The organism is Enterococcus italicus, from assembly GCF_023743875.1.
GTDB classification, from domain to species: Bacteria; Bacillota; Bacilli; order Lactobacillales; family Enterococcaceae; genus Enterococcus_G; species Enterococcus_G italicus.
This window is the reverse complement of sequence record NZ_JAMRVB010000001.1, coordinates 1,100,113-1,157,783: the sequence shown is the minus strand read 5'-3', so window position 1 is coordinate 1,157,783 and position 57,671 is coordinate 1,100,113. Positions and strand designations below refer to the sequence as shown.

At 39.2% G+C, this 57,671-nt stretch carries 60 protein-coding genes and 1 riboswitch (1 of these 61 running past the window's edge); of the genes, 49 read left to right on the top strand and 11 right to left on the bottom strand.

From position 1 onward, the window contains the following. The 3 genes from scpB to NE257_RS05550 all read left to right on the top strand — a co-directional run. On the top strand, positions 1 to 122 hold the end of the coding sequence (scpB, locus tag NE257_RS05560) for an SMC-Scp complex subunit ScpB (protein ID WP_251851752.1). 463 nt of this gene lie to the left of the window's left edge; only the last 122 of its 585 coding nucleotides appear in the window; the start codon falls outside the window, past its left edge; the stop codon is at positions 120 to 122. Positions 123 to 124: 2 nt separating this feature from the next. Next, positions 125 to 835 (top strand): pseudouridine synthase, encoded by a 711-nt coding sequence (locus tag NE257_RS05555; RefSeq protein ID WP_007208044.1) that lies wholly within the window; start codon positions 125 to 127, stop codon positions 833 to 835. A 58-nt stretch (positions 836 to 893) separates the two neighbouring features. Beyond that, a riboswitch (FMN riboswitch) is annotated at positions 894 to 1,020 on the top strand. 126 nt (positions 1,021 to 1,146) lie between these two features. After that, positions 1,147 to 1,764 carry an ECF transporter S component gene (locus NE257_RS05550; RefSeq protein WP_007208045.1) on the top strand — a complete coding sequence of 206 codons (618 nt, stop codon included), beginning with the start codon at positions 1,147 to 1,149 and terminating at the stop codon, positions 1,762 to 1,764. A 66-nt stretch (positions 1,765 to 1,830) separates the two neighbouring features. Here NE257_RS05550 and NE257_RS05545 read toward each other — a convergent pair whose 3' ends face one another. Next, positions 1,831 to 2,052 carry a ferredoxin gene (locus NE257_RS05545; protein WP_007208046.1) on the bottom strand — a complete coding sequence of 74 codons (222 nt, stop codon included), beginning with the start codon at positions 2,050 to 2,052 and terminating at the stop codon, positions 1,831 to 1,833. A gap of 29 nt (positions 2,053 to 2,081) precedes the next feature. Between NE257_RS05545 and NE257_RS05540 the strand changes: the two genes are divergently transcribed. The 7 genes from NE257_RS05540 to NE257_RS05510 all read left to right on the top strand — a co-directional run bounded on the left by NE257_RS05540 (position 2,082) and on the right by NE257_RS05510 (position 8,265). Then, complete coding sequence (locus NE257_RS05540; protein ID WP_251885970.1) at positions 2,082 to 3,083, top strand: helix-turn-helix domain-containing protein; 1,002 nt, start codon at positions 2,082 to 2,084, stop codon at positions 3,081 to 3,083. Then, positions 3,067 to 4,410: a RecQ family ATP-dependent DNA helicase gene (locus NE257_RS05535; protein WP_251851750.1), complete on the top strand. Its 1,344-nt coding sequence runs from the start codon at positions 3,067 to 3,069 to the stop codon at positions 4,408 to 4,410. Before NE257_RS05540 ends, NE257_RS05535 begins: the two co-directional genes overlap by 17 nt. Before the next feature lie 79 nt (positions 4,411 to 4,489). Further along, the gene (locus NE257_RS05530; RefSeq protein ID WP_251869847.1) at positions 4,490 to 5,062 is read left to right on the top strand and encodes an SAG1386/EF1546 family surface-associated protein; all 573 of its coding nucleotides are present in this window, start codon (positions 4,490 to 4,492) and stop codon (positions 5,060 to 5,062) included. A 49-nt stretch (positions 5,063 to 5,111) separates the two neighbouring features. Continuing rightward, positions 5,112 to 5,795, top strand: a complete 684-nt coding sequence (gene cmk / locus NE257_RS05525; RefSeq protein WP_251885969.1) for a (d)CMP kinase — start codon at positions 5,112 to 5,114, stop codon at positions 5,793 to 5,795. 234 nt (positions 5,796 to 6,029) lie between these two features. Next, positions 6,030 to 7,577 (top strand): daptomycin-sensing surface protein LiaX, encoded by a 1,548-nt coding sequence (gene liaX, locus NE257_RS05520; RefSeq protein ID WP_251885968.1) that lies wholly within the window; start codon positions 6,030 to 6,032, stop codon positions 7,575 to 7,577. A gap of 20 nt (positions 7,578 to 7,597) precedes the next feature. Continuing rightward, positions 7,598 to 7,906, top strand: coding sequence for a PspC domain-containing protein (locus tag NE257_RS05515; RefSeq protein ID WP_251851748.1), 309 nt, complete (start codon positions 7,598 to 7,600; stop codon positions 7,904 to 7,906). Next, positions 7,906 to 8,265 carry a phage holin family protein gene (locus NE257_RS05510; RefSeq protein ID WP_040366440.1) on the top strand — a complete coding sequence of 120 codons (360 nt, stop codon included), beginning with the start codon at positions 7,906 to 7,908 and terminating at the stop codon, positions 8,263 to 8,265. The genes NE257_RS05515 and NE257_RS05510 overlap by 1 nt, the downstream gene beginning before the upstream one ends. A 152-nt stretch (positions 8,266 to 8,417) precedes the next feature. On the opposite strand, the gene NE257_RS05505 is transcribed toward NE257_RS05510, so the two are convergent. Continuing rightward, positions 8,418 to 10,118, bottom strand: coding sequence for a M3 family oligoendopeptidase (locus NE257_RS05505; protein ID WP_251885967.1), 1,701 nt, complete (start codon positions 10,116 to 10,118; stop codon positions 8,418 to 8,420). Between the two features lie 128 nt (positions 10,119 to 10,246). Here NE257_RS05505 and hprK point away from each other — a divergent pair, with 128 nt between their 5' ends. From hprK to NE257_RS05475, 6 genes are all read left to right on the top strand, one after another. Next, positions 10,247 to 11,182 carry an HPr(Ser) kinase/phosphatase gene (hprK, locus tag NE257_RS05500; protein WP_007208055.1) on the top strand — a complete coding sequence of 312 codons (936 nt, stop codon included), beginning with the start codon at positions 10,247 to 10,249 and terminating at the stop codon, positions 11,180 to 11,182. A gap of 15 nt (positions 11,183 to 11,197) precedes the next feature. After that, positions 11,198 to 12,028: a prolipoprotein diacylglyceryl transferase gene (gene lgt, locus NE257_RS05495; protein WP_251885966.1), complete on the top strand. Its 831-nt coding sequence runs from the start codon at positions 11,198 to 11,200 to the stop codon at positions 12,026 to 12,028. Then, positions 12,016 to 13,065: an NAD(P)H-dependent glycerol-3-phosphate dehydrogenase gene (locus NE257_RS05490; RefSeq protein ID WP_251885965.1), complete on the top strand. Its 1,050-nt coding sequence runs from the start codon at positions 12,016 to 12,018 to the stop codon at positions 13,063 to 13,065. The genes lgt and NE257_RS05490 overlap by 13 nt, the downstream gene beginning before the upstream one ends. A 16-nt stretch (positions 13,066 to 13,081) precedes the next feature. After that, complete coding sequence (gene galU / locus NE257_RS05485; RefSeq protein ID WP_251851745.1) at positions 13,082 to 13,993, top strand: UTP--glucose-1-phosphate uridylyltransferase GalU; 912 nt, start codon at positions 13,082 to 13,084, stop codon at positions 13,991 to 13,993. Positions 13,994 to 14,152: 159 nt separating this feature from the next. Beyond that, positions 14,153 to 14,599, top strand: coding sequence for a DUF948 domain-containing protein (locus tag NE257_RS05480; RefSeq protein ID WP_007208059.1), 447 nt, complete (start codon positions 14,153 to 14,155; stop codon positions 14,597 to 14,599). 24 nt (positions 14,600 to 14,623) lie between these two features. After that, entirely contained in the window at positions 14,624 to 15,304 is a 681-nt protein-coding gene (locus NE257_RS05475; protein WP_007208060.1) for a YtxH domain-containing protein, read from the top strand. Positions 15,305 to 15,377: 73 nt separating this feature from the next. Here NE257_RS05475 and NE257_RS05470 read toward each other — a convergent pair whose 3' ends face one another. Further along, positions 15,378 to 16,481: an aminopeptidase P family protein gene (locus tag NE257_RS05470; RefSeq protein WP_251885964.1), complete on the bottom strand. Its 1,104-nt coding sequence runs from the start codon at positions 16,479 to 16,481 to the stop codon at positions 15,378 to 15,380. A gap of 186 nt (positions 16,482 to 16,667) precedes the next feature. Here NE257_RS05470 and ccpA point away from each other — a divergent pair, with 186 nt between their 5' ends. After that, positions 16,668 to 17,669 carry a catabolite control protein A gene (gene ccpA / locus NE257_RS05465; protein ID WP_040366454.1) on the top strand — a complete coding sequence of 334 codons (1,002 nt, stop codon included), beginning with the start codon at positions 16,668 to 16,670 and terminating at the stop codon, positions 17,667 to 17,669. 194 nt (positions 17,670 to 17,863) lie between these two features. On the opposite strand, the gene NE257_RS05460 is transcribed toward ccpA, so the two are convergent. After that, entirely contained in the window at positions 17,864 to 20,188 is a 2,325-nt protein-coding gene (locus NE257_RS05460) for a transglycosylase domain-containing protein (RefSeq protein WP_040366456.1), read from the bottom strand. 165 nt (positions 20,189 to 20,353) lie between these two features. Between NE257_RS05460 and tyrS the strand changes: the two genes are divergently transcribed. From tyrS to NE257_RS05425, 7 genes are all read left to right on the top strand, one after another. After that, the gene (gene tyrS, locus NE257_RS05455; RefSeq protein WP_251885963.1) at positions 20,354 to 21,619 is read left to right on the top strand and encodes a tyrosine--tRNA ligase; all 1,266 of its coding nucleotides are present in this window, start codon (positions 20,354 to 20,356) and stop codon (positions 21,617 to 21,619) included. Between the two features lie 80 nt (positions 21,620 to 21,699). After that, complete coding sequence (locus NE257_RS05450) at positions 21,700 to 22,599, top strand: deoxyribonuclease IV (RefSeq protein WP_007208066.1); 900 nt, start codon at positions 21,700 to 21,702, stop codon at positions 22,597 to 22,599. 71 nt (positions 22,600 to 22,670) lie between these two features. Then, positions 22,671 to 23,576, top strand: a complete 906-nt coding sequence (locus tag NE257_RS05445) for an ABC transporter ATP-binding protein (RefSeq protein ID WP_007208067.1) — start codon at positions 22,671 to 22,673, stop codon at positions 23,574 to 23,576. Continuing rightward, positions 23,576 to 24,394, top strand: a complete 819-nt coding sequence (locus NE257_RS05440) for an ABC transporter permease (protein ID WP_007208068.1) — start codon at positions 23,576 to 23,578, stop codon at positions 24,392 to 24,394. Before NE257_RS05445 ends, NE257_RS05440 begins: the two co-directional genes overlap by 1 nt. Before the next feature lie 120 nt (positions 24,395 to 24,514). After that, positions 24,515 to 24,721, top strand: coding sequence for a YneF family protein (locus NE257_RS05435; protein ID WP_007208069.1), 207 nt, complete (start codon positions 24,515 to 24,517; stop codon positions 24,719 to 24,721). A 119-nt stretch (positions 24,722 to 24,840) separates the two neighbouring features. After that, a complete protein-coding gene (locus tag NE257_RS05430) occupies positions 24,841 to 26,595 on the top strand; it encodes an ABC transporter ATP-binding protein (protein WP_251851741.1) in 1,755 nt (584 codons plus the stop codon). Further along, positions 26,595 to 28,370, top strand: a complete 1,776-nt coding sequence (locus NE257_RS05425; RefSeq protein ID WP_251851740.1) for an ABC transporter ATP-binding protein — start codon at positions 26,595 to 26,597, stop codon at positions 28,368 to 28,370. Before NE257_RS05430 ends, NE257_RS05425 begins: the two co-directional genes overlap by 1 nt. Positions 28,371 to 28,503: 133 nt before the next feature. Here the strand turns inward: NE257_RS05425 and NE257_RS05420 are convergent, their stop codons facing one another. Further along, positions 28,504 to 28,980 (bottom strand): glutathione peroxidase, encoded by a 477-nt coding sequence (locus NE257_RS05420; protein ID WP_251869701.1) that lies wholly within the window; start codon positions 28,978 to 28,980, stop codon positions 28,504 to 28,506. Positions 28,981 to 29,014: 34 nt separating this feature from the next. Further along, the gene (locus tag NE257_RS05415) at positions 29,015 to 30,394 is read right to left on the bottom strand and encodes an MATE family efflux transporter (protein ID WP_251854992.1); all 1,380 of its coding nucleotides are present in this window, start codon (positions 30,392 to 30,394) and stop codon (positions 29,015 to 29,017) included. A gap of 173 nt (positions 30,395 to 30,567) precedes the next feature. Here NE257_RS05415 and trxB point away from each other — a divergent pair, with 173 nt between their 5' ends. The 5 genes from trxB to thrB all read left to right on the top strand — a co-directional run bounded on the left by trxB (position 30,568) and on the right by thrB (position 35,959). Next, positions 30,568 to 31,494: a thioredoxin-disulfide reductase gene (gene trxB / locus NE257_RS05410; protein ID WP_040366461.1), complete on the top strand. Its 927-nt coding sequence runs from the start codon at positions 30,568 to 30,570 to the stop codon at positions 31,492 to 31,494. Between the two features lie 97 nt (positions 31,495 to 31,591). After that, the gene (locus tag NE257_RS05405; protein WP_251885962.1) at positions 31,592 to 33,322 is read left to right on the top strand and encodes a phospho-sugar mutase; all 1,731 of its coding nucleotides are present in this window, start codon (positions 31,592 to 31,594) and stop codon (positions 33,320 to 33,322) included. A gap of 46 nt (positions 33,323 to 33,368) precedes the next feature. Then, the gene (locus NE257_RS05400; RefSeq protein ID WP_040366462.1) at positions 33,369 to 33,662 is read left to right on the top strand and encodes an ArsR/SmtB family transcription factor; all 294 of its coding nucleotides are present in this window, start codon (positions 33,369 to 33,371) and stop codon (positions 33,660 to 33,662) included. 124 nt (positions 33,663 to 33,786) lie between these two features. Next, the gene (locus NE257_RS05395; protein ID WP_251885961.1) at positions 33,787 to 35,058 is read left to right on the top strand and encodes a homoserine dehydrogenase; all 1,272 of its coding nucleotides are present in this window, start codon (positions 33,787 to 33,789) and stop codon (positions 35,056 to 35,058) included. 22 nt (positions 35,059 to 35,080) lie between these two features. Continuing rightward, positions 35,081 to 35,959, top strand: a complete 879-nt coding sequence (gene thrB / locus NE257_RS05390; RefSeq protein WP_251885960.1) for a homoserine kinase — start codon at positions 35,081 to 35,083, stop codon at positions 35,957 to 35,959. A gap of 67 nt (positions 35,960 to 36,026) precedes the next feature. Here thrB and NE257_RS05385 read toward each other — a convergent pair whose 3' ends face one another. Beyond that, positions 36,027 to 36,887: a pyruvate, water dikinase regulatory protein gene (locus tag NE257_RS05385; protein WP_007208079.1), complete on the bottom strand. Its 861-nt coding sequence runs from the start codon at positions 36,885 to 36,887 to the stop codon at positions 36,027 to 36,029. A 98-nt stretch (positions 36,888 to 36,985) separates the two neighbouring features. On the opposite strand from NE257_RS05385, the gene NE257_RS05380 reads away from it, so the two are divergent. From NE257_RS05380 to glyS, 11 genes are all read left to right on the top strand, one after another. Continuing rightward, positions 36,986 to 37,420 (top strand): Fur family transcriptional regulator, encoded by a 435-nt coding sequence (locus NE257_RS05380; protein WP_007208080.1) that lies wholly within the window; start codon positions 36,986 to 36,988, stop codon positions 37,418 to 37,420. A 173-nt stretch (positions 37,421 to 37,593) separates the two neighbouring features. Beyond that, the gene (rpsU, locus tag NE257_RS05375; protein ID WP_002356740.1) at positions 37,594 to 37,770 is read left to right on the top strand and encodes a 30S ribosomal protein S21; all 177 of its coding nucleotides are present in this window, start codon (positions 37,594 to 37,596) and stop codon (positions 37,768 to 37,770) included. 30 nt (positions 37,771 to 37,800) lie between these two features. Continuing rightward, on the top strand, positions 37,801 to 38,247 hold the full coding sequence (locus tag NE257_RS05370) for a GatB/YqeY domain-containing protein (RefSeq protein WP_251851735.1): 447 nt from the start codon (positions 37,801 to 37,803) through the stop codon (positions 38,245 to 38,247). A gap of 136 nt (positions 38,248 to 38,383) precedes the next feature. Then, the gene (locus tag NE257_RS05365) at positions 38,384 to 39,364 is read left to right on the top strand and encodes a PhoH family protein (protein ID WP_251851734.1); all 981 of its coding nucleotides are present in this window, start codon (positions 38,384 to 38,386) and stop codon (positions 39,362 to 39,364) included. 12 nt (positions 39,365 to 39,376) lie between these two features. Continuing rightward, on the top strand, positions 39,377 to 41,587 hold the full coding sequence (locus NE257_RS05360) for an HD family phosphohydrolase (protein WP_251885959.1): 2,211 nt from the start codon (positions 39,377 to 39,379) through the stop codon (positions 41,585 to 41,587). Between the two features lie 3 nt (positions 41,588 to 41,590). Next, positions 41,591 to 42,073 carry an rRNA maturation RNase YbeY gene (gene ybeY, locus NE257_RS05355; protein WP_007208084.1) on the top strand — a complete coding sequence of 161 codons (483 nt, stop codon included), beginning with the start codon at positions 41,591 to 41,593 and terminating at the stop codon, positions 42,071 to 42,073. Next, on the top strand, positions 42,057 to 42,470 hold the full coding sequence (locus NE257_RS05350) for a diacylglycerol kinase family protein (RefSeq protein ID WP_040367260.1): 414 nt from the start codon (positions 42,057 to 42,059) through the stop codon (positions 42,468 to 42,470). Before ybeY ends, NE257_RS05350 begins: the two co-directional genes overlap by 17 nt. Then, positions 42,467 to 43,363 (top strand): GTPase Era, encoded by an 897-nt coding sequence (gene era / locus NE257_RS05345; protein ID WP_251851732.1) that lies wholly within the window; start codon positions 42,467 to 42,469, stop codon positions 43,361 to 43,363. Before NE257_RS05350 ends, era begins: the two co-directional genes overlap by 4 nt. A gap of 32 nt (positions 43,364 to 43,395) precedes the next feature. Then, positions 43,396 to 44,169 carry a DNA repair protein RecO gene (recO, locus tag NE257_RS05340; RefSeq protein ID WP_251851731.1) on the top strand — a complete coding sequence of 258 codons (774 nt, stop codon included), beginning with the start codon at positions 43,396 to 43,398 and terminating at the stop codon, positions 44,167 to 44,169. 286 nt (positions 44,170 to 44,455) lie between these two features. After that, on the top strand, positions 44,456 to 45,370 hold the full coding sequence (gene glyQ, locus NE257_RS05335; RefSeq protein ID WP_007208088.1) for a glycine--tRNA ligase subunit alpha: 915 nt from the start codon (positions 44,456 to 44,458) through the stop codon (positions 45,368 to 45,370). A gap of 1 nt (position 45,371) precedes the next feature. Further along, entirely contained in the window at positions 45,372 to 47,444 is a 2,073-nt protein-coding gene (glyS, locus tag NE257_RS05330) for a glycine--tRNA ligase subunit beta (RefSeq protein ID WP_251851730.1), read from the top strand. Positions 47,445 to 47,519: 75 nt separating this feature from the next. Here the strand turns inward: glyS and NE257_RS05325 are convergent, their stop codons facing one another. Continuing rightward, positions 47,520 to 48,467 carry an AEC family transporter gene (locus NE257_RS05325; protein WP_251885958.1) on the bottom strand — a complete coding sequence of 316 codons (948 nt, stop codon included), beginning with the start codon at positions 48,465 to 48,467 and terminating at the stop codon, positions 47,520 to 47,522. A 37-nt stretch (positions 48,468 to 48,504) separates the two neighbouring features. On the opposite strand from NE257_RS05325, the gene NE257_RS05320 reads away from it, so the two are divergent. The 4 genes from NE257_RS05320 (at position 48,505) to NE257_RS05305 (ending at position 50,538) form a co-directional block, all read left to right on the top strand. Continuing rightward, positions 48,505 to 48,705, top strand: coding sequence for a hypothetical protein (locus NE257_RS05320; RefSeq protein ID WP_251885957.1), 201 nt, complete (start codon positions 48,505 to 48,507; stop codon positions 48,703 to 48,705). Between the two features lie 28 nt (positions 48,706 to 48,733). Then, positions 48,734 to 48,874, top strand: coding sequence for a hypothetical protein (locus NE257_RS05315; RefSeq protein ID WP_251851727.1), 141 nt, complete (start codon positions 48,734 to 48,736; stop codon positions 48,872 to 48,874). 141 nt (positions 48,875 to 49,015) lie between these two features. Beyond that, positions 49,016 to 49,663: an alpha/beta hydrolase gene (locus NE257_RS05310; protein ID WP_007208093.1), complete on the top strand. Its 648-nt coding sequence runs from the start codon at positions 49,016 to 49,018 to the stop codon at positions 49,661 to 49,663. Then, a complete protein-coding gene (locus NE257_RS05305; protein ID WP_251851725.1) occupies positions 49,660 to 50,538 on the top strand; it encodes a VOC family protein in 879 nt (292 codons plus the stop codon). Before NE257_RS05310 ends, NE257_RS05305 begins: the two co-directional genes overlap by 4 nt. A gap of 137 nt (positions 50,539 to 50,675) precedes the next feature. Here the strand turns inward: NE257_RS05305 and yidC are convergent, their stop codons facing one another. Next, a complete protein-coding gene (gene yidC, locus NE257_RS05300; RefSeq protein WP_071859124.1) occupies positions 50,676 to 51,605 on the bottom strand; it encodes a membrane protein insertase YidC in 930 nt (309 codons plus the stop codon). 102 nt (positions 51,606 to 51,707) lie between these two features. Next, positions 51,708 to 51,989 (bottom strand): acylphosphatase, encoded by a 282-nt coding sequence (locus NE257_RS05295; RefSeq protein ID WP_251851724.1) that lies wholly within the window; start codon positions 51,987 to 51,989, stop codon positions 51,708 to 51,710. A gap of 79 nt (positions 51,990 to 52,068) precedes the next feature. On the opposite strand from NE257_RS05295, the gene NE257_RS05290 reads away from it, so the two are divergent. Both NE257_RS05290 and NE257_RS05285 read left to right on the top strand, forming a co-directional pair. Continuing rightward, positions 52,069 to 52,827: a TrmH family RNA methyltransferase gene (locus NE257_RS05290; RefSeq protein ID WP_251852415.1), complete on the top strand. Its 759-nt coding sequence runs from the start codon at positions 52,069 to 52,071 to the stop codon at positions 52,825 to 52,827. A 112-nt stretch (positions 52,828 to 52,939) separates the two neighbouring features. Further along, positions 52,940 to 53,434, top strand: a complete 495-nt coding sequence (locus NE257_RS05285) for an HD domain-containing protein (protein WP_007208098.1) — start codon at positions 52,940 to 52,942, stop codon at positions 53,432 to 53,434. A 43-nt stretch (positions 53,435 to 53,477) separates the two neighbouring features. On the opposite strand, the gene NE257_RS05280 is transcribed toward NE257_RS05285, so the two are convergent. Further along, positions 53,478 to 54,677, bottom strand: coding sequence for a YdcF family protein (locus NE257_RS05280; protein WP_251851723.1), 1,200 nt, complete (start codon positions 54,675 to 54,677; stop codon positions 53,478 to 53,480). A gap of 88 nt (positions 54,678 to 54,765) precedes the next feature. Between NE257_RS05280 and NE257_RS05275 the strand changes: the two genes are divergently transcribed. The 3 genes from NE257_RS05275 to NE257_RS05265 are packed head-to-tail and all read left to right on the top strand — an operon-like array spanning position 54,766 to position 57,578. Beyond that, positions 54,766 to 55,248, top strand: coding sequence for a GyrI-like domain-containing protein (locus tag NE257_RS05275; RefSeq protein WP_007208100.1), 483 nt, complete (start codon positions 54,766 to 54,768; stop codon positions 55,246 to 55,248). A 20-nt stretch (positions 55,249 to 55,268) separates the two neighbouring features. Further along, positions 55,269 to 56,273, top strand: a complete 1,005-nt coding sequence (locus NE257_RS05270) for a Gfo/Idh/MocA family protein (RefSeq protein ID WP_251851721.1) — start codon at positions 55,269 to 55,271, stop codon at positions 56,271 to 56,273. Between the two features lie 9 nt (positions 56,274 to 56,282). Then, on the top strand, positions 56,283 to 57,578 hold the full coding sequence (locus NE257_RS05265; protein WP_251885956.1) for a DEAD/DEAH box helicase: 1,296 nt from the start codon (positions 56,283 to 56,285) through the stop codon (positions 57,576 to 57,578). The last annotated feature ends 93 nt before the right edge of the window (positions 57,579 to 57,671 follow it).

Below are 57,671 nucleotides of genomic sequence, written 5' to 3'. Positions count from 1 at the left end.
TTGGTATAAAAAATTTAACCGAACTCCCTGATTTAGAGCAAATGTCGGCTGATTTAGCAGATGATAGTACATTTGATTTATTTGATGGAATAGTAGATGAGGAATTAGACGAAGGAGAATAGAAATGGATCGATTGCAAAAAGTAATTGCCCAAGCAGGGATTACCTCGCGTAGAAAAGCAGAAGTTTATATTTTAGATGGACGTGTCAAAGTGAACGGGGTTGTTGTAAACGAATTAGGAACAAAAGTATCAAGCAAAGATACCATCGAAGTCGACAATGTGCCAATTAGTCAAGAAGGCAGTGTCTACTATCTTTTTTATAAACCAAGAGGGGTCATTTCAGCTGTATCAGATGACAAAAAAAGAAAAGTTGTGACAGACTTTTTTACTGAGGTATCAGAGAGAATTTACCCCATTGGCAGACTGGATTACAATACATCTGGTTTATTGTTATTGACCAATGATGGTGAATTTTCGCAATTATTGACCCATCCAAAAAATGAAATCGAGAAAAAATATGTAGCCAAGGTAAAAGGTGTTGCCCTTCCTCATGCTCTAAAACCGTTGACAAGAGGGCTGAAGTACAAAGGCGAAAAATATGCTCCTGCCAAATATGACATTCTTTCTACAGATACACGTGCGGAAACAAGCATTGTTCAATTGACCATTCACGAAGGAAAGAACCACCAAGTAAAAAATATGTTAGAGGCAGTCGGATTACCCGTTCAAAAGTTAAAACGTGAACAGTACGGTAATCTAACCCTTGGTAATTTGAAGCCTGGTGAATACCGACCACTACTAAAAAAAGAAATCAATCAATTTTTCTCTAAATAAGAGTAATAAGTTGTAAAATTTAAAATCAAGAGTATAATGAATTTATAAAAAATTAAAGGTTCGTCTTCAGGGGCAGGGTGAAATTCCCGACCGGTGGTGATAGTCCACGAACTATATGAGCAATCATATAGCCGAATCGGTGTAATTCCGATACCGACAGTAAAGTCTGGATAAAGAAGATAGGGCGTATTTGTTTTGTTCAAAATGACAAAGTAAATACCCTATTTTTCCCTGGGAAAAATAGGGTATTTTTTATTTTGGAGCAAACAAATGGCTTGAAGATGTTTCCTAACTATTAGGAGGATTTTTTTATGAAGAACAACAAGGTACAAAAAATGGTGGCAGTTTCGTTATTTGCAGCAATGGGGTTAATTTTACAGTATGTCGGTTTTCCAATTATTCCAGCTTTTTCTTTTATGAAGGTGGATTTTAGTGACATTCCTGTATTACTAAGTATGTTTCTTTACGGCCCACTAGCTGGTATTGTTACTGCATTGATTCGCTCGGTACTACACTTGCTTACGACAGGTGTCGGTGATCCGGCAAACTTGGTTGGAGATGTAGCAAGTTTTATGGCGACGACTAGTTTTGCATTACCCATTTTTTATTTTTTCCAAAAGGGTAGTCAGGTGAAAGCCAAACGAGTAGTCAATCAATCAATAGGAATCTTGACAGGAATTTTGGTTATGAGCATCTTTATGAGTATTGCCAATTATTTTGTCATTACACCAATTTATCTTGCGTTTTTCGGCATGAATGCCAATCAGTTCTTGGGGATGTCACTAGCCAAATATGTGGTGATTGGCGTATTACCATTCAATCTCATTAAAAGTGCGCTAGTCAGCTTCGTCTTTGTCGTATTGTATGCGAAGTTATTACCTTGGCTTTCAAAAAAACAAGTGGGAACAATTAGACATCAATCATTATAAAATGTTAAAAGGAAGTGTGACGGACGTTTGTCACACTTCCTTTTTTGCGTAATTAGTGATAGATAGTTATTCTTTTTCAATGAGAATTGCACGAACTGGGCATTTTTGATAAGCTTTCAGAGTAGCATCATACTGATCGTTGGCGATATATTGATGAGTTGATGTTGGTTCTTGTGTGAATAAGACAATGCCTTCTTCATCATAGTCAAAAATTTCAGGAGCATAGACAGCACATAACCCACAAGCGATGCATCGTTCTTTCACTAAAGAACAAGTTAGTGAAGACATAAATAGACCTACTTTCTTGAGGTGATTTAATGGAACAACTTATTTTAGCGATATTACGAGAAAAGGACAAGCTGAAACTATCGACACTCTACCAAATTTTGATTGGCAAGCGGACTTCATCAACGATTTGCTATGCGTTTTTCCATGATTTACTCGCATATTTTGGTTGTTTGACGCAACTAGAAGAAGAATCATGGTATCACACGTGTCAGAAGTTAGCAAAACGTGGCAAAGTGGAGCTAGAAGATGGACATATTTCATTGACGGGTCAAATGAATGAAAACCGAGCGGATTTTGTATTGCCGGGCCATATAAATTTTTATCGGTTCGGCAAAGTTGACGGTGTCGGCTGGCGCTTGATGCAGTTTTTTGTGCAACAGGTGACAACGAATGGAGAGCACCGGTCACTAGAGAACGGCTCATTCTATAGTTATGAAGTACAAAAGATACTTGCATCACGAGTCGGTCAAGCGAAAGAAGAAGTATACGTTGAATTACAGGAAGCTTTTCAACATTTCTCAGATTCCGAGGCGAATCTACTCGCGCGGACACTCATTGGTAATAAACAAATAGGAGAAACATTTTATCAGATACTGGATGATGACCTAGACACTCTTACGAAAAGACTGCTACAAGCAAATGCTACACATCAGTTTTATCAGTACTTTTTGCAAAGACCCGATTCACTCATCCATGAGTTACTTAAAGATTGGTATCGCATGGGCTTGAATCAGAGCTTACTCCTCACTAGAGAATTGTTTCTTGCTGGGGCTAATGTTCAAGAAATTGCCGCAAGACGGCATTTAAAGGAAAGTACGGTGCGTGATCACCTAATAGAATGGGCTGTCAATGACCCAAATTTTCCATTTGATTCCTTTGATTTTTCAAAAGTAGCGTCTCAGCTAGACCCACTACCGTTGTCCGTTTGGCTACAAAATTATAAAGAAGTGAATCAAAGAGAACGGATTGATTTTCTATCCTTTCGCTTATATCAAATAAAAAGGAAGCATGAGCATGGAGCTAACCAATGAATTGCAGCGTTTATTTGGCTTAACGGCATTTCGCCCTGGTCAACAAGAATGTATCGAATCACTTTTGGCAGGCCATGATACACTAGCACAACTGCCAACAGGGACTGGAAAAAGTTTGTGCTACCAGCTGACAGGGTATCTAAAGGACGGACTGGTAATTGTTGTTTCACCATTGATTTCTTTGATGGAAGATCAGGTGAATCGCCTGCTAGAACTCGGCGAGACGCGAGTCGTATGTATCAATAGTAATTCCTTGCCGGAAGAAAGAAATGAGTTTATTCGGCGATTGCCAATGATCAAGTTTTTGTTTTTGAGTCCAGAGATGATTCAAAATAAAACGATAGTCACTCATCTCAAAAGACAAAAAATTGCGTTGTTTGTCGTCGACGAGGCGCACTGTATTTCCCAGTGGGGGTTTGATTTTCGTCCAGAGTATCGTTTATTAGGCGATGTGAAAAAGGATTTAGGCAATCCACTGACGCTTGCACTGACGGCTACTGCTACAGCGAAAGTGCGAGCGGATATTAAGCAGGTGCTTTTGACAAAAAACGCCAATGAATATGTCTTTTCAATTGATCGTCCGAATATTTCTCTATTCGTCAAAAAAAGTGAAAATAAAATGGCGGACTTAGCGGATTTATTGGCAAAAATTGATCAACCAGCGATTATTTATTGCTCCACTAGAAAAAAAGTGGAGGAACTCTATGCTCAATTTGCCAAGCAATTTCGCATTGGCTACTATCACGGAGGACTCAACACGGGTGAAAGAAGTCTATTGCAAAGGCAATTTAAAGAAAATCACTTACAAGTATTGATTGCTACCAATGCTTTTGGTATGGGGATTGACAAACCGGATATCCGCTACGTCATTCATTATGATTTACCAGATAGTGTGGAAAATTATGTGCAAGAAATGGGCAGAGCGGGGCGTGATGGGCAAGAGAGTTTTGCTATTCTTCTATATGAAGAAGGGGACGAACGCATTCACTATTATTTCCAAGAACAGGCTAAAAATGACTGGCAAAAAAGAGTAGACAATGATGATATGACAAACGAAGCAAAGAAAATCAGTCAAGCTCAACACACAGTTGAAGCGCATCAATTCGAGAAAAAGAAAAAACTACTGGACATGCTTGACTATCTGGAAGAAAAAAAGTGTCGGCGACGTTATTTGCTTCGCTATTTTGGTGAAACGATGAGTGAGAAGCCAGAAGTTTGTTGTGATTTGGATGGTGCCCAAATACTCCTTGGCACGAACCGCCAACGAAGAAAAGCCAAGTCTGAGGAAAGTTGGCAAAAAATTTTAGAAAAAATTTTTAAAGAATAATAATTGGTACGATTTTCTTTTCCACTCCTACTTTCCCTATGGTATAATGATTCGGAAAGCTTAGCAGGAGGGAATCAAATTGAACAAACGAAGCAACCGTAATCAAAAAGACAATCTCAATTCAAAAGAACCTTGGGATCAACCCATTTATGACTCCGAGTCATCAGAGTCTTATTCTCGCTCTTCTCAACATCGACAAAAAAGAGGGAATACGTTATTTCTTTCTGTGGTTTTATTTATTCTGTTTCTGTGTGTAGCGATACCAACAGTCGTTGGGATTTGGATAGTCCAACAAAAGAATGAAGCAGCCTCTGCTATCAGCTCAACAGCATCAAGTCAAACAACGCAGACTTCGGTGACAGCAACGACCACATCTGCATCGACTTCATCTTCAGCTTCTGAGACAATTGAATCATCAACAGCTGCAAGTTCATCGACAGATTCTGCATCTTCAAGTACGACTAGCGAAAGTCAAGATACATCAAGTAGCACGTCGGAAGTTAGTGGAGATACGATTACAGTATTATCAGGTGAAGGACCGAATCAAATTGCGGCACGTGCTGGCATTTCGGTCGATAAATTATTGGAATTAAACGGTATGACATTACAAAATTATTTCTTTTCACCAGGTCAAGAAGTAAAAATCAAATAAAAACCGCCACTCGCGGTTTTTTTTAATGGCAAAGAAAGGTGATTAAAGCTTGAAAAAAATTAATATAGCAATTGATGGTCCGGCCTCTTCAGGTAAGAGTACCGTTGCTAAAATTTTAGCAAATGATTATGGATTTATTTATACAGATACAGGTGCGATGTATCGTAGTGTCACTTTGATGGCTATTAAGGCAGGGGTAGCGTTCACTGATGAAGATGCATTGGTTCAACTGATTCATGAAAATGCCATTTCATTCAAGCAGACCGACCAAGGTCAATTGGTCTTTATTAATGACAACAATGTCACAGAAGACATTCGCCAACCCGAAGTGACCAATAATGTTTCCGAAGTCTCTGCTCATGAAGCGGTGCGACGGGAGCTCGTAAAAAAACAACAAGAAATTGCAAAAGCAAGCGGCGTTGTCATGGATGGACGTGACATCGGGACAGCAGTCTTACCGAATGCTGAGGTCAAAATATTTTTAGTAGCAAGTGTCGTTGAACGAGCCGAGCGAAGATACAAAGAAAACCAAAGCAAAGGCATCATGACAGACTTTCAAACATTAAAAGAAGAAATCGAACACCGAGACTTATTGGACTCAACAAGAAAGATTTCGCCCTTGAAAAAAGCAGCTGACGCTGAATTACTTGATACAACAGGTATGACAATTCAACAAGTAGTGACAAGCATCAAAGAAATCGTCAAAAAGAAACTAGCCGAAATCGTGAGTTAATGATTTTGGATGATAGTTGCTAATAAGTCCACTTTAAATGGTGAGGCAGAAAAAATAAGACCATAAATCCAAAAGTTTGAGAAATAACTGCCGGATTTGATGGTCTTTTGTCTGTAGATAAGAAATTGACCCACTCTCTTTTATAAGTTGGTACTTAAGACCTATGTCAATTGTCTTCTTACTTGGCATAATAAGGATGTAAGAAAGATATACAAATTGATAGGAGGCATTTCCATGAATGAAAGAGAACGTATTTTAGATTTAGTCAAAAAAGGTGTACTCTCGACGGAAGAAGCCTTAGATTTACTTGAAAGTATCGCAAAAGAAAAAGATGCTTCACAAATCAAAAGGGCTGCAGAAGAAGTTAAAGCAAACAACAATGCAAGTGATAAAATAGCAGATAAGACAATTGAAGAGTTGGAAATGGAAGACGAAGAAAACTTGGAGGCCATTTTAGAATCTTTGGCACAAAAAGCAACGCAAGCATCGGCAGAACTAGATGAGCTTTCTGTTGAATTAGACGGAGTAGCTAAGGAACAAGCTGAGGTAGCGGAGCAATTGATGCAACTAAATACCAAAGAAGAACTTGGTGAATTAACCGCAGATGAGCAAAGACAACGGCAAGCGCTAGAGCAAGAAAGCAAAGACTTGACAGAAGCTGCTGAAGAGCTAAAAGCAGAAAAAGAAGCGGTTGAGGATCAAGTCAAATCGATTCGGAAACAACAATGGAAACAAACCAAAGAAAAAGTAAGCCAAAAGTTTGATATTCCAGATGATTGGCGTGAACAAGCCAATGAAAAATTAAATCAAGCTAACGAGACATTGAATCAAGTCAGCGACAAACTGCTAAAAAATGGGTCGAAATTAGGCAAAACATTTATCAAAACTATCCAAACATTGACGGATACGATTGGCGAAAATGTTGAGTGGAAAAATATTCACGTCAAAGTTCCTGGAGTGGCAGCAACGAAATTCGAAAAAACCTATGAATTTCCAGCCTCAGAAGCGACTCTGATCGACATGAAAGTAGCTAATGGGAAGATTGAAGTAAAACAATCACTTGATGATACTGTCAAGATTGAAGCTGCGATTAAATTATATGGAAAACTAACAGGTGAAGATCCAGAAGAAGTCTTTGCCAATCGCAGTCAGGTGTCAGTCGATGAAGAACGAATCAGTATCCAAATTCCGAACAAACGCATTCGAGCGGATTTGGTCATCTACTTACCAGCAAAGACGTATGATCATGTATCAATCAAAACGTTAAATGGTGAACTTGATATTAAAGATTTAGAAGCCAAAGATGTCTATTTTAAATCGACTAATGGCAACATTAACTTGCAAGAACTCTCGGCAACAATGCTTGAAATTGAAGGAGTTAATGGTGAAATGAATGTGCAATCTGGAACAATTCGCGATATGGTGATCGAGTCAGTCAATGGTGGCATTTCCATCACGACAACACCAGAAACAGCTGCTATTTCATTAGTGAACGGCGATATTAAATGCTCATTTTCAAAAGAGAGCTTACGTCAATTAAAGGCAACTTCAGTCAATGGTAATATTAAATTAGCTGTGCCCGTGACTATCGGATTAAATGGTACAGCCAAAACAAGCATGGGCTCTATTCAAAGTCGCCTGACCCACTACGAAGTGATTCGTGAGAAGAAAGAAAAAATGAATCAATTACTAGATTTTGAACGAGTAAATGAAGAGATGGCTACGATTGATTTAGGCACAACAACAGGAACAATCTATCTAAAAGATACCCAATCATTATAATCAAAAGAAAGGTGAAAGATATGAAAAAAAGATTAGTGAAATCCTCTGATAATAAAGTCATCTCAGGTGTATTAGGAGGAATTGCAGAATTTTTCAATATCGATCCAACCATTGTACGTGTGGTTTTCGTGCTTCTTGCAGTCTTCTCTCGCTTGTTTCCGGCATTTCTCATTTATGTCTGTCTAGCTTTAGTGATGCCTAGTAATCATACGCGAGCTGGTGGCTACGGACATGACAATGAGTACTATCAAAAAAATGATCCGACTAGAAGAGCAAAACGGAAAACAGCTGAAAAAGTAGAAGAAGATGATGATTGGAGTGATTTCTAGTGACTTATTTGCAACGACTGGTTATGAATATGTTAACATTCATTTCTTTATCCGTGTTGTTGCCGCAAATGATTCACGTTGAAAGCATCATGACGGCATTGGTGGCAAGCTTTATTTTATCGATATTAAACGGATTCATCCGTCCAATACTATCGATTCTTGCCTTTCCTCTGACATTGTTAACTCTCGGTTTGTTTACCTTTGTTGTGAATGCTGCGATGCTACAGATGACTGCGAGTGTAATGGGTGATAGCCGTTTTGGCTTTTCTTCATTCGGCGCGTCTATCTTGATTTCAGTAGTAATGTCTGTTATCAATATGATTGTGACAGAGCATCATTTAGAAAAACTAACTAAATAAACCATTCCCCTAAAAAGCTGAATCAGAATTGTTCAGCTACAAAAAAGACCAGGAAATCCGAAAGTTGTATCTCAAACTTTTTTGGATTTCCTGGTTTTTTTATAGTAATTAATTTTATGTTGTTCTATTGTGAACGGGACAGAATGATGTCTCTAGGCTAATGTCTCTTCAGATACTCCACTTAAGTAGTCTTCCACTGCGAGAATTGTTTGATCAAGGGCACCTTTTTCAAACGGCGATTGCAACTTACCAGTAGCCAAAATCTCAAGAAATGTTTGGGTACCGCCGACTTTACAAATAGCAAGATAATCATTCCACGCAGTATCTTCTTGGTCAACATGGAATTTTTTCCAAAATTGGAAAGCACATACTTGCGCCAATGTATAATCGATATAATAAAATGGAGAGTTAAAGATATGTCCTTGACGATACCAATACGTTCCACGATCCAAATCACTTAATTCACTGTAGTCTCGTTCAGGACAATATTGTTTTTCTAGTTCACGCCAGCAGTTTTTGCGATCAGCTGCGTGCCATTCTGGGTGGCTATAGACTTCTTGTTGGAAGTGATCGACTAACACACCATATGGTAAGAATTGCAATGCACTTGCCAAGTGAGCAAATTTATATTTATCTGTATCTTCTTTAAAGAAGCCACCCATCCAAGGCCAAGCGATGAATTCCATCGACATCGAATGAATCTCACATGATTCATAATTAGGGAATACGATTTCTGGTTCTTTGATCCATCGTGATTCAAAACATTGGAAGGCATGACCGGCTTCGTGCGTCAAAACATCAACATCATGTGACGTGCCATTAAAATTAGCAAAGATAAATGGTGATTGATAGTCCTGGATAAATGTACAATATCCACCAGATTGTTTGCCGCGTTTGCTTAATAAGTCTAATAACCCATGATTTACCATAAAGTCAAAGAATTCACCGGTCTCAGGTGAAAGTTCATGGTACATTTTTTGCGCGTGAGCGACTAATTCATCCGGTGTACCTTTAGGAGTAGCGTTCCCACTTGGGAAATCTAAGCTTAAATCATAAAATTGTAGATGGTCAAGTTGGTTTCTTTGTGCTTGTCTCGCGTATAATTTCTGAGTCACAGGGACCACTTTTGTCAAAATCTCATGGCGATACGTTTCGATCATCGCACGATCATAGTCCCAACGATTCATCATGACATCGGCAAACTCTACGTAATTCTTAAAGCCTAATGTATGGGCAATTTTTGTCCGGACATGTACCATCTCATCATAAATGCGATCAATTTCTGCTTCGTTGTCACGATAAAATGCTGAAATTTTGGTTTGTGCTTGTTTACGGACTTCTCGTTCTTTTGACTGTGCGAAGGGAGCCATTTGTGGCAATGTGTATATATTTCCCTCAAACTCAATTTGGGCAGAAGCAATTAATTTGGCGTATTCTGAAGACAGTTGGTTTTCCTTTTGCTTAAATGGAATGACGGATTCATCAAAGATTTTTACGCGACTCTCTGCAAACAAAAAGAGCGTCTCAGGATATTTCTCTTTTAGTTCAGGCAAAAGAGGAGAAGAGAGCAATGCTTGATAAAATTGAAAATCCAATGATTCAAAATGAGGTGTGTATTCATTCCAGAAATCATCTTCCGCTTGGTAGAAAGAATCATTGGTATTGATTGAATAGCGGATACTCGCCAAATTGGCAGCCGTATCTATCGTACCTCTAAATGTATTTAAAGTATCTAGTGCGTTTGAAGCTTCCTCTAAAGTCGTAGCTTCTTTGAGTGTTTGCACGCCAGCTAAGTAGTTTGTTTTGTATTGTTCATAGTCTGGTCTTTGGTAATTGTATTCTGAAAAATTCATAGTGTTTGACGCCTCCTTTATAGGTAAAATGATAGCATAAAATGACAAATAATTGATAAGAATATATGAATTTCAAGATTGTAATGATAAAATAAATACGAACATGTCAAAAGAAAAGAGGGTTAGAAATGACAGAGTCTGTGAAACTAAGTGAATTAACACAAGCATTAAACTTGGAAATTGTTACTGGAAATGACGAAGCAATGGACCGTTCCGTGTTTACTAGTGATATTTCAAGACCTGGATTAGAATTAACTGGTTATTTTTCGTATTATTCAAATGATCGCCTACAATTATTCGGGAACAAAGAGATTACCTTTGCCCAACGTATGATGCCAGAAGAGCGTCTGATGATTTTGCGCCGGTTGTGTTCTGATGAGACACCTGGCTTTATTGTTTCAAGAAATTTACCCGTACCTGAAGAAATGATTCAAGCTTGTCAAGAGCATCAAATTGCCATCTTACGGTCGAAAGCATCGACTTCAAGATTACTAGGTGAAATGTCTAGCTACCTAGATGAGCAATTAGCGACTCGTACCAGTGTGCATGGTGTATTGGTAGATGTATATGGGCTAGGTGTTTTGATTCAAGGAGACAGCGGGATTGGTAAGAGTGAAACGGCGCTTGAACTAATTAAGCGTGGCCATCGGTTGATTGCCGATGATCGCGTCGATGTATATAAAAAAGACGATTTAAACTTAGTCGGGGAACCACCAAAAATTTTGGAGCACTTAATTGAAATTCGTGGGATTGGTATTATTGATGTCATGAATCTTTTTGGTGCGAGTGCAGTTCGTGGTTCTATGCAAGTCCAATTAGTCGTATATTTGGAAAATTGGGCGAAAGATAAAAAATATGATCGCCTGGGAACTTCTGATGAAACTGTCAATATTGGTTCAGTTGATGTTCCTCAAATCAAAATTCCTGTTAAAACAGGTCGAAACGTGGCAATTATCATTGAAGTTGCGGCGATGAATTACCGTGCACGATCCATGGGGTATGATGCAACGAAAGCATTTGAAGAACGCTTGAGTCGTTTGATTGAAGAAAACTCTAGCAATTAAAGGGAGAGACGTGAAATGTTGTCATATGTAAACCGAGTCGCATTTGAGCTTTTTGGCTTATCAGTTTATTGGTATGCGATCATCATTGTTTCCGGAGTTATTTTGGCTATTTTTTTGAGCTCGCGTGAAGCACAACGAGTGGGAATGAGACGAGACGACGTTTCCGATTTTATGTTACTGGGCTTGCCACTAGCGTTTATTGGTGCCCGCTTGTATTATATTTTATTTGACCTACAGCCATATTTACAAGATCCGATCCAAGTATTTAATATTCGTTCTGGTGGTCTAGCAATCTATGGAGGGTTAATTGCTGGTTTTTTATGGTTGGTTTATTTTTGTTACCGACAAGTGATTCCTTTGTGGACTTTTTTAGATATTGCAGCACCAAGTGTCATGATTGCTCAATCAATCGGACGCTGGGGGAATTTTATGAATCACGAAGCATATGGTGGCAAGACGACCTTAGACTTTCTACAATCGATTCATATTCCTAATTTTATTATTGAAAACATGTATATTGACGGAGCTTACCGTCAACCGACCTTTTTATATGAGTCATTATGGACATTCATCGGCTTTTTTGTTCTGATATTTTTACGTAAAAAAACCGGTTCACTTAAACAAGGTGAAGTAGCGATTAGTTATGTGATTTGGTATAGCTTCGGTCGGATGTTTATTGAAGGTATGAGAACAGATAGTCTGTATTTGTATGGTGATATCCGAGTTTCACAATTATTGTCACTGCTTTTATTTATTGGAGCAATCATCGTTTTCATCTGGAGAAGAAAAAAAACAACGTTAAAACCATATCTTCGCAGTTATGGACCTGACGAATGGTTAGTATAGAAAGAGGGAAAACATTGGAAAAACAACGTATTGCAGTCTTAGGACCTGGTTCATGGGGCACAGCCTTAGCACAGGTCTTAGCTGAAAATGGTCATGAGGTAACTATCTGGGGGAATAAACCAGAGCAAATTGCAGAAATCAATGAACGACATACCAATGCTCATTACTTACCAAATCTTCAGATGGCACCGTCCATTCGGGGGGAATTTTCTTTGGAACGTGCCATTGATAGAGCGGATGCTATTTTATTTGTTTTGCCGACCAAGGCCATTCGCTCTGTAGCAAAAAAAGTCAATCAATTGATTCAAAACCAACCCCACATTGTCCATGCATCGAAAGGACTTGAACAAGGGAGCCATAAGCGCATCTCAGAAATTTTGGACGAAGAAATTTCACCAAAAAATCGTGCAGAAATTGTTGTCTTATCAGGACCAAGTCACGCTGAAGAAGTATCTGTGCATGATATTACGACGATTACGGCAGCAAGCGCGGACCAAACAGGCGCATTATATGTGCAGTCATTATTTATGAATGATTATTTCCGAATTTATACCAATACCGATGTCATTGGTGTTGAGACAGGAGCAGCGTTGAAAAACATCATTGCAATTGGGGCCGGCGCTTTGGCTGGATTGGGCTTTGGCGATGATGCCAAAGCAGCCATCATGACTCGCGGTTTAGCGGAAATTAGTCGTTTAGGTGTCGCAATGGGCGCCAATCCGTTAACTTTTATTGGTCTGAGTGGTGTTGGTGATTTGATTGTTACCTGTACAAGTGTTCATTCGCGTAATTGGCGTGCAGGAAACCTTTTAGGTAAAGGTCATACATTGGATGAAGTCTTGGCCAACATGGGAATGGTAGTCGAAGGTGTCTCCACTACAAAGGCGGCCAAAGAATTAGCGGATATGCTAAAAGTAGAAATGCCTATCACAGAAAGTATTTATCAAGTGCTCTATGAAGGAAAAGATATCCAACAAGCTGCACGTGATATTATGTTACGTGACGGAAAAATCGAAAATGAATTTTCAATCGAATGACAAAGGAGTAGACAAAATGAAAGTAAAGAAAGCAGTTATTCCAGCAGCTGGGTTAGGTACACGATTTTTACCAGCTACCAAAGCAATGGCAAAGGAAATGTTACCAATTGTCGATAAACCAACGATTCAATTTATTGTTGAAGAAGCATTAAAGTCAGGCATCGAAGATATTTTAATTGTCACAGGCAAAGGCAAACGCCCGATTGAGGATCATTTTGATGCGAATCTTGAGTTAGAAATGAATTTGAAAGAGAAAGGCAAAGAAGATTTACTAAAATTAGTAGAAGAAACCACCGATGTCAATCTTCATTTTATTCGCCAATCGCACCCATTAGGATTAGGACATGCCGTATTACAAGCCAAAGCATTTGTCGGTAATGAACCTTTTATTGTTATGTTAGGCGATGACTTAATGGACGATACCATTCCATTAACCCAACAATTGATTAATGATTACGATGCTACTCACGCTTCAACGATCGCGGTGATGGAAATTCCGCATAAAGACACTTCAAAATATGGCATTATTAATCCTGGAGAACAAGTGAATCCAGGACTATACAATGTGAAAAATTTTGTTGAAAAGCCAGAGCCTGATCAAGCACCGAGTGATCTAGCAATCATCGGTCGTTATTTGTTAACACCTGAAATTTTTGATGTTTTAGAAAATCAAAAACCTGGTGCAGGCAATGAAATTCAACTAACAGATGCCATTGATACCTTGAATCAGACCCAACGAGTATTTGCCCGTGAATTCAAAGGCAAACGTTACGATGTGGGTGATAAATTTGGCTTTATGAAAACAAGTATTGAATACGGCTTAATTCATCCAGAAGTAAAAGAAAAACTACGCTCGTTCATCATTGAGTTAGGAAAAGAATTAAGCGCAGAAGATCAACCAATAACTTCTTCTGAGGATAACGAATAAATGTTAAACACCCTACATTGAAAAATTGTCGGGTGTTTTTTTGTAAAAATAATTGATTTGTTATCGAGTGAAAGATGATTGTTGAAATAGAAAATGTTTGTCGAATGATTTGGGAAATGCTATGCTTATAAAAAGAGTAAGTTTGGAAGGAGCGTTAGTATGTCAATTGGTGGACTTGCTGCGATGATTGCAGCAATCGCGTTTGCAGTATTGGTTTTATTTTTAGTTAAGGTGCTTTTAAAAGTATCAAAAACAATGGATCAAGTGAACCGGACTGTTGAGACGGCAAATGAAACAATTACCATTATTACAAAAGATGCAGATATTCTCTCAAAAGAGGTCGAAGGCTTACTAGTAAAGAGCAATGCGTTGTTACTGGACGTCAATGAAAAAGTGTCAACCATTGATCCTCTTTTTACAGCAGTCGCTGACTTAGGGACTTCAGTATCTGATTTGAATCAATCTAGCCGCAATTTGGTGACGCGTGTCGGCTCTTTAGGTAGAACGACGGCAAAAGCAACAGTGGCCGGTAAAGTGGGGCAGGCAGCCTCTAAATACTTCTCAAAACGCAAATCATCAACAGAAAGTGAAACAACAAAAGCATAATGAACTATTAAGGAGGAAATAGACATGGGTAAAACAGGAGGTTTCATATTAGGTGCAGTCATTGGTGGAACAGCTGCTGCTGTCACCGCGTTATTATTAGCACCCGAATCAGGAAAAGAATTACGTGGAAAATTAGCGAAGCAAGTCGATGACTTATTAGATGTCGCATCGGACTATTCAGATATTGCCAAAGATCGCGGCGTTGATTTTGCCAACCTAGCAAAAGAAAAAGCCAATCAATTTGCGCAACAAGCCGATGATTTAGCCGGTACAATCAAAGACAAATCATTAGGTTCAGTGAACGATATTCAAGAGAATTCAGCGGACCTTGTCGATACGTTAAAGCAACAAGCCGACGATTTGTCGAATCGCTTGAGAAAAGCGACAAATAAAGTAACCGATAAAGTCGCAGAAGGCAAAGCAGAAGTGGCAGATCAAACGGAAGATATTATTATTGAAGTGAAAGATGCCCAAGCTGACGTTAAAGATGCAGTAATTGACGCTAAAGAAGAAGTAAGTTCACAAGCACAGTCTACTATAGATGCGAGTAAAGCAGACTTAGCAAAAAATAAAGACGACGTAGCAGACAAAGCAGCAGAAATGAAGCAAGATGCCAAAGTGACTGCAGAAGAAACCAAAAAAGAGGGTCAAGAAATTGCGGATCTCTTAAAACAAGAAATTAAAGAAGAAGTCAACAAAGAGTAAAAAAGCCCAGAAAATCCAAAAGTTTGAAGCTAACTTTTGGATTTTCTGGGCTTTTTGCTTAACGCTGATCGGTTTAATGTAACGTAAGTAGTTTTTTGGAAGTTTTGGTAAAAGGTTCGCAGCCATCTGAGGTGACATGAACACAGTCCTCGATTCGGACACCTACTTTGCCAGGAATATAGATGCCAGGTTCCAATGAAAAACACATGCCTTCTTCAATTATTAAGTCATTTCCCGCAACTAATGAAGGATACTCATGAACAGACATGCCCAATCCATGCCCCAAACGGTGGGTAAAGTATTCTCCATAGCCGGCTTCTGAAATTACCTCACGGGCGACACAATCAAGATACTCGGCAGTCACGCCAGGCTTCACGGCTTTTTGCGCAGCGAGCTGGGCATTTAAAACTACATTGTATACTTCTTGTTGTAAGGAGGTTGGTTCACCAAATGACACGGTTCTAGTTGCATCAGAGCAATATCCTTTCCAGACAACCCCTAGATCAAATAGAACAAGTTCATTTTCTTTGACCTGATTGGCTCCAGGCGTTCCGTGAGGGTTTGCAGCATTTGTTCCTGCTAAGACCAACGTATCAAATGACATTTGAGAAACGCCACGACGCTTTAATTGGTATTCAATTTCAGCTACGATTTCTTGTTCAGAAACGCCTGCCTTAACTGCGGAAAAGCCAATTTCAAAGGCAACATCAGCCCAATGACCTGCCTCAAGTAGCGTAGTGATTTCGTCGGCTGTCTTTTTGAGTTGCATCGTTTCAATAACTGGTGTTAAATTAGCTGAAAAAGAAACGTTTGGAAACAAATCAGTCAGAATTTCGTAACGATCTAAAGAAAGCGATCCTTTTTCTAAACCGATTGAATCAAGTGAAGGATAGCGATGTAGCAATTCTTTCTTAATTTTTTCATAAGGATTTTCATTATCCAAGTAGCCGATTACATCATATTGCCAAGAACTATTTTTAGCTGGTTCAGCATCCAGAGCAGGTGTAAATAAAAAAGGATCAGTAGTTGCCGAGATAAATAAGCCTAAAATTCGTTCATGCGGGTCGCTTTCAAAGCCGCTCAGATAGGCGATGGTTGTAGGGTTTGATAGATAAGCAGCACTAATGCTGTTTGCTTGTAAATAGGATTGTAATTCAGTAAGCTTTGTACGATTCATGTTCAGTCCTTCTTTCTTAGAAATCACTTTATTTTATCACTTCTTATATTTAATTCAAATTGAGAGCAAACAAATTGTTTCATGGAAACTAGAATTAAAACGGTTGCATATTAAAGCTATATTTGCTATTCTTATTTAGAAATGTAAATAAGATTTTCTGAAAAAAAGCAGAATGGAGCAATAATGATGGAAAAGCAAACAATTACTATTTATGACGTTGCCAGAGAAGCCAATGTCTCTATGGCTACAGTCTCTCGCGTTGTAAATGGCAACCCTAATGTTAAACCAGTAACACGAAAAAAAGTATTGGATGTAATCGATCGCTTAGATTATCGACCGAATGCAGTCGCACGAGGATTGGCTAGTAAAAAAACAACGACAGTCGGAGTAATTATCCCAGATGTAAGCAACATGTTCTTTGCTTCTTTAGCACGTGGGATTGACGATGTCGCAACAATGTACAAATACAATATTATTTTAGCAAACTCAGATGGCGATAGCATAAAAGAAGTCAATGTATTAAATAATTTATTAGCTAAGCAAGTGGACGGAATCATCTTTATGGGTCACCGTATTACGGATGAAATTCGTGGCGAATTTTCTCGTTCGAAAACACCAGTTGTCCTAGCAGGTTCGATTGATCCTGATGAGCAAGTAGGTAGTGTCAATATTGACTATACTTCAGCCACTCATGATGCAGTTGCGACTTTGGCAAACAATGACAATAAGAAGATTGCGTTTATCAGTGGTGCGTTGATTGATCCAATTAACGGTCAAAATCGCTTAAATGGGTACAAATCTGCCTTGAAAGACTCAGGTATTGAATACAATGAAGGCTTAATCTTCGAAGCGCCATATAGCTTCAAAAATGGGTTAGATTTAGTCGATCGAGTGCTAAATAGTGGGGCCACTGCAGCCTATGTGACGGATGATGAATTAGCGATTGGTTTATTAGATGGTTTAATTGACCGTGGCATTACAGTACCAGACGAATTTGAAATTATCACAAGCAATAACTCTTTACTGACAGATGTCTCTCGTCCGAGACTGTCAAGCGTGAGTCAACCACTGTATGACTTAGGTGCTGTATCCATGCGACTTTTAACAAAGATGATGAATAAAGAAGAAATCGAACAAAAAACGATTACTTTACCATATAGTATTATTACAAAAGGTTCATCAAAATAACTAAACTTATTTTGAACTACTAAATTCGTATCAAAAAGTGGCTAGAATTTGCTGCTTTAACAAAAAGCCATACAATCCAAAAAGGTGGAAATTAATTATTTCTTTGTCCTAGATAGGGGTAGCATATCAAAAATCACTTCTGGATTGTATGGTTTTTTCTTATAGCTGATCATTTCATTCTATATTAGTTCGTGCTACTTTTTCGTTGATGTGGCCCCTTTTTGCCAAGCGCTCAGATAATTACTATCCGTACCGCCAATACCAAACTTAAATTGAGAATCACTAACAGCTGATTTCGCCCAATAGGAAGTTGTTGTAGCAGTAGGTAGGGTATACGTCGTGCCATTAAATGTCACTGTTTTGACATTCTTTTCACCTGTAAACGTATTGACTTTTTCTTTTTTCACAGATGAATCAAGTGTGAATTTCTTCGTGACCCCAATCGTATCAGGTGATGATTGATAGATGGCATTTGCAAGATTCGCCATATACGTAGCCTGACGTAAGCTAGCACCTTCATCAGACGCTGTTCCATCGTCATGGCCAGTCCAGCTACTTAACGTTATAGATGGTGTCGATACGACTAACCAAGAGTCCTTGTAGTCATTGGTCGTACCAGTTTTTCCTACCCAATCCGCATTTCCTAACGTGCTATTCAAAGCAGTTAATAATGGTTTATATTTTGATGTAATATTACTTGTAAGCACGCTACGCATCAAATCATTCATGATTGATGCAGTTGCTTTTGAGTATACTTGCACTGGATCTTCTTCGTGTTCATAAATGGTATGCCCACTTGAATCGGTAATCGATGAGATCATATAAGCATCTTGATACACACCACCGTTGGCAAGTGTCTGGAAGCCACTCGTTTGCTCAAGGACAGTTAAGTCGACTACTCCTAAAGGTGCCGATGGATAGGTCCACTGATCAACATCTGGATAATTCATTTTGGCTAAATAATTATCATAGACGTAGCTTGTGGAGCCTTCTTTATTCAAGGTGTTTTGATAAATTTGATAAGCAGGAATATTGTTTGACCAAGAAATTGCTTCCCGAACAGTCTGGAAGGTATTCATATTGTATTGAGTAGCATTGACGACTTGTTCATCACTGTCACTACTTGTACCGCCCCAAGTTGTCGCGTAGTTTGATACCCGTGTCTCGGTACCAATCAAGCCTAAATCTATCGCCGGTGCGTATACGAGTGCCGGCTTAATCGCTGATCCGGCTTGACGCTCAGCTGAGAAAGCGTGGTTGAACTGATTGGTTGAAAAATCTCGTCCTCCGACAAAGCCAATGATGCGACCAGTTTGATTATTCATTAATACATTTCCGACTTCGACTGTTCCATTGCCATCATCCAATTGATACCCATAAGTGGCTGCTGCATCTTGCATCGCTTGATAGATGGTTTTATCAATTGTAGAGTGAATGGTGTAACCGCCATTAATGATTTTTTGCTCTGCTAATGTTTCATAAGCTTCTTTTACTTCATCTTTGGCATATTCTTTTTCACTAATTTTGGCTTCTTCGGCTAATTGTTTACCCAAGACGGATTTTGCTTCATCCATTACGGCATAATACAAAAAGCTTTGCTCATTTGTATTTGCTGCTGCTTGAGGTAAGAAATCACTTTTAAGATCATATGCCTTAGCTTCTTCGTATTCTTTTTTGGTAATCGCATTGTTACGATACATACTAAAAAGAACAAAATCCTTGCGTTTTAATCCTAACGATACATCGTCTTTAATGGAGCCATCACTATTATATGGGCTATAACTGATAGGACTTTGTGGGAGTCCCGCAATAAATGCAGCCTGTGCAAGGTTCAATTTACTCGCATCCACACCAAAAATCCCTTTGGCCGCTTCTTGCACGCCGGCGATGTTTTCTCCTTTATTGTTTCTTCCAAAAGGGGAGACATTTAGATACATGGTAAGAATTTCATCTTTGGAAAAATTCTTGTCAACTAAGTGAGCCAAAATAATTTCATTGGCCTTGCGCTTAAAGGTCGTCTCATCTGTCAGCATTTGTTGCTTTACAAGTTGCTGTGTTAAAGTCGATCCACCACTGCTACCAATGCCGGTAACTTCTGATACAAGTGCTCGAATAACGGCTTTTGGAACATAACCTTGATGTTCATAGAAGTTTTCATCTTCAGTAGAGACAATTGCTTTCTTTAATAGATCAGAGATTTGATCAGATGCCACTGTTTTTCGCTGTAAGTCTGAATTGACGGTAGCGATTGCTGTATCATCGGCATAGGTTAAAAGGGAAGTCTGGGAAAGATTCCCAAGCTCCTGATTCATCGTCTCTTTAGAAGGTAACTCGGTATCTTCTACTAAGTAGGCAAAATAACCAGTGCCGATACCAAGGCCAAATGCGCCTGCTAAGACAATCAGGCTAACAATAACCAAAAAGAGTGATTGGAGAACACGGACGACCACGTTCGTATAAAAGAGAACGCCGTGTGTTGCTGATTGCGATTTGTTGTTTTTTTTAGGTTTCTGGGCCAAAAAAGTCACCTCAGTTTCAATTTATTCTGTCCAATTATAACAAAAAAATGAGAGAAAGAATAGGTAGAGTGTTTCAAGCAAATTGAAAAATCTGCTTAAAACTCTTTGCAACGGCTAAATTATCAGTTAATATGTGTAATGAGTATGTATTTGGGAGGAATGAACATGAGTTCTGATTTTTTTCAAGAACTAAAAGATCGTGGTTTGGTTTTCCAAACGACAGATGAAGCAGCATTAGAAAAACAATTAAATGAAGAGTCCGTGAAATTATATGTAGGATTTGATCCGACTGCAGATAGTTTGCATATTGGACACTTGTTACCAATTCTTATGTTACGCCGTTTTCAACTTCAAGGACACGTGCCAATCGCATTAGTCGGTGGCGGAACTGGGATGATTGGTGATCCCTCTTTTAAAGATCAAGAGCGTCAATTGAATACCTTATCGATTGTCCAAGAGTGGTCCCAAAGCATCAAAGATCAATTGTCTCGCTTTATTGATTTTGATGATGAAAAGGCTCCGGCTGTCCTTGCGAATAACTATGACTGGCTTGGATCAATTTCGTTGATTGATTTTCTTCGTGATGTCGGTAAAAACTTTACGATTAATTATATGATGAGTAAAGAAAGTGTCAAACGACGAATTGAAAGTGGTATTTCTTACACTGAGTTTGCCTACCAATTACTACAAGCGTACGATTTCTTAAAACTTTATGAAAACCATGGCTGTTTATTGCAATTAGGTGGTAGCGATCAATGGGGAAATATTACTTCAGGGATTGAATTGTTGCGTCGTGAGAAAGAAGTCCAAGGTTTTGGTTTGACGATGCCACTAATTACCAAAGCAGATGGCACAAAATTTGGTAAAACTGAAGGAAATGCAGTTTGGCTAGATCCAGAAAAGACGACGCCTTATGAATTCTACCAATTTTGGATCAATACTGATGACCGCGATGCCATCAAATTCTTGAAATACTTTACGTTTTTATCTTTAACTGAAATTACGGCTATTGAACAAGAATTTACCGCTGCACCTGAATCGCGTGTAGCGCAAAAAGCTCTTGCCAAAGAAGTAACAACTTTGGTTCATGGAGAAGAAAAATATCGTCAAGCAGTTCATATCTCACAAGCGCTATTTAGTGGAGAACTAAAAACATTATCAAGTGAAGAAATCTCACAAGGGTTTAAAGGTGTGCCAAGTTATGAAATCACGACCGAAGATGGTTCACAACTATTGGATTTATTAGTTGCATCAAAAATTGTTTCTTCTCGTCGACAAGCACGCGAAGATTTGCAAAATGGGGCCATCTATGTCAATGGTGACCGCATTCAATCAGTGGATTACGAGTTACGTGAGGAAGACAAATTATCTGGGAAACACACGATTATTCGTAGAGGGAAAAAGAAATATTTCTTATTTACTTTTGCCTAAGAATGGTGTGAGAACAATGGAGACGAGTAAAAGAGAATGATTATTTTCTTTGCTCGTTTTTTTTAGAATGGAGGAAAACGATGTTAATTGGGTCGCATGTATCCATGAGTGGAAAGAAAATGTTATTGCAATCAGCAGAAGATGCGGCAAGTTATGGTGAATCTACGTTTATGATTTACACCGGAGCGCCGCAAAATACACGGAGAAAACCAATTGAAGAATTAAATATTGAGGCAGGGAAAGCTTACATGGCCGAACACGGCTTAAGTAATATCGTTGTTCATGCACCGTATATTATTAATTTAGGCAATACAACGAAACCGCAAAACTTTGGCTTTGCCGTTAATTTTTTAAGAGAAGAAATTGTGCGCGCAACGGCATTAGGTGCCAAACAAATTACCTTACACCCAGGTGCGCATGTCGGTGCTGGCGTCGACGCTGGCTTGACACAAATTATCAAAGGACTAAATGAAGTACTTGAAAAAGACCAAGTACCTCAGATTGCGTTGGAAACGATGGCTGGTAAGGGCACCGAATTGGGAAGAACCTTTGAAGAATTAGCAACGATTATCGACGGTGTGACTTTAAATGAAAAATTGTCAGTTACCCTCGACACTTGTCATACACATGACGCAGGGTACAATATTCGTGAGGATTTCGATGGCGTCCTAGAAGAGTTCGATAAAATTATTGGCTTAGATCGGTTGAAAGTAATTCACGTCAACGATTCAAAGAACCCTCAAGGATCACATAAAGATCGTCACGCCAACATTGGCTTTGGTACGATTGGCTTTGACGCGCTGTGCAAAGTTGTCCATCATCCGAAATTAGCCGAGTTGCCAAAAATTTTAGAAACGCCTTTTGTAGGAGAAGATAAAAAAGATAAAAAGCCGCCGTATAAATACGAAATTGCGATGTTAAAGAAAAAAGAGTTTGATCCACAACTCTTAGAAAAAATTCTCGCAAACGAACAATATTGAAAGCTTGTGCAATAGCACTTGCTTTTTTTTATTGGTTTGATACGCTTAAATAGAAAGAAAGTGGGGAGTCTATGGAAAACATCCTAGAAGTGCAAAATGTCCAAAAGAAAATTGGCTCAAAAATCATTATTGATGAAGTAAGTTTCCATGTACCGAAAGGAAAGATTGTCGGATTACTCGGACCAAATGGAGCTGGCAAAACTACTCTTATTCGGATGATTGTCGGTTTAATGCGTCTGTCACAAGGTGAAATTATCATCGCCAATCATTCATTGAAAAAAACTTACCGCCAAGCAATTGCCGAAGTCGGAGCGATTGTGGAAAATCCTGAATTTTATAATTATATGAGCGGCATGGACAATTTAATGCAATATGCACGCATGTCCAAAAAGAAAGTCATGCCTGAAGAAATTTTAGCCATTATCAAACAAGTTCATTTAGAAGATCATATTGGAAAAAAAGTAAAGACGTATTCATTAGGGATGCGCCAAAGATTGGGTGTCGCACAAGCGCTGATTCACCACCCCTCACTCCTTGTATTGGATGAGCCGATGAATGGCTTGGATCCGATGGGGATGAAGGAATTTCGAGAAATGATTCGTGACTTAAAGAACAAAGGGTTATCGGTCATTCTCTCTAGTCATCAACTCAGTGATATTGAACTAGTTGCCGATGAGTTGGTTATTGTCCAAAACGGCAAAGTCACACACCAAGTGTCGATGAATGAGTTAAAAAATCAACAGCTAACCATGATTATTGAGTCGCAAAAAACGGAAGAAGTCATTCGCTTTTTGCGACAAGAAGGAGTAGCCGTTGAACAACACAGTAAGCAAATTTGGGTGACTTTGGAGCAAGACATTCGCGTCTCTCTACTGAAAGACTTGGTCGAAAACGATTTGGCTATTTCTGCCTATTATCCAAAAGTAGCTTCACTAGAAGAGGTCTTTTTGGATTGGACAAAAGAGGGGGGATTATAATGGGCTCATTACTAGTAAATGAATGGCTTAAATTAGCCAAGAAAAAATCAACCATTTTTTTGTTTCTATTTTTAATTGTCGCTACATTTGGCATTACCTATCTGATGAAGCTTGCTCAAGCTTCAGTTGACGGACCGCAAAGTTTTGCAGAACTATCTGGGGTTAGCTCCTTTTTAAATTTAGTCATTGTCATTCTGGCGGCATCTACTGTGGCAGAAGAATTTTCAAAGGGCACGATCAAATTTTTACTCATTCGACCGTTTACAAGAAGTCAGATTTTGTTCTCTAAATGGCTTGTATGTATGGCATATGGCCTAGTAGGTACGATCATTTTAGGAATTAGTAGTTTTTTTGCGAGTATTATTTTCTTAAAACAAGGCTCTTATACTGCTAGCATGACAAGCTTTGGAGGGTGGAATGCGATTGAAGTTGCTCTTTTATATGGCGCAACCAATTTGTTAATGTTGGTTTTTTATGTATCGATTACTTTATTTATTTCAGCGGTGATACGGTCACAGGCACTAGCGGTCGGGCTAGGTATTGGTGTTCTTTTTGGCTCGTCGATGATGAATGCTCTCTTATTTATTATTATGGCAAAGCATTCTTGGTTACGCTGGAATCCATTCAATCTCTTAAATATTCGCGAGCTCATTCTTGATTTTATTCAAATGCTTGGAGGAACAAAATCATGGACGAGTGCATCTGATATGTATCTTTTGACCTATTGGCAGATGGGAATTGGAATTTTGGTAATTAGTGCAATCATTTATTTCATCACCAATTGGTTGTTTACGAAACGAGACGTCGCTTTAAATTAAGATTAAATGGCAAAGTGCAAGAAGTCTCTTCTTTAAAATTTTGCCATTTGTCTTTTTTTTTGACGACACTTCTAGTAGAATGGGTGGGAAGAGATTGTTTAGAAAGGAGTTCGAGTCACTATGATGTATGTAATCGTCGCTATTATTGCATTGGCTGTCGGAGCAATTGGTGGGTTCTTTTATGCACGTAAATATATGAAAGATTACTTAAAGAAAAATCCTCCTGTCAATGAGGATATGCTGCGTTCAATGATGATGTCAATGGGTCAAAAACCATCTGAAAAGAAAATCCGTCAAATGATGCAACAAATGAAAAATCAAAACTAAGTCGCTATGACTATTTGAAGTGAACATGCGACATAACCCAAACAAGATAGAATGTTTCGGCGTTCTATCTTGTTTGGTTATTTTGTTGTAAAAATGTTTTGCAAGAAGGGAGACGCACAGTGTCAATTTTTAAAAAGTTAGGTTGGTTTTTTAAACAAGAGAAAAAACATTATGCAATCGGCGTTTTCTCTTTGGTTGTGGTCGCAATCGTCCAAGTATTACCACCCAAAATAATTGGTTTGATCATTGATGAAATTGATCAGAAACGATTAACAAGGCAAACGTTATTGATTTGGATTGGTGTGCTCATACTAGCTGCGTTCACACAATACGGGTTCCGTTTTATTTGGCGCACAAATATTTGGGGCAGTGCCGCTAAGTTAGAACGGTCTTTAAGGAGTCAACTGTTTCACCATTTTACAAAAATGGATCATCTTTTCTTCCAAACCCATCGAACAGGAGACTTGATGGCTCATGCGACCAATGATGTCAGCGCTGTGCAAAATGTTGCTGGAGCGGGGATACTGACATTTGCTGATTCATTAATCACAGGGATATCGACCATTGTTGCAATGGTTTTATTTGTTGACTGGCGCTTAACGATATTAGCGATGATTCCACTGCCACTTTTGGCAGTGACTTCGCGCGTGTTGGGATCAAAAATTCATGTCGCTTTTCGCGATGCTCAGGCGGCGTTTTCAGATATTAATGATAAAACGCAAGAAAGTATCACGGGCATGAAAGTCATTAAAACGTTTGGTCAAGAAGAAGAGGATATCGCTGACTTTGAAGAGAAAATCCAACGAGTGGTTCAAAAAAATCGCAGAGTGAATCGGTATGACGCGTTGTTTGATCCATGTATTACAGCTATTATCGGAATTTCTTACGTCCTGACGATTTGGTTAGGTGGGCGCTATGTCATGGCTCATACGATTTCGGTCGGGCAGTTGGTCTCCTTTATTAGTTACATTGGTATGCTCGTATGGCCGATGTTTGCGATTGGTCGCTTATTTAACGTCCTGGAGAGAGGGAATGCTAGCTACGATCGAATTGAAGAACTACTAGCAGAAGAAACCCATATCATTGAAGAGGAATATGGCATAGCGACTCGTGCCAAAGGGGATATCGTGGTAGATATCAAGTCATTTGCTTACCCAGACTACCCAGACCAAGTTGTATTAAAGGATATCGCCCTGAAATTGGATGAAGGTAAGACGCTGGGGATTGTGGGTAAGACGGGTGCTGGTAAAACCACGCTCTTAAAACTTTTTTTACGTGAATACGATGACTATCAAGGGTCCATTTTGTTTGGTGAGCATGATATTAAAGCCTACCGACTGCAGGCTTTATTAGCAGCGATTGGCTATGTGCCACAAGATCACTTTTTATTTTCGATGACCATTCGGGACAACATTCGGTTTGCTGCGCCCAAATCTACGCAAACGATGGTCGAAGAAGTCGCAAAACTCGCTGCAATACATGAAGACATTCAGGCATTTGTGCAAGGGTATGATACCTTGGTTGGTGAACGAGGCGTCTCGCTGTCAGGTGGGCAAAAACAGCGAATTTCCATCGCGCGTTCATTAATCACAAAACCAGAATTGTTGATATTAGATGACGCTTTGTCAGCTGTAGATGCGAAAACGGAAGAAGCCATTTTGCAGCATCTTCAAGCACGCACGAAGCGACAAACGACCATCATCACTGCTCACAGATTAAGCAGTGTAATGCATGCAGATGAGATTATTGTCATGGATCAAGGTACGATTGTTGAACGAGGGACACATAGTCAATTATTAGCGAATCACGGATGGTATGCACAAATGTGGAGCAAGCAACAATTAGAAGCAAAAATAGAGCGAGGTGAACAATAATGCAAAAAAGCGAATGGTCAAAAGAATTGACGCTTAAAGAACAAGTGACCATTATTCGGCGTATGTTGCCCTATGCTAAGCCTTATCGACGATCTTTTTTTGTGGCGATTGGCTTGGCTTTAGGAGTCTCTATTGTGAACATTTTATTACCAAAAGTCCTCCAATATTTGATAGACAACTATCTGACTTCTTTTTCTGCTACCGGTCAAGTTATCTTTGGTTTTGGCTTATTGTATCTTTTTGGGACAATCGTTAAAGCGTGTATGCTATTTTTTCAAAGTTATATGTATGCGAATGCTTCTACCCGTACATTGAATCATATTCGTATAGAGCTTTTCAAAAAAATCCATACGTTAGGGATGCGCTATTTTGATCAAACACCGGCTGGCTCGATTGTCTCACGGGTATCAAATGATACGGAAACCTTGAATGAATTTTGGTATGTCTTTATGACGGTCATCACAGGTATCTTTGCAGTTGTTTCCTCATTTATTGCCATGATACAAATCAATATCAAAATTGGGCTTGCGATGCTCGTATTTTTACCGATTTTGTTGTTTATCATTGGGTATTATCAAAAGTACAGTTCACGTATCTATCGACAAATGCGGGAACGACTGAGTGATTTAAATACCAAGCTAAACGAATCGATTTCCGGTATGGCGATTATTCAACAATTTCACCAAGAAGCACGGCTAAACCAAGAGTTTGACGAAACCAATAATGAGTATCTAGCAAGTCGGTATGCGATGATTCGTACGAACTCATTACTATTAGCGCCAATCATCAATCTTTTGTATGCTCTAGCAGTGGCTGCTTCGTTGTCACTTTTCGGAATCAACGCTACGCACCATTTGGTAGAAGTGGGTCTAATTTATGCGTTTGTTACGTATGTTTCGAGTTTTTTCAATCCAATGACGCAAATGATGGATTCATTAAGTGTCTTTACTGATGGGATTGTTGCCAGTAGCCGCATCCTAAAAATTATGGATCATCAAGAATTGGCTCCAGCTGCATTTGAAGATGCCACTGATTCGATAGTCGACGGAAAAGTTGAGTTTCGAGATGTCACGTTTGCTTATAACCCAGGGCAACCAGTCTTAAAGAATATTTCGTTTGTTGTCAATCCCGGAGAAACAATGGCGTTTGTCGGTCACACTGGTAGTGGCAAGAGTTCCATTATTAATAGTTTGATGCGTTTCTATGAAATTGAATCTGGCCAAATTTTACTCGATGACAAAGACATTCGTTGCTATCCAATCGAGGAATTACGCAAAAAAATTGGCTTGGTCTTACAAGATGCGTTTTTATTTTATGGAGATATTACCGATAATATTCGCCTTCGAGATTCTTCCATCACGCAAGAACAAGTCCAAGAGGCTGCTCGTTTTGTTCAAGCAGATCAATTTATTGAAAAGCTACCGGGATCGTATCAGGCCAAAGTAATCGAACGCGGGGCCAGTTACTCGAGTGGTCAAAGGCAATTACTTTCATTTGCCCGCACGATTGTCACGAATCCCAAGATTTTAATTTTAGATGAAGCGACAGCCAATATTGACACAGAGACCGAATCAGCTATTCAAGAAGGCCTAGAGAATATGCGAAAGAATCGGACAACGATCGCCATTGCGCACCGCCTATCAACAATTAAAGATGCTAATATGATTCTAGTATTAGATAAAGGCATCATCGTCGAACAAGGGACGCATGAGACGCTACTTGCTCAAGATGGCTTATATGCGGACATGTACCGACTGCAAAGCGAAGAAATCTAACTATCACTTATTCCTTACAGAGAGTATTCTATAAGGATCAGAAAAAAAGACCATGAAATTCAAAAGATTGAGAAACAACTTCTGAATTTTATGGTCTTTTTGTGTATAGCTACAGTCTTCAATGTATATCATTTTAGTCATGTAATAGTTTTTCAATCATTGGTTTTGCTTCAAGTGGTGAAGTCTTCGGACCGTAACGGTTAACAACAGTGCCGGTCTTATCAACTAAAAATTTCGTGAAGTTCCATTTGATGTCTTTGGTTAAAACACCTGGTTGCTGCTCCTTTAGATACGTAAAGAGTGGATTAGTGTCAGGGCCGTTGACAGCTATTAGTTCATGGATGGGAAACGTGACACCATAGTTTAATTGACAGCTTTCTTTTGCTTGTTGGCCATCAGTCAGTTCTTGGTGAAATTGATTGGAAGGAAAGCCCAGCACGACGAATCCATCGTCTTTGTATTGTTGATACAATGCTTCCAGTTCCTTGAATTGACCGCGCAAGCCACATTTTGAGGCCGTATTGACAATCAGTAGTACTTTGCCTTGATACTTTTCTAAAGAATACTCTTTGCCAGAAGCTAGACGAACTTGAAATTGATAAATCGACATAATCAGCGCCTCCTTTTTGTCAATCATACCGCGATTAAGACAAATCGACAATGGGTTTTTCCTCAGCAGTCACGACGGCCTTGGACTTCCAGACACCAGACCGCCAACGATTAATCATCAGACAACTCCTTAGAAATTCATCAATCGCATACGCAATCCACACACCGACTAATCCAAAGCCAAAACGAATTGCCAAAAGATATGAAAATGGCAAGCTGATTAGCCACAGAACGATTAAACTACAGATTAATGGAAACTTCACATCGCCGCTAGCATTTAAAGAACCGACCAGAATCATATTGACTGAGCGAACTGCTTCTAAAATAATCTCGACTAAGAAGACTTCTTTTGAGATGGCAATAACTTCAGGATTGGTGGTGAAGATTCCCATGATTGGTTCGATAAAGACATAGGTCAATACACAAATCATAATCGAAGCCAATACACCAATGACAGTCGAACGCATGCCACGCTTGTACGCACGCTGAAATTCTCCTGCGCCAACGCTGCGACCAATCATTATCTGATTCCCTTGACTAATTGCTGCTGCAATTAGATAGACAAATTGGGAGATTGCTGTAATGTATGATTTTGCAATTAAGACACTGGCACCTAGTGAAGCGACAATCATCGTCACGACTACTTGTGCTCCTTGATAGGATAAGGACTCACCAGAAGAAGGGAGACCGTATGTTAATATTTGCTTGATTCTCGCTCCTGAAAAATCTTTGAGGGAGAGGTCACGAATGGAAAAGCGAATGTGTTTCTTTAGTAATGAGAAGGCAATAATCAGGCCGATTGTATTACCAATCACACTGGACCATGCAAGTCCGCTTACGCCGAAATTCGGTAAGCCAAAGGGACTATATAGCGCTACATAGTTTCCTATGACAGCAAGAATACTTGCGACCATTGGTACAAGTAGGGCAGGCTGAGTATAGCCGTGCGTACGTAAGATGGCGATGATGACAGCTGAGACAGCTGAGACAAACAAGCTACCACCAAAAATTTGTAAATAACTTTTGCCAATTGTAATCAATTCAGGTTCAAGATTCATAAACTGCAAAAGCTGAGATGAGAAGAGAATGAAAACAAGGCTAATCAAAAAGCCAATCCCTAGCGCACCGAACAATGAAGTGTTGATGACTTGTTTGACGGACGCTATTTTTTTGGCACCTAAGTACTGTGCAATCAAAATTTGGGTCCCGACTGTGACAAAGCCATATACAAAAATCGATAAATTCAGTAGTTGATTCGCTGCACCAATCGAAGCGACAGCAGGTTCAGAGTAATGTGAAATCATCCAGACGTTAATATTGCCGATAACAACGCGCAAGAAAAATTCAATAAAAATAGGCCAACTTAAAAAAAGTAACTCTTTGTCAGAAGGCGTGACTAATTTTGCTCTTGTCAAAAGTAAAAACCTCTCTTATAGTTTAATAATTATAACGTCTAGGAAATTTTACCTGACTGAAAAGCAAAGTCAATAATTATGAAAGAAATGTTAGTATATTTAAGCAGATTAGTTGTAAATTTTACTTTAAATAAGTAAAGTTGGAAACAGAAATCAATTTGGAGGGTACAAAGATGAACGATGTAATTATAATTGGAGCGGGGCCTGCGGGAATGACAGCCGCACTATATGCCGCTCGTGCCAATTTAACAGTAGTGATGATTGAACGTGGCGCACCCGGTGGCCAAATGAATAACACAGCAGAAGTAGAAAACTATCCAGGATTTGATTCAATCTTAGGACCTGAGTTGGCATATAAAATGTATGAGAATGCGACTAAGTTTGGCGTAGAAAATGCATACGGTATCGTAAAAGAAATCAAGGATTGTGGCTCTTATAAAGAAGTCGTGACCGATGACCAGACGTACCAAGCAAAAACAGTCATCATTGCGACTGGTTGTGACCATCGTAAATTAGGCATACCAGGTGAAGACGAGTATGCTGGTCGTGGCGTTTCTTATTGTGCCGTTTGTGATGGTGCCTTTTTCCGCGAGCGAAAATTAGTTGTTGTTGGTGGTGGAGACTCTGCTGTAGAAGAAGCTCTATATTTAACTCAGTTTGCATCAGAAGTGGTAATTATTCATCGCCGTGATCAACTACGAGCACAAAAAATTATTCAAGATCGGGCCTTTGCCAATGAAAAAATTTCCTTTATTTGGGATTCCGTTGTCGAAGAAATTACTGGTAACGATCGTGTCGTAGAATCAGTGAAAATTAAAAATGTTCAAACGGGTGAAGAATCTTCAGTAGCTGCTGGCGGTGTATTTATCTATGTTGGCCTAGATCCATTAACAGAGCCATTTCAATCAGCGGGTATATTAAATGAAAATGGCTGGATTCCTACAAATGAAGAGATGGAAACAAGCATTCCTGGTGTCTTCGCGGTTGGCGATGTTCGCGAGAAGAACTTACGACAAATTACTACAGCTGTTGGTGAAGGAAGTATTGCTGGTCAAAACGTTTTCTCGTATATCGAAACGTTAAAAGATATGCAAAAATAGTATCACGCGGCTGTCATAAGTGACAGTCGTTTTTTTATAGGACGGAATGAAAATCAGTGGTATAATAAGCATGATTAAATGAGAAAGGGTGTTTTATATGACTTGGCAAGATGTCTATCAACAATGGAATAACGAAGCAACATTAGAACCCACCTTAAAAAAACAATTGGAAGAGCTAGCGACTGATCCTGAAGCTTTAGAAGATGCGTTTTATGCGCCGCTTGAATTTGGTACGGCTGGGATGCGTGGGATATTAGGTCCTGGTATTAATCGAATGAATATCTATACTGTCAGACAAGCAACAGAAGGTTTGGCATTATTTATCGACACACAAGATGCAGAAACGAAAAAAAGAGGCGTTGCGATTGCTTATGATTCGCGTCATTTTTCAGAAGCATTTGCCATGGAAGCGGCACGTACGTTAGCCCAACATGATATCCCTTCATATGTCTTTGAATCACTAAGACCAACACCGGAGCTTTCATTTGCTGTAAGAGAGTTAAAGGCATTTGCCGGTATTATGATTACAGCTTCTCACAATCCAGCTGCTTACAATGGCTACAAAGTATATGGCGAAGATGGCGGTCAAATGCCACCGCAAGATGCAGATGCTTTGACAACATTTGTTCGTGGTATCGAAAACCCATTAGAAATTCCAATCTTATCGGAAGAAGAAGTGGAAACGAGTGGCTTGATTCAAATCATTGGTGAACAAGTCGACCAAGCATACTTAGAACAAGTTAAAAAAGTAACGATAAATTCTGAATTAGTAAAAGAAATGGGCAAAGACTTAAAGCTTGTCTACACACCACTACATGGTACAGGTAGAATGCTAGGAGAAAAAGCATTAAAACAAGCTGGCTTTGAAAAATTTTTGATTGAACCCCATCAAGGTATCCCTGATCCAGACTTTTCAACAGTAAAATCTCCTAATCCAGAAGAGGCTGGGGCATTTGAATACGCCATGAAATTAGGAAAAAAAGAAAATGCTGATGTATTAATCGCGACTGATCCCGACGCTGACCGTCTAGGAGCCGCAGTCCGTATGCCAAATGGTGACTACCAAGTATTAACAGGAAACCAAATCGGCGCCATTTTCATCCATTATATTTTAGAAGCTCATAAGCAAGCCAACACATTGCCAGAAGATGCAGTGGTTATTAAATCGATCGTATCTAGTGAATTACCGACTGCTATTGCGAATCACTATGGCGTTGAGATGCTGAACGTCTTGACTGGTTTTAAATTTATTGCAGAAAAGATTCAACAATTTGAAGAAGACCATTCGCATACTTTTATGTTTGGGTTTGAAGAAAGCTATGGCTACCTGGTGAAATCTTTTGTTCGTGACAAAGATGCCATTCAAGCTTTGGTCTTATTAGCAGAAGTAGCAGCATATTACAAAAAAGCGGATAAAACATTGTATGATGCATTACAAGAAATTTTTGAAACATATGGTTACTACAAAGAAAAAACAATTTCTGTAACGATGAGCGGACAAGAGGGGGCAAGTAAAATCGCTGCGTTGATGACTCGTTTCCGTAACGAAGCACCAAGTGAATTTGCCGGTGCTACAGTAGAAGTTACCGAAGACTTTAAAGAATTAACAAAAGTAAATCACCAAACCAATAGCACTGAAAAAATGACAACACCACCTTCTAATGTATTGAAATATATCTTAGCAGATGGTAGTTGGATTGCTGTACGTCCTTCTGGTACAGAACCAAAAATTAAGTTCTATATTGGTGTGAAAGCATCCTCACAAGCGGAAGCTGAAGAAAAAGTAGCTAGCTTAGAAGACGCAATTAATGAAATAACAAACGCTTAAAGGTATAATCTATATCACGTTGACAAAAAGTGATAAGGAGAACGAAATGAAAGAAGTATCCGACAAAGAATTCGAACGTGTCAGTCAAATCTATAAACTATTAAGCGATGTGACTAGACTCAAAATTTTATTATTATTGGAAGATGGCGAGTTAAATGTGACAGCCATTGCCACTCACTTGGCAATGGAGCAATCTGCCGTATCCCATCAATTAAAACTATTACGTGAGAATCAAATTGTAAAAAATCGTCGTGAAGGTAAAACAATCTTATATAGTCTTGATGATGGTCATGTTTTGGCAATCTTGACGAAGACATTCGATCATGTGCGCCACAACTGATAGAGTAAAGAAAACTGGGAATTTTATAAAAATTCCTAGTTTTTTTTTGAAGAGTTTGGTATGCTAAGTGAAATTATGAGAAAATGATGAAAGTTATCAAGATGACTTTCAGTTAGGAGTTAATATGGAAGGCAAGAAGTTACGCATCGCAATGCTTGGTCTCGGATCTGTCGGTAGTAAAGTGGTTGAATTGGTCACGAAAAATTCTGAATACCTTTATCAAAGGACCGGTGTCCAAGTGGAAATCGTCTATGGACTAGTTCGTTCCATCTTAGAAGAAGATAAGAAAAAGTTAGCAAAAAACTATCAGTTTCAACTGACGGATTCATATGATGATATTTTGTCTGATGACTCAATCGATGTTGTCGTTGAATTAATCGGTCGCGTGTCACCGGCAAAAGAATACATTGTTCGTGCCCTAAAAGCAAAAAAACAAGTGGTGACAGCGAATAAAGATGTGATGGCTCAATATGCTCATGAGCTATTACCACTTGCCAATCAACATGGCGTGACGATTGGGTACGAGGCCAGCGTGGCAGGGGGAATCCCAATTGTCAATCCATTGAAGACACAATTTTCTCTGGATACAATCACTAGCATTCGCGGAATTTTAAATGGGACGACGAACTTCATCTTGACTAAAATGTTGAATGAATCTTTAAGTTATGAGGAAGCGTTGACTTTAGCACAAGAATTAGGTTTTGCCGAATCTGATCCTACAAACGATGTAGAAGGAATCGATGCCGCCTATAAAGTAATGATTCTAGCCCAACTTGCTTACCATGTTTATCCTAAGATGGAAGACGTTCAAATCGATGGAATTACGGCCATTCACCCCGCTCAGTTAGCAGTAGCCAAGCAATTTGGCTATAAAATCAAATTATTAGGTGAAGTAAAAGCAATAGGTAATGAGCTTAGTTTACGAGTAGCTCCTGCCTTGGTTTCAGATCAAACATCTTTAGCTTTGATTGACAATGAGACCAACGCTTTACAAGTCAATAGTACGCAGATTGGGCAATCTTTCCTTAGTGGACCTGGAGCGGGAGCAGCTCCGACAGCTACGAGTGTCTTAGCAGATATTCAAGCCCTAATTAAAAAGAAAGAACTAGGGACAAGCAATCAATTTGCTCCTGTATTTTTTGAAAACCTAGAGTTTACCTTTTTAGCTGAGTCACCTGCAGAAAAAATGGGGATTGTCATGAAGAAAGCTAATGCTTCTCAAAAATTCACCAATGATCAACTCGCAGATATTCAGTCCATTCATCATGTGAGCATAGCAGATGATGCATATGAGTGGCTCGTGACGAATCCATTAACTAGTGAACAACTTCATGACTTACTAGAAAGTTTAAATAAAATGGGCTCAGTTTTGGGCGCCTTACCGTTTGTAGACTAGCTTAAGAAAGAGGGTAACAACTTTGATAATTCGTGTTCCTGCGACGAGTGCCAATTTAGGTCCTGGGTTTGATTCTTGTGGTATCGCGGTCGCTCGTTATTTGACGATTGAGGTAAAAGAGCAACAAGACAGTTGGTTCATTGACCATCAGCTAGGAGCTGAAGTACCCACAGACGAAACCAACTTGTTACTAACAACAGCATTAAGTATTTGTCCTGCAATCGCACCACATCGACTTGTGATGCAATCAGAGATTCCGTTAGCGAGAGGGTTGGGGAGTAGTTCATCGGTGATTGTCGCCGGAATTGAGCTTGCCAATCAGCTAGGAAATCTAAATCTTACTCCTCAAAAAAAATTAGAATTGGCAACGGCAATCGAAGGACATCCGGATAATGTCGCTCCGGCTATATTTGGTGATTTTGTGGTTTCGACTTACTTTCCAGAGCGGAGTGAACGAACGGTCGTTTCTGTGAAGCACCAGTTTCCTGACTGTGGCGTGATTGCCTACATTCCAAAGGTTGAACTGCTAACCAAAACTAGCCGCAATGTCTTGCCACAGACATTTGCATTTAAAGAAGCGGTCGAAGCAAGTGCGATCGCCAATGTCATGATTGCGGCAATTATTCAAGGAGATTTAGCAGTTGCTGGTGAGATGATGTCTGCGGATCGTTGGCATGAACCGTATCGCAATTCATTGGTTCCACATTTACAATCAGTGAAAGATAGCTGCTTAGCTTTAGGAGCCTATGCCTGTTTTTTGAGTGGTGCGGGACCAACCGTCTTAATCTTGACGCCGCTTGATAAGAGGGATACGATTGTCAAAAAGTTACAAGATTCGGCTTCTGATGCTGCTGAAATTGCACCATTATCGATTGACCGGATAGGGGTTCATGTAAGGTAAATAAAGACGATTTTGCGCTGTTAAACAGAAATGTGTTTAACGGAGCAAAATCGCCTTTTTAATTTTCTTAGAAAGGGTGGACAGCATCATCATTATCAGAAATATAATAACTATGATCTTCAAGTTTTAAGGCATTTAGAATCATTGAGGCTGTTTCTTCAATCGATAGAGTGGCGACGTTGATTATCACACACCCAATTTTTTGATAAAGCTCATTAGCAAATGCCAATTCTTCACGGATTTTGTCAATATTGGCATATGCTGAGTCAGGATTTAAGCCATAGCTGATCATTCGTTCTTTACGAATCGAATTTAACATATCCGGATCATTGGTCAAGCCGACAATTTTTTTAGGATCGACTTCCCAAATTTGTTTCGGGATATGAGCTTGAGGAACAATCGGTAAGTTTGCTACTTTTAAATTCTTATTAGCTAAAAAAAGACTCAATGGTGTCTTTGATGTGCGAGAGACACCTAATAAGATAATGTCAGCTTCGAGAAAGCCGCGAGGATCTTTGCCGTCATCATATTTAACTGCAAATTCCATCGCCTTGATTCGGCGGAAATAGTTTTCATTTAGATGATGAAGTGCGCCTGGTTCCCGACTTGGGAGGATCCCTGTTCGACGAGTCACTTCGTCTACAGTAGGCGTTAAGACATCAATATTATACAAACCACTTTGCTCACAAAAGTCATTGGTCAGCTCGACTAAATTTTCGCTAATCAACGTATGAAGGATGATACCATTGACTTCTTTTGCATCGGCTAATGTTTTAATGAGTGCCTCTCTAGAACGGATAAAAGTTCTTCGATACAAACAAAAATTCACTGATGGAAATTGCGCCATTGTAGCTTGTGCTAGTTTTGTTGCTGTTTCACCTGCAGAATCAGAAATGACGAAGAGATTAATTGTTTCTTTGTTTTCCATAAAATCGCCTCACTTGCATTCTTTTTCCATCTATTATACCATAGCTTTAAATTTGTGAAACGTAAGCATTATGATTTAGAAAATACAGAGGTTAATTTATGGAAAAACAGATACCAGCCATCGAACACGCATGGCATATTTTAAAAGAAAAAGGCTATAAGTATACTAAAAAAAGAGAGGCGCTACTTTTTTATTTGGCGCAAAAAAATCGCTACCTACCTGCTAGAAAAGTTTATGACGAAATGAGTGAGCAATTTCCTGGCTATAGCTACGATACAATTTATCGCAATTTACATGATTTTTCTGATTTAGGTATTCTAGAGAAGACAGATTTAAATGGTGAAATGCAATTTCGTTTTCATTGCCAACATCATGGTATTGGCGAACATCATCACCATTTTATTTGTTCCGTCTGTGGCAAGACCAAAGAATTAGATGCGTGCCCAATGGATATATTTGAAGAGCAATTAGCTGGTTGCAAGATCGAAGGGCATCGTTTTGAAATCTATGGGCGTTGCGAAGAGTGTCAATAAGCACCAAAGATAACACCATTTAATAAAATTCATGTTTTATTGAAAACAATACCAAAGAACAACTTGACAGAAAAATAGTCTTTCGTTATAATTTTTTAAGGACAGTGTGCGTTATTGAAACTATTTCAATAACAAAAACGGTTACTTTTTAAGCTCGGAGGGAGGGAATTTATATGTCAAAAACAGTGGTTCGCAAAAATGAATCTCTTGACGATGCTCTTCGTCGCTTCAAACGTTCCGTGTCAAAAGCAGGTACTTTACAAGAATCTCGCAAACGTGAATTCTATGAAAAACCAAGTGTGAAACGTAAGAAAAAATCTGAAGCAGCTAGAAAACGTAAAAAATTCTAAGTTTGCTGCGAAAGAACTGGAGTTGGTAGTGTGTCACTACTAAATACGTTGAATGATGACATGAAAACGGCGATGAAGGCGAAGGACAAAGAGACATTAACCGTCATTCGCATGTTGAAAGCATCACTACAGAATGAAAAAATCAAGATTGGCCGCGATTTGAATGATGAGGAAGAGTTGACAATTCTTGCAAGAGAAATGAAACAACGTCGGGACTCATTAACTGAATTTGAAAAAGCAGGCAGAGAAGATCTTGTTGAAAAAGTAAAAAGTGAAATTACGATTGTTGAACAGTATCTTCCAGAGCAATTGACTCTTGAAGAGATTCATAGCATTGTCGCACAAGCTATCGAAAAAACAGGCGCCAGTTCCGTCAAAGAATTTGGTAAAGTGATGGGAGTAGTTATGCCACAAGTTAAAGGCAAAGCTGATGGGAATCAAGTAAATGTCGTTGTGAAAGAACGTTTAGACAAGTAATATGACACGCCGCAGACATTTGTTCTGCGGCTTTTTCATGTAGGTGCGGTTAGTTGATAGGAAAAGTAATCTCTTTTGAAACAAGATATGGTATGATGATACTGAATAAATTTAGAACCAAAGGAGCGATTTTTTTTTGCAAGATAACCAATACTCAAGAGAAATTCATTTACAGTCGACTGATGATTTTGCATTGTTAGTTGGCACGCATGACAAACATGTGAAGTTAGTTGAAGAAAATACCAATACACAGATTCGTGCTCGTGGGGAAATTGTTCAAATAATCGGTACCGAACACGATGTAGCAAATGCAGAACAAGTCTTCCAAGTCCTTTTAACACTAATCAATCGAGGAATTAACATTAATACAGCAGATGTCGTTAGCGCATTAAATTTTATGAATCAAGGGAAGTTACCTTCCTTTCTAGCGATGTACGAAGAAGAGATTATGAAAGATCGCGCCGGAAAAGCGATCCGACCAAAGACAATTGGTCAATCACATTATATTACCGCTGTTCGCCGGCATGATGTTGTCTTTGGAATTGGACCAGCTGGGACTGGGAAAACATTCTTGGCTGTTGTCTTAGCTATTGCGGCTTTAAAAAAAGGTCAAGTCGAAAAAATTATCCTCACACGACCAGCTGTAGAAGCTGGTGAAAAATTAGGCTTTTTACCCGGCGATTTAAAAGAGAAGGTCGATCCATATCTTCGTCCCGTGTATGATGCACTCTACCAAGTGTTCGGTATCGATCATACCAATCGCCTGATGGAGCGCGGCATAATCGAAATTGCCCCTCTTGCCTATATGCGTGGACGGACACTAGAGAATGCCTTTGTAATTTTAGATGAGGCCCAAAATACGACAATTGCTCAGATGAAAATGTTTTTGACACGGTTAGGATTTCATTCAAAGATGATTGTTAATGGTGATGCTAGCCAAATTGACTTGCCACGAGGAGTAACGAGTGGCTTAATTCATGCACAACAAACATTGCAAGGTATTAAGCAAATTGACTTTGTTCACTTTGATGCAGCAGATGTTGTGCGTCATCCAGTGGTAGCAGAAATTATTCGAGCATATGAAAATGAAACAACGGAACAACTGGAACAAGAATAGGAGGAAGCAGTCATGCTAAATCAATCGCTAGAAAAAATGAACGAGCGCTTTGGAAAGTTTCTTGTACCAATCATTCTAATCGTCTTTTTCGTTCTAACGCTCGCGATCCTCTACCCAAGTATCAAGCCTACTGCAAATAGCTACAAAGAAGGGCAAGTTGCAGAGACCAATATAAGGGCAAATAAAACGATCGAAAATTCGACGGCTACTGAACAAAAAAGAAAATTAGCTGCTGAAGCAGTTTCGCCGGAATATACGTACCAATCTGATCTGGCAACAAGGCAACATGATCTTTTGGCTAATCTGTTTACCTTAATCTTAAAAGTTAAAACAAGTGCAGATGAAACTTATCAAAAAAATACCCAAGCTGCAAAAGATAAGTCGACAGTCTCCAAGCCGACGACAGAAAAATTAATTAGTCAATTAAAAAAACAATTTGAGACTGTTGATACAGATGATTTGGATTTTTATCAAGATTTGACAACAAACTTTTTGACAACGATGTTTTCACTTTCGACCACAGAAATTACGAAAGTAGAACAAGTTACCCTGAATCTAGTTGATGATCAAATGAAAGCTCAAATTAAAGAGAGTGATGTCACAAGTGTTCGTCAAAAGGCAGAAAGTGCCTTAGAAGCGAGCGATGTATCGACGAGCCAAGCAGAAGCTGTGCGATATTTATTATCGAAAGGTATCGTTGCCAATACTTTTTTGAATGAAAAGAAAACGACTGAACTTCAAAATGAAGCCAAAGCTTCCGTACAACCTGTCATGATCTATCAAGGCGAAATCATTGTTCGTGAAGGATCTCAAATTGACAGTACAGCGATTGAAAAGCTGCGAATATTAGGTTTGACCAATCAGTCAGTAAATTATTATCCGTTACTTTCACTTTTTTTTACGATTTTATTGCAGATTGGCATGTTGGCCTTTTTTGTTCACCAAATGGAAGAACAATCTAAACGGTTAAAGTGTTATCTCTTTTATGCTTCAATGATGATTGTCAGTTTATTGATTATGAAATTTTTCCAATTGTTCCAAACAAACGCAGCACCTCACTTACCACTCTTTTATCCAGCAGCATTTGCGCCACTTGTGCTAAACTTCTTTATGAATCGCCGTTCTGGTTTGTTAGCTGCACTCTTCCAGGTGGTCTTTGCATTGTTTATATTTAGTAATACGGATGCAGATGTAGGATTGAATGTATTGGTCTTCTTACTGATTTCATATCTTTTTTCTGGTATTATGGGGACTATTGTCCGACAACAACGTATTTCTAACCAAGGATTTAATGCGTTGATGTGGTTGGTTGTATTCCCTTTATTGATGAATGTCACGCTTATTCTGTTCCAAGGGATGAGTTTTACCAGTGGGCAAACATGGATTGCACTTGTCTGTGGATTAGCAGGTAGTCTATTGTCGCTTCTTTTAACGGTAGGACTACACCAATATATTGAACTACTCGTGACTGATGACAGTGTGATTGTTTTAAATGAACTAAGCAATCCCAATCATCCCATGCTTAAACGACTATTAGAAGAAGCTCCAGGTACGTATCATCATAGTATGATGGTAGCCAATCTGAGTGCCAATGCAGTAGCTGATATCGGTGGCAATTCTCTTTTGACACGCGTGGCATGTTACTATCATGATATTGGGAAATTAAAGCATGCGAATTTCTTCGTAGAAAATCTACCCGCTGGTGCTGAAAATCCTCATAATTTTCTTTTACCCGAAGATAGCCGAGATATTATTTTTGGCCACGTGATCGATGGAGCCAAGGTGTTAGAAGCTGAAAAAATGCCCCAAATGGTCATAGATATTTGTCGCCAACATCATGGAACAACGTTGATGCGCTTTTTCTACGTTAAAGCAAAAGAACGCAACGATTCAGTCAAAGAATCGGATTATCGCTATCCAGGACCTAAGCCACAGACAAAAGAAGCGGGGATTGTTAGCATTGCTGATAGTTGTGAAGCTGCCGTTAGAGCAATGGATCAACCTAGTAATGAAAAAATTAAAACGTTTGTCTCAAATTTAATCAAAGACCGTATATTAGATGGTCAGTTGGATGAGTCGGGCTTGACATTAAATGAGATACGCATTATTGAAAAATCATTGATTAATGGCTTGTGTTCGACGTTCCATTCAAGAATCAAGTATCCAAAAATGAAATCAGAAGCAGAGCAAATGAAAGAAGAACAAGAGAAAAGAGAGGAATAGGGAATGGAAATAGCATTTATCGATGAAAATGAACGTGTGACGGCTAAAAAAATGCAAGAAATCGATGATCTTTTGCAATATGCAGCTAGCCATCTGGATTTACCAGAAGATACGGAAATGTCCATTACATTCATGGATAATAACGAAATACAAGAAATCAACCGTGTCTATCGCAATAAAGATATGCCGACTGATGTTATCAGCTTTGCGCTAGAAGAAGAGGGAGAGGACGAGTTGCCAATTATTTTTGATGAAGAATTTGACGATAGTCAATTTCCTCGTAATCTTGGCGATTTAATGATTTCAGTTGAACGAGCAAATGAGCAAGCCGAAGAATATGGCCATTCGGTCGATCGTGAGTTAGGCTTTCTTGCACTGCATGGTTTCTTGCACCTAAATGGCTATGACCATATGACACCTGAGGATGAGAAGGTAATGTTTGGATTACAGAAGGAAATTTTAGATGCCTATGGACTCAAAAGATAAAAAACAAGTTGAAAAAAATAAATCGTTTATTCAGTCATTGGATTTTGCAATTACTGGCTGGAAAACCGTCTATTATGATGAACGAAATTTTCGAAAACACGTCAGAGTGAGCTTTTTAGTCATTGTGCTTGGTTTCATATTTTCACTTAATCTGTCTGAATGGTTGTGGTTATTAACGAGTATCTTTTTGGTTTTATTTGCAGAGATGCTCAATACCACCTTTGAAAATATTGTCGATATGGTGACAGACTATCACTTTGATCCACTCGGAAAAAAAATTAAAGACGTTGCTGCAGGTGCTGTTTTATTGACAGCTTGTTTTGCTGTAGTGATTGGCGCATTGATTTTTCTTCCCAAAATGGTACACCTATTTTTTTACTTAAAGGAGAGCTTATGACAGAACATAAATCAGGATTTGTCGCACTTGTCGGTCGCCCGAATGTCGGTAAATCAACATTATTAAATCGTATCGTTGGCCAAAAAATTGCAATTATGAGCGACAAAGCACAAACAACACGAAATAAAATACAAGGTGTCTATACGACAAAAGATGCCCAAATCGTCTTTATTGATACACCAGGAATTCATAAACCAAAATCTCGTTTGGGTGATTTCATGGTCGAGTCAGCTTTTAGTGCCTTAAATGAAGTTGATGTGATTTTGTTTATGATTAGTGCCGATCAAAAGCGCGGAAAAGGCGATGATCTTATTATCGAACGCCTAAAAAAACAATCTGTGCCAGTCTTCCTAGTTGTCAACAAATTGGATAAAGTGCATCCGGATGCCTTACTTGAAGTGATTGCGGATTACTCTCAACAAATGGATTTTGCAGAGGTTGTGCCAATCTCGGCTACTGAAGGAAATAATTTTCCAACTTTGATGACAACCATCGAAAAAGAACTTGAAGAAGGACCGCAGTATTTCCCAGAAGATCAAGTGACGGATCATCCAGAATATTTTATCGTATCAGAATTAATTCGCGAAAAAGTATTGCAATTCACCCGTGATGAAGTGCCCCATTCCGTTGCCGTTGTTGTGGATTCAATGAAGAAAAACGAAAATGAAAAAATCGCCATTCAGGCAACGATCATCGTGGAACGTGATAGCCAAAAAGGCATCATCATCGGTAAAGGCGGCAAGATGTTGAAATTGATTGGCACCAAAGCACGGCTAGATATTGAGCATTTGTTAGGGAATAAAGTATTCTTAGAACTCTGGGTGAAGGTGCAAAAGGACTGGCGCGAAAAAGAACGCTATCTGACTGATTACGGCTATCGTGAAATGGAGTAAGAGTAGGATAAGGCAAGTAGTGAGGGTTAGTTATGGCAATTGTTGAATCAAAAGGGTTAATCCTCTTTGCAAAGAACCATAAGGAAAAAGATAAATTGGTCAAAATTTTTACAGAGTCGGCAGGCAAGCAAATGTTTTATGTGCGGGGTGCGCATCGGAAAAATAATCCCCTGCAGCCAGCCATCATGCCATTTACCGAAGCGACGTATATTGGCCAGTTTTCTGAGCAAGGACTTTCGTTTTTACATGCGGCGAAACATATTCATCCGTTTCGCCACCTACAAGAAGATATCTTTCTTGCAGGGTATGCGACGTATCTTTTAAATTTGGCTGATGCAGCGATTGAGGATCGAGTATACGATCCACATCTCTACCAATTTTTAAAAGAAGCATTGCACTTCATTGATGAAGGCAAAGATGCTGAGATTATAACTAATATTTTTGAGGTTCAAGTCTTGCAACGGTTTGGTGTACAATTTGAATGGCAGCACTGTGCAATCTGTGGTGAAACGCATGGGAAATTTGATTTTTCAAGTAAATACAGTGGTGTGCTTTGTGAACGGCATTGGTCGTTGGATGAGCGACGATACCATGCTGATCCAAAGGCAATCCATTTTTTACGCCTGTTCCATCAAATCGACTATCAAAAGATTGATACCATTCAAGTGAGTACCGAGACTAAGCAAGTAATTCGTACTGTTTTAGATGAATTGTATGAGGAATTTGTAGGGATTCATCTGAAGAGCAAAAGCTTCATTGATCAAATGAAGTCCTGGCAACAAATAGTAAAGCGTGACGAGCAATAGCCTTTTCGATTCGTATATTGACAAACAATCGAAACATCGCTATGATGTCATTGTTAAGAATTAAATAGTGTGTGATGAACATCAAAAGAAAGAATTGATACTGATAGCGAGTCTGAGTTGGTGAGAGCAGATAGTTGATATGTTTCTAGGGGCAATGGGAGCACAAGTATGAAAGTGCCGTAAAGAATGGCTTTACGGAAGTAGGGTGGAACCGCGAGCGTACTCGTCCCTATATCTGTCTTTGTACAGATATAGGGGCTTTTTTTAATGTAAAGGAGAGAATACTATGGCGAAAAAGTTAACTGTTCAAGAAATGATTTTAACGCTACAAAAATTTTGGTCAGACAATGGCTGTATGCTGATGCAAGCCTATGATACAGAAAAAGGTGCCGGTACGATGAGTCCGTACACCTTCTTACGAGCAATTGGCCCAGAGCCATGGAATGCAGCCTATGTCGAACCATCAAGAAGACCGGATGATGGCCGTTACGGTGAAAATCCCAATCGTTTGTATCAACACCATCAATTTCAAGTAGTTATGAAACCCTCACCAGAAAATATTCAAGAGTTGTATTTAGAAAGTCTGCAACTACTTGGGATTAATCCTCTTGAACACGATATCCGTTTTGTTGAAGACAACTGGGAAAATCCATCAATGGGCTGTGCAGGCTTAGGTTGGGAAGTTTGGTTGGACGGGATGGAAATCACGCAATTTACGTACTTCCAACAAGTAGGTGGCTTACAATGCCATCCAGTCACTTCTGAAATTACATATGGTCTAGAACGTTTGGCTTCATATATCCAAGAAGTTGAAAGTGTTTATGATTTGGAATGGACAGATGGCGTGAAGTATGGCGAAATTTTTAATCAACCAGAATTTGAGCATTCAAAGTATTCTTTCGAACTTAGTGACCAAGAGTTATTGCTTAACAATTTTAATAATTTTGAAAAAGAAGCAAAACGGTGCATTGCAGAGAAATTAGTTCATCCAGCTTATGATTATATTTTAAAATGTAGCCACAATTTTAACTTACTAGATGCTAGAGGAGCTGTATCTGTGACTGAACGTGCGGGATATCTAGCTAGAATCCGTAATATGGCTCGTGAAGTAGCCAAAATTTTCGTTGCCGAACGTGCAAGACTGGGCTATCCGTTATTGAGTCGTGAGGAAGCTGCGAAACTTTTAAAGGAGGGTGAATAAGATGGCGAAAGATGTATTAATTGAGATTGGTTTAGAAGAAATGCCGGCTCATGTCGTTGTTCCCAGTATGAATCAATTAGAAGCAAAGGTAGCAACTTTTTTTGAAGAACAACACTTATCGTATGATAATATTCGTGCTTACTCAACACCACGTCGCCTAGCTGTCCTTATCGAAGCTGTTCCTGAGCGTCAAGCCGATATTGAAGAAGAAATCAAAGGACCTGCTAAAAAAATTGCTCTAGATGCAGAAGGAAATTGGTCAAAAGCCGCCCAAGGATTTGTGCGCGGACAAGGACTAACAACGGATGATATCACCTTTAAAGAATTAAATGGCGTTGAGTACGTCTATGCAACAAAGAAAACGACAGGTAAACAGACGATTGATGTCTTGACCGGATTAAAAGAAGTCATTACAAGTTTAACCTTCCCTGTTACTATGCACTGGAACAAATATGATTTTGAATACATTCGTCCGATTCATTGGGTAGTGGCTTTGTTTGGCGAAGAAGTCATTCCATTTGAAATTTTAGATGTGAAAACTGATCGTCATTCAAGAGGCCATCGATTCTTAGGACATGAAGTCACATTTAAGAGGGCGCATGACTATGTCGAGACATTAGCAGAGCAAAGTGTTATTGCTGATTCAGCAGAGAGACAACAGCTTATAGTCAATCAAATTTCAGCAATTGCTGAAAAAAATAAGTGGCAAGTTTTCTTAGATGAAGATTTGTTAGAAGAGGTGACGAATTTAGTCGAGTATCCGACTGCGTTTGTCGGTAATTTTGCCAAACAATATTTGGAAATCCCTGAAGAAGTCCTTGTTACATCAATGAAAGAGCACCAACGCTATTTTGATGTTCGGACGGAAGATGGACAATTACTCCCTCATTTTATCTCTGTCAGAAATGGAAATGATGTTGCCATTGAAAATGTCATTAAAGGGAATGAAAAGGTACTGACAGCTCGTCTAGAAGATGCTGAGTTTTTCTATCAAGAGGACCAAAAACTAACCATCGCTGCATGTGTTGAAAAATTAAAACATGTTGCCTTCCATGAAAAAATTGGGTCAATTTATGAAAAAATGACTCGTGTAGGCGTCATTGCACAAATTATTGGTGAGACTGTTGGTCTATCATCCGCTGAATTGACTGATTTACAGCGTGCAAGTGAAATTTACAAATTTGACCTCGTAACAAACATGGTCGACGAATTTCCTGAGCTGCAAGGCATTATGGGTGAAAAGTATGCACTATTACAAGGAGAAAAAGCGAGTGTGGCAGCAGCTATACGTGAACATTATTTACCGATTGCTAGTGAAGGTGAATTACCTGAATCAGTCGTGGGTTCAGTCTTAGCTATTGCCGATAAAGTCGATAGTGTCTTGACCTTCTTTGCTGCTGGTATGGTTCCTAGTGGGTCAAATGATCCGTATGCTTTGCGTCGTCAAACATATGGTATCATTCGCATTATCGAAGCGAAACAATGGCATTTCCCATTTGAAAAATTACAACGGGCGATACAAGAAAAAATCAATGAAGATCAAGCAACATATGGCATTGCGCTATCTGATGAAAACAACTTGGTCAGTGACTTCTTAAAAGCACGTCTGCGTCAGCGTTTAGCGACCCGGAATATTCGTCATGATGTCATTGAAGCCGTCTTAGCATCAGAACAAAAAGATGTGAGTCGATTGTTCCAAGCTGCAGAATTAGTGTCCCAACATTTAGCCGATCAAGAGTTTAAGCCGTCAATGGAAGCTTTGACGCGTGTGATGAACTTAGCGAAAAAACAAGAAACGAAAAATTCAGACATTCAACCAGATCTTTTTGAAAATGAAGCTGAAAAAGCATTGTTCGAAGCGGTCACGGAAGTTGAAGCGAATTTTGCTACAAATACAATGGCAGAAAACTACCAAGCGCTAGTTGCACTCCGCCCGGCGATTGAAGCATACTTCGATCAAACGATGGTCATGGTAGATGATGCATCGATCCGAGCAAACCGCTTAGCCTTATTAGCAAAAATTTCAAAAATGGTTCTGGCGATTGCAAGTCTGGATCAGCTAGTTACAAAATAAAAAAGAGACTGCTGTCTATATGTTGCTAAGAGCTTGATTCAGGCTCTTAGCGACACTGGCATGCAGTCGCTTTTTTTATAAGGCATAGATAATTTTTAGCAATAGAGGGATATACAATAAGTAGATCAATACGGAATAACCCATACTTGATGCTGCAAATTCCTGATCAGCTTTGTACGCGCGCGCTAAAATAGGCACAGAGTTTTGGACAGGCATAGCTGACTGAACCATAAATACGGCTAACATCAAGGATGATACAGGAAAGATAAAGCCTAACAACCAAACAATTAAGGGTGATAAGAGATAGCGACCAAGTAGAACGCCAACGATATCACGATTTAACATCAAATTTTTAATGCCATTAAAGTAAACCATAATCCCAATCGTAAACATCGACAATGGCGTAGTCAGATCGGCTAAATAATTTCCGAATTGTTGGAGAAATGAAGGAACTTTCACACCAGTAAACATCCACGCCAAACCAATCATAAATCCAATTAAAGCCGGAGAAAAAATTTTTTTCAGCGCAACGAGCGGATGAAAAGTCATGGTCGTTTCATGAAGTTGGGAGTTGTCTTTGGCGATTTCATAGATACCGATTGTCCAAAAAATAGATGTATTGACAATGTAGTAAAGCAATACGTAAGGTACCGCTTTTTCGCCAAAAATGGCAAGGTTTATCGGTAGTCCAATAAAAATCGTATTTGAGCACGTAAACATGGTCGTAAACGTTCCTCGGCGGGTTTGTTCGACGTTCATCAAGGAACGATACGCCAAACTAGTCAAGTAGGTTATCGTCATTGAGACTAAAGGGATGATCATGCCACTAAAGAGCGACAAAAATTCACTCTTATTAAAGTTTGCTGTAATATTTAAAAACATACTAAATGGCAAAGATAAGTTTAATAAAATTTTTGAAAAAACATCGGCTGAACGATTGCTAAACCATTGTTTAAAAGATAAAAAATACCCCAAAAACATTAACGAAAAAATAATGAAAATATTTACATATGCTTGTATCATTTACTCACCTCTTGGGTTCAACTATACTCATTTTAGAGTGACACTGCAACCACGCTTTAATGGGATTGTCCCACCGCTTGTCGAACTACAGGCAGCTGGTGTGGGCGTCCATATTGGTTACGACAATGTCTATGATTCTTGGTCTCCGTTTGGTACAGGAAATATTTTGGAGAAATTAAACCATTATTGCGAAATCTTCGGCAAAAAAGGCCAAAGAGAATTGACTGATTCCTTGTAATTGATTTCCTCAGCCTATAGATGAGAAGATGCAGCCTTGGTTAAAAGCAGGGATGGATGCGACGTTTGTTTTAGTCGATGCATCTTGTTCGGCGGAATTTATCGTGCGTATGAAGCCGGTAAAAGCGAGTTACTCCAAGGGGAAAAATATTTTTGAATTGATTCAGTAAGTGTATGTTTAGCCATATTTCAGCGAGTTGTTACTTCAGTGGAACACTCCGAAATATGGCTATTTTATTTGAGCAAATCCATTTACTTACAATTAGTAAGTTTGTATACTGATGTTGTTGAAAGGAAAGGGAGGACAACAGATGTACCTATCAAAATGGTCTTATCCAGAAAATTATAATGAACAAACGCCGATTATCGTGACTGCTCACGGTATGGGATCTAACTATGAAGACTTACCACCAGTCGCAACAAAAATTGATAACAATGCGATTCAATTAAATATTCAAGCTGATTTATCTTTTGGACCAGGCTTTGCATTTTTCGTACCTGATTTTAGAGAAAAGTCAGAAATAGAAGTCATCGAACCAGTCATTCATGCTGTACATGATTTTATCGAAACGAAAGTAAAAGAAGAGAACTTAACGAATAATCCGCTTATGTTTCTTGGCTTCAGTCAAGGGGCAATGCTTGGTTTAGGGTTAACCTATCTCTATCCGAATTGGCTAAGTCAAGTATTTTTATTTAGTGCACGGATGCCTGCCTTTTACCAAAAGCTAGCCGATGAAACAATTACTGATGAAAAATCGAAAACAGCAGTATTCATTTCACAAGGCTTAACGGACCAGCTGTTCCCTAGAGAAATTGGTCAATCATATGCCAAGTTTGCCAAGCTAAAACTAGAAACAGTCTCATATAATGAATACCCAGTTGGCCATGGCATTCATTATAAAGCAATCAACGATGCCAAAGAATTTTATCAATCAAACGAAAAGAGGAAAATCAAATGACAGTAAGAGTACCAGAATTTCAATTAGCAGAAACAACACATACCGGATTAGTAACATTAAAAGTAGCTGACTTAGAAAAACAAACTGCTTTTTATACAGAAGTGATTGGATTAAGAGTTTTAAGTAAAAAAGATGATGCTGTTTCTTTTGGGACAGAAGATGGCGTGCCATTATTGATTTTGACTAAAGTGGAAAATCCATTACCATTATCAAGAAGAACTGGACTCTATCATGTCGCGTTTCTTTTACCTAGTCGTCAAGCTTTAGGTGACGCCTTGATTCATTATCTCTCGATTGATGCGCCGTTAGTCGGAGCAAGCGACCATGGCTATAGTGAAGCATTGTATCTGAGTGATCCAGAAGGAAATGGTATTGAAGTGTACCGCGACAAACCAGTCGATCAATGGGACATTCGTGAAGACGGTGAAATTATCGGTGTGACTGAAGAGATGGATGCACAAGGCGTTGTCAATGAAGCAACGCAAAAATGGAATGGCTTTCCAAGCGGAACAAAAGTGGGACATGTTCATTTGAAAATCGCTGATCTGCAAAAGACAGAAGACTTCTATACAGATATCCTAGGCTTATCATTAAAAAATAATTACGGCAACCAAGCAAAATTCTTTGCAACAGGAAACTATCACCACCATATTGGCTCAAATATCTGGATGGGTAGAAATGTACCGGCTATGACTGAACATGATTTAGGATTGGCCTATTATTCTTTCTATGTGACTCAAGATGAAGAGCTCGCTCGCATTGAAAGCCACTGGGCAGAGCAAAAAGTACCATTTGAAAAAGATGAACAAGGAAGCTTATGGATTCTAGATCCAAATGGCATCTTAATCAAATTTGAAAAAGAAGCTAGGCTATAAACGAGTTGGCTGAATAAAAGTGATCGTGATATAAATGACAAGTTGTGAAATTCCGACTAACACGATAAAAAGACCCAAAAATCCATCTGGACTTTTGGGTCTTTTTACTTGTGGCTGGAAAATTTTAACTCAGCCTATTATTTTCTTTGTTTCCCAGCATTCCGACCTTTAGTTGGGTTATTTTTTGTTGCTTTTTTTGTTTGTGCAGTCGGTGTCACATCTTTAACGATTGGTGTCACAACTGTTTTCGGTGGATTTAATCGCATTTCTTCTTCAATTTGTTTTTTGATTCTTGGTTTCATTAGGACATTGGTAATAAACGTTTGGAAACAACTAAATATCCCACCAATTACCCAGTACAGCGTTACTCCGGCTGGTGCTTTTAACGACATAAAGACAATCATCAATGGAGAGACAATCATCATACTCCGCATGGTCTTCTTTTGCTCTTCAGGAATACCAATGAGTGAGAGGTAACTTTGTCCGACATAAGAAAGTCCAGCTAATGCCACGAAAATCAAATTGGCTTTTCCAAGATTGACACCCATAAAGGTCGCCGTGTTAATCCCTTGCGTGTAACTTACAGTGAAGTACAAAGCAGAGAAGATGGGCATTTGAATTAGTAAGGGTAGACAACCAATTCCGCCTAACATGTTGACATTATTTTCTTTATAGATTTTTTGCATTTCTGTTTGTGCTTTTAATTGTTCTTCCCGTGTCGTTGCTTGTTTTAAGTTTGCTTGAGCAATATCCATTTGTGGTTTTAAGTATTGCATTTTTTCTGATTGAACCATTGCTTTTTTAGACTGGCTAATTCCCATTGGCAACAAGATAATTCGTACGACGATAGTTACAATGATAATCGCCCAACCAAAGCCCCAGTTGAAATTGGTTGCTAAATAGGTCAAGAAGTCACCAAGAGGAACGACTAAAGTTTTGTAAATAAAACCATCCGGGTCAGGAACGCGCGTGTTGTTCGGTCCGGCAATCGTCTTCACACACCCTGATAAAAAGAATACTAAGGCAAAGAGCCCACTACCCATAAGCCAATTTTTTTTATTTTTCATTTATTTCTTCCTTTACTTCAAAATTTACACAAAACCAACTATACTAGACTTGGACTGCTTTTTCAATTATGATTCATGAATTTGAAGAAAAATGCAAACAATCTAGTATTCATAGACGACTTGAAATGAGGAATAGTCAGGTAGCTCATTTTCCTCAGTTAATTCAAATTGAGTCACACGTCCTGCAGGTGAGGGCGAGTGCTTTACTTTTTGAATAAAGGTTGCCATTGCTTGTTCTTCACCTGTCGCTAAAATAGTAACCGAACCATCCGATTCATTCTTCACGCTGCCACCGATTTGCAATTGATCTGCCACCATCTTTGTCATATAGCGAAAGCCAACGCCTTGCACGCGTCCAGCGACATGTATTCGTACTTTACGCATCTTGTCCAGCCCCTTTCATCTCTTATATTAGCATATTTGAATCACTTGTTTCATGGTATAATGCCTATGAGGTGGGAGAATAATGGAAATACAGTCGACAAAAAATACCTATGTAAAAGAATTAAAAAAACTACACCGCAAAAAAGGACGTCAGGATCAACAACGCTATCTTTTGGAAGGATTTCATTTGGTAGAAGAGGCAGTTAACTCACAAGCAGAAGTCGTGGATATTCTCATCAGTCCGCGAGGTGCCAAAGAGTGGGCCGCATGGATTGAAGAGAAAGTGCTTGATGTGACGTATGTGTCCGAAGAAGTGATGGCAGCCATCTCTGAACAGCCAACGCCACAAGGAATTATGGCTGTAGTTGCGTTACCACGTGTGAAAGAGATGCGTGTGAAAGGGAAATGGTTACTCCTTGATAACGTCCAAGACCCTGGGAATGTAGGGACAATGATCCGTACAGCTGATGCTGCCGGTTTTACAGGCGTTTTTCTTGGCGAGGGGACAGCAGATATTTATAATTTAAAGACGTTGCGTAGCATGCAAGGTAGCCATTTTCATATCGAAATTCAAAATGGCACCATTCAAGACATCTGTCAAGTATTCAAAGAAGCGGGCATCCCTGTATATGGATCAGAGCTAAATGAGCAGGCGGTAGCGTATGATACTGTTGAAAAGACAGATCAGGTAGCGCTGATTATGGGAAACGAAGGCCAAGGAGTCGCAAAAGAAATTCTAGCTCAGACCGATGCCAATCTTTATATTCCCATTTACGGCAAAGCTGAGTCATTAAACGTCGGGATTGCGGCTGGCATTCTCATGTATCATTTTTCCTAAGAAATCGTTAAGTCTTGCAATTTTGTAAGAATATCGCTAGAGTCGTCAAATAAATCGTGCTACACTGAAAAAGGTACAATTGTACAAAAACTTAGAGGTGGCGTTCGAATTTATGACAGAAAAATGGCAAGAGGATACGGAGTACATGTCTTATGTAGGTGATTTGCTTGAAACGGAAGAAGTACAACGATTATCAGAATTCGTTCAACATCTTCATTCCACACGGTTAGAGCATTCAATTAGTGTCTCTTATCGTAGTTACTTAATCGCAAAAAAAGTTCATGGCGATGCACGGGCAACAGCGCGCGCAGGATTACTCCATGATTTGTTTTATTATGATTGGCGTACAACGAAGTTTGACGGAGGAAGTCATGCGTATATGCATCCGCGGATTGCTGTGAAAAATGCAGAAAAAATTACGACTCTCTCTCCACTTGAAAAAGACATTATTATTAAACATATGTGGGGAGCAACAATTGCTCCACCGCGCTACAAAGAAGGCTATATCGTAACAATGGTGGATAAATATTGTGCAGTAAAAGAAGCGATGACGCCATTAACTTCCAGAATGAAGCGTCGAGTAGTACAAAATGCACATCACAATTAAAAAAACACTTAGCGAGTTGTAGGAATTCGCTAAGTGTTTTTTTCTAATTAATTAAATAAAGCAGAGTAGAAATGGCAAAGTACGCGGTAATCAGTGCTACAACAATCGTGTGTAGCCGCTTATGCATGACTAAAATTGCCGCAAATTCGCGTAATGTAGCATTCGGTAAATAGTACAATGCGGTCTTACAGCCAATGCCTTCTGCCGATAATTTTGCCTCTCTCGCAAAGATGCCCGCTCGGAAGATATGATAGTTATTGGATACAAAAATAGCCTTTGGATCGTTAACGGCTGATTGTTCAATTAATTCTTTTGAAAAGCGCATGTTTTCATAGGTAGTCGCTGAGTTCGCTTCGAGTAATACATCGCTTTCGGGTACCCCTTGTTCACATGCATATTGCTTCATGGCGACTGCTTCAGGTACTTTCTCATCGGCACCTTGCCCACCAGACATAATTAATTTTAATGGATGGCCAGATTTCGTCCGCTGTGTGTGGTAAAAAAGAATTGCGCGATCAATTCGTTTAGCAAGTAATGGAGTCACTCGCTCGCCATTTATTAACCCTGCCCCAAGTACGATGAGGAAGTCTTGATTGTATTTCGGATAATAAAACTGGTAAAGCAACGTAGCTGTCAGGAAAATTATAAAATTCATCAATAGATAGCCAAGAACAATGGATAAGTACGTAAAGGGAATCTTGATGTACCATGGTGACTGTGGCTGCAAGAAGAAATCAAAGATTAAGTATATCGTCAAAAAGAGTGCCAGTAAGAGAGTTAATAGATTCGCTACATTGCGGGATTCTTTTTTTAAGACGATGGCGGCATTCCAGTAAAGGAAGATTAAAAGGCCAATTAAACCAAATGCAGCGATCAATACAAAAATACCCAATGCTACAACAAACAGACCTGCAACCAATAAATCTTTCGTCAAATAAAAATTATAAAGCAAATAAATACCAAAAATCACTAAGAAGAATTGGAAAAACAGACCATTTCTTAAACGTGCACGATTGTTGCGATAAATAAAATAAAAGAGCAAAAAGAAGGCCAAAGGGATAAAAAAGTAAGCCGTTCCTTTCAATACTTCCAGTGTTCCAGTGTAAAGAACAATCGCTAATAATGCCCAAGCTGCTTGAAAATAGAAATGATCCGGTTCGTTTTTCTTTCTTCGCCAAAAAAAGATTGCCGCAAAGCCGATACTATAATAGAGAATGAATAAAAATAATGGTAAAATAGACATACGTTCAACTCCTTATATTGAGTATAACGAATTTTATAAAAAGTTACATTATTTGATAGGATTTTTTTAGTTTACGAGGTGTTTTTAGATGGAATTTTCATATCAACGTGTCAAAAAAGATGACCGAGCCATCATAGGTGTGCAAGGGATAGGTGATGTTTTGACAAGTGAAGAATGGGTCCCAACACTTTGGTTTTCTTTAGAGGAGAAGCTTCCTGATATTTTGGAACAACTAGCGATACCTGAAGAATCGATTCCTTGTTGGGGAATCATGTCTGATGCGAAAGAATGGCTTTCCCCTTGGATTGATGGAGAGGGTTTGTATTTAGCAGGAATTGATGTCCCGCTGCAAATGACTTGTCCGCCAGGCTGGCACCGGTCTATTCTACCAGCAATGGAATACATTGTCATACGAACGACGATTCCCCTTGTATCTGAAGCTGTGCGTTTTTTATTTGAAACAGTCGTACCTGATGAAGGCATTGAAATTATCGGAGCAATCCAGGAGTATTATGGTCCAGATTATTTACCTGGAGAGATTTCATTGTATGCGCCGATTAACATGGGTTAAGAGCGAAAGGAGAAAAAGCTATGATTAAGTTAGGGGTAATTGGTACCAATTGGATTTCTCATCAATTTGTGGATGGAGCATTGAGTTCTGGAAAGTATCAGTTAACTGGGGTGTACTCACGTAAAAAGGAGACAGCAGAGGCGTTCGCTAGACAGTATACAAGCTGCTTAGTTACTGAAGAGCTTCAAGAACTCGTTACTTCCACAGTGATTGATGTTATCTACATCGCATCGCCCAATAGCTTGCATTACGAACAAGCGAAAGCCGCACTGTCTCATGGGAAAAGTGTCATTGTAGAAAAGCCCGCTGTATCAACACCCGAAGAGCTGGCAGACCTAATCCAGCTTGCAAATGAAAACAACGTCTATTTCTTCGAAGCTGCTAGAAATATTCATGAGGCAAACTTTCAGCGTGTGCGAGATGCGTTACCTCCAATCGATCAAATTCAAGGGGCAAGCTTTACATATATGAAATATTCCTCTCGCTATGATGAGGTACTAGCAGGAAATGAACCGAATATTTTTTCGCTAAAGTTTTCTGGAGGCTCATTGATGGATTTAGGGGTGTACTTAGTCTATGCGGCTGTGGGGTTGTTTGGAGCGCCGCGTGACGTTGATTATTTTGCTCAAAAGATTGCCACTGGTGTTGATGGTAGTGGCTATGGCTTGTTGCATTATGATACATTCGATGTGGTCATTCATCACGGAAAGACAGGGGACTCTTTTGCGAAGTCGGAGATTTATCTGGCAGATGGTACAGTAGAATTAGATGGTGTGAACGCCATTAAAGAAGTGGTTCATTACAATCGGATGACCAAGGAAACCAATTTTCTAGATTTAGCAAAAAGTCATGAGAATCCTTTATTTGAAGAAGCAGTCGACTTTGCGATAATTCTACAAAATCCCACGGAAAAAGACCGCGAGCGCTATGAAAGCTGGCTAGATAGCGCGCGAACTGTTCACCAAATTTTATACAAACTAAGACAAAAAGCTGGCATTGTTTTTCCAGCAGATCAGAAAGAATAGAGGAAGTACATGTTAAACAATGAAATCCCTGCAGTATGGGAGAAACGCTGGTTAGAAAGTAATTTTACCGAGCCGACTGCCATTCAACAGGCGGTATTTGAACCATTAAGAAAGAAACAATCGATCATGGGTATCTCACCGACTGGATCTGGCAAAACACTGGCATACCTATTGCCGACATTATTAGGTATAAAAAAAGGCGAAGGCAATCAAGTTTTGATCGTGACAAGCTCGCAAGAATTAGCGATGCAAGTGCTTGAGGTGTCAAAAACTTGGGCAGAAGATCTTGGTATTGCTGCTCAATCAGCTATTGGCGGTGCCAATATTCAGCGCCAAATTGAAAAGCTAAAGCACCATCCGGAATTAATTGTCGGGACACCGGGTCGCATCGTTGAATTGATTCGAGCAAAAAAAATGAATCCCTTTTTGATTCAAACGGTGATGTTCGATGAAGCGGATCAGCTGATTAACAATGATCAACAAGGTTTAGTAAAAGAAATCATCCAAGCCGTTGGGAAAAAATCAACATTTGGCTTTTTCTCTGCGACTGCAGATGCTGCGCTATCCCCAATTAAAAAAATTGTTCCTGATCTATTAGTGATTGATGTGACACAAGTCGATACTAGCCAAGGTGCTGTCGCCCATCAATACATTATGATACCAGCTAGAAAAAAAGTAGAAAGCTTGCGACGTCTGGCACATACGCCAGATTTTCACTCATTGGTCTTTTTTAATCAGCTCAGTGAACTCGGGATGGCGGAAGAAAAGCTGCAGTTTCACCATATCCAAGCAGCATCGCTCGCTTCTGATCAAAACAAACAACTTCGAAAATTGGCACTGACGGCCTTTCGGGAAAGAAAGATTCAGTTATTGTTAGCGACCGATATTGCTGCCAGAGGGTTAGACCTTGAACAACTACCATTTATCGTCAATGCAGAAGTTCCTTTAACCAAAGAGAGCTATGTCCATCGAGCAGGTCGAGTCGGGCGAATGGGAGCAGATGGTCGTGTGTTGACACTGGTAACAGAGCAATCAGTAAAAGACTTGAAAAAATTGGCCAATCAGCTAAATCTGATACTAGAAGAAGTCTATCTCGTAGGGGGAGCTATCCAAACGGAGAAGCCTGAAAAGAAAGAACCGACGACTAAAGTACTTGGAAAAGTCAAAGAAACCAAGAAAAAAATTGTGAATAAAGAAGCTGTTCATCCCAAAATGGCAGATGAAATAAAAGAGCCAATCCGCAAGAAACGGACAAAAGTGAAAACCAAGAACAAAAAGAATAAAGGCAAACGCAAAGACAAATAAAGTACACCATTACTTACTACGAAAAAGACCAGGAAAACCAAAAGTTTGAAAACAACTTTCGGATTTCCTGGTCTTTTGGGTTGATAGGAATAC

Bases quoted from the DNA above. Each gene is read 5' to 3' on its own strand.
- NE257_RS05395 (WP_251885961.1), top strand. From the start codon at position 33,787: ATGGAAGGCAAGAAGTTACGCATCGCAATGCTTGGTCTCGGATCTGTC.
- rpsU (WP_002356740.1), top strand. From the start codon at position 37,594: ATGTCAAAAACAGTGGTTCGCAAAAATGAATCTCTTGACGATGCTCTT.
- lgt (WP_251885966.1), top strand. From the start codon at position 11,198: ATGTTGTCATATGTAAACCGAGTCGCATTTGAGCTTTTTGGCTTATCA.
- ybeY (WP_007208084.1), top strand. From the start codon at position 41,591: ATGGAAATAGCATTTATCGATGAAAATGAACGTGTGACGGCTAAAAAA.
- glyQ (WP_007208088.1), top strand. From the start codon at position 44,456: ATGGCGAAAAAGTTAACTGTTCAAGAAATGATTTTAACGCTACAAAAA.
- NE257_RS05405 (WP_251885962.1), top strand. From the start codon at position 31,592: ATGACTTGGCAAGATGTCTATCAACAATGGAATAACGAAGCAACATTA.
- NE257_RS05285 (WP_007208098.1), top strand. From the start codon at position 52,940: ATGACAGAAAAATGGCAAGAGGATACGGAGTACATGTCTTATGTAGGT.
- NE257_RS05545 (WP_007208046.1), bottom strand. From the start codon at position 2,052: ATGTCTTCACTAACTTGTTCTTTAGTGAAAGAACGATGCATCGCTTGT.
- NE257_RS05550 (WP_007208045.1), top strand. From the start codon at position 1,147: ATGAAGAACAACAAGGTACAAAAAATGGTGGCAGTTTCGTTATTTGCA.
- NE257_RS05305 (WP_251851725.1), top strand. From the start codon at position 49,660: ATGACAGTAAGAGTACCAGAATTTCAATTAGCAGAAACAACACATACC.
- NE257_RS05540 (WP_251885970.1), top strand. From the start codon at position 2,082: ATGGAACAACTTATTTTAGCGATATTACGAGAAAAGGACAAGCTGAAA.
- recO (WP_251851731.1), top strand. From the start codon at position 43,396: ATGGCAATTGTTGAATCAAAAGGGTTAATCCTCTTTGCAAAGAACCAT.
- NE257_RS05280 (WP_251851723.1), bottom strand. From the start codon at position 54,677: ATGTCTATTTTACCATTATTTTTATTCATTCTCTATTATAGTATCGGC.
- NE257_RS05505 (WP_251885967.1), bottom strand. From the start codon at position 10,118: ATGAATTTTTCAGAATACAATTACCAAAGACCAGACTATGAACAATAC.
- NE257_RS05555 (WP_007208044.1), top strand. From the start codon at position 125: ATGGATCGATTGCAAAAAGTAATTGCCCAAGCAGGGATTACCTCGCGT.
- NE257_RS05490 (WP_251885965.1), top strand. From the start codon at position 12,016: ATGGTTAGTATAGAAAGAGGGAAAACATTGGAAAAACAACGTATTGCA.
- yidC (WP_071859124.1), bottom strand. From the start codon at position 51,605: ATGAAAAATAAAAAAAATTGGCTTATGGGTAGTGGGCTCTTTGCCTTA.
- glyS (WP_251851730.1), top strand. From the start codon at position 45,372: ATGGCGAAAGATGTATTAATTGAGATTGGTTTAGAAGAAATGCCGGCT.
- NE257_RS05325 (WP_251885958.1), bottom strand. From the start codon at position 48,467: ATGATACAAGCATATGTAAATATTTTCATTATTTTTTCGTTAATGTTT.
- NE257_RS05480 (WP_007208059.1), top strand. From the start codon at position 14,153: ATGTCAATTGGTGGACTTGCTGCGATGATTGCAGCAATCGCGTTTGCA.
- NE257_RS05265 (WP_251885956.1), top strand. From the start codon at position 56,283: ATGTTAAACAATGAAATCCCTGCAGTATGGGAGAAACGCTGGTTAGAA.
- NE257_RS05385 (WP_007208079.1), bottom strand. From the start codon at position 36,887: ATGGAAAACAAAGAAACAATTAATCTCTTCGTCATTTCTGATTCTGCA.
- liaX (WP_251885968.1), top strand. From the start codon at position 6,030: ATGAATGAAAGAGAACGTATTTTAGATTTAGTCAAAAAAGGTGTACTC.
- era (WP_251851732.1), top strand. From the start codon at position 42,467: ATGACAGAACATAAATCAGGATTTGTCGCACTTGTCGGTCGCCCGAAT.
- NE257_RS05315 (WP_251851727.1), top strand. From the start codon at position 48,734: ATGCAGCCTTGGTTAAAAGCAGGGATGGATGCGACGTTTGTTTTAGTC.
- NE257_RS05400 (WP_040366462.1), top strand. From the start codon at position 33,369: ATGAAAGAAGTATCCGACAAAGAATTCGAACGTGTCAGTCAAATCTAT.
- NE257_RS05350 (WP_040367260.1), top strand. From the start codon at position 42,057: ATGGACTCAAAAGATAAAAAACAAGTTGAAAAAAATAAATCGTTTATT.
- tyrS (WP_251885963.1), top strand. From the start codon at position 20,354: ATGAGTTCTGATTTTTTTCAAGAACTAAAAGATCGTGGTTTGGTTTTC.
- NE257_RS05360 (WP_251885959.1), top strand. From the start codon at position 39,377: ATGCTAAATCAATCGCTAGAAAAAATGAACGAGCGCTTTGGAAAGTTT.
- NE257_RS05270 (WP_251851721.1), top strand. From the start codon at position 55,269: ATGATTAAGTTAGGGGTAATTGGTACCAATTGGATTTCTCATCAATTT.
- NE257_RS05295 (WP_251851724.1), bottom strand. From the start codon at position 51,989: ATGCGTAAAGTACGAATACATGTCGCTGGACGCGTGCAAGGCGTTGGC.
- NE257_RS05440 (WP_007208068.1), top strand. From the start codon at position 23,576: ATGGGCTCATTACTAGTAAATGAATGGCTTAAATTAGCCAAGAAAAAA.
- galU (WP_251851745.1), top strand. From the start codon at position 13,082: ATGAAAGTAAAGAAAGCAGTTATTCCAGCAGCTGGGTTAGGTACACGA.
- NE257_RS05535 (WP_251851750.1), top strand. From the start codon at position 3,067: ATGGAGCTAACCAATGAATTGCAGCGTTTATTTGGCTTAACGGCATTT.
- hprK (WP_007208055.1), top strand. From the start codon at position 10,247: ATGACAGAGTCTGTGAAACTAAGTGAATTAACACAAGCATTAAACTTG.
- NE257_RS05425 (WP_251851740.1), top strand. From the start codon at position 26,595: ATGCAAAAAAGCGAATGGTCAAAAGAATTGACGCTTAAAGAACAAGTG.
- NE257_RS05310 (WP_007208093.1), top strand. From the start codon at position 49,016: ATGTACCTATCAAAATGGTCTTATCCAGAAAATTATAATGAACAAACG.
- trxB (WP_040366461.1), top strand. From the start codon at position 30,568: ATGAACGATGTAATTATAATTGGAGCGGGGCCTGCGGGAATGACAGCC.
- NE257_RS05475 (WP_007208060.1), top strand. From the start codon at position 14,624: ATGGGTAAAACAGGAGGTTTCATATTAGGTGCAGTCATTGGTGGAACA.
- NE257_RS05445 (WP_007208067.1), top strand. From the start codon at position 22,671: ATGGAAAACATCCTAGAAGTGCAAAATGTCCAAAAGAAAATTGGCTCA.
- NE257_RS05420 (WP_251869701.1), bottom strand. From the start codon at position 28,980: ATGTCGATTTATCAATTTCAAGTTCGTCTAGCTTCTGGCAAAGAGTAT.
- NE257_RS05450 (WP_007208066.1), top strand. From the start codon at position 21,700: ATGTTAATTGGGTCGCATGTATCCATGAGTGGAAAGAAAATGTTATTG.
- ccpA (WP_040366454.1), top strand. From the start codon at position 16,668: ATGGAAAAGCAAACAATTACTATTTATGACGTTGCCAGAGAAGCCAAT.
- NE257_RS05435 (WP_007208069.1), top strand. From the start codon at position 24,515: ATGATGTATGTAATCGTCGCTATTATTGCATTGGCTGTCGGAGCAATT.
- NE257_RS05470 (WP_251885964.1), bottom strand. From the start codon at position 16,481: ATGAATCGTACAAAGCTTACTGAATTACAATCCTATTTACAAGCAAAC.
- NE257_RS05515 (WP_251851748.1), top strand. From the start codon at position 7,598: ATGAAAAAAAGATTAGTGAAATCCTCTGATAATAAAGTCATCTCAGGT.
- NE257_RS05380 (WP_007208080.1), top strand. From the start codon at position 36,986: ATGGAAAAACAGATACCAGCCATCGAACACGCATGGCATATTTTAAAA.
- NE257_RS05275 (WP_007208100.1), top strand. From the start codon at position 54,766: ATGGAATTTTCATATCAACGTGTCAAAAAAGATGACCGAGCCATCATA.